The sequence below is a fragment of the Clostridium sp. AF37-5 genome, assembly GCF_003477605.1.
GTDB lineage: Bacteria > Bacillota > Clostridia > Lachnospirales > Lachnospiraceae > Eubacterium_F.
On record NZ_QUDR01000008.1, the window covers coordinates 57051 to 114721 of the forward strand.

The window sequence follows — 57671 nt, forward strand, 5'->3', positions numbered from 1 at the left end:
CCTAAAGTTACCGGAAAAATTGTTTCCCTTAACAAAACGAGTGAGAATTCAGAAGAGGTATTGTACCAGGTTGTGACAGAAGACAAAAAAGGCTGCAAAAGGAAACAGTCCATTTGCTTAGGGCAAAGAGGGCAGTGGAAGGTAAAGCCGTGGTCGGAAGCGAACGTCCCTTTTCAATATGATGTTGTTAAGAATAAGATTCGCATTAAAGCCTATATTGGCAAGGAAGATGTAGTTTCTGTGCCAGAGAAGATAGAGGGAAAAACAGTCAACGAAATTCGGACAGGGGCATTTAAGAATTGTAATGTGAAAAAAATTACGATTCCTGCCTCGGTAGAAACAATTGGCTCTATGGCATTTTTTAACTTGCCGGACTGCGAGGAGATTACAATTGGAAATAAAATGGCTCTCAAATCCGATGACATTTTCAAAAGATGCCCCAAATTAAAAGAGGTCAACACGAAAGGAAAGGGAACGATTGTCTGGTTTATTGGAAATAGTTTGATTGAAGATGGAAATCTGGATACCTATTTTCAGGATATCTGTGACCAGAAAAAAGAGCCGGTGATTCATTACACAAATACAGGAAGCGGTTACATGGTAATGGACCATTTGAATGATTTTCAAAAGGATTTGCCGGAAACGGCATATCTGACAGCAGATGTAATTCTTATCCAGCCACTTCACGATTATGAGGCAATGATGGTTTCCACTTTTTCTGATAAATGCCGCAAAGATGCAAAAATTTATTCGCTTGGAACCATTTACACGAGATATAGAAATTACTGCAAATTTAAAAATGATTTTTCAAAACCGCTTGCTGGGTTTACACCGGGTGGTGATTTGTGTGATGATCTTGTCCAGAGAAAGATACTCAAGCACTATGATATTCAGTCAATGGATGAAGTTCATCCAACATACTTAAATGGATTTATTTCCGGAGCGAGTATTTACAAGGAACTTTTCCATGGAAAGGTTTTGGATATTGATTACAAAAAAATGAGTTATTCGCTTGATTCTTTCATCCCCGGCAAGACCGATAAAGAGCGGGAAGAAAAAATGAAAGAGATTTTGGATGCCGCACAGAAATTTGATGTGAAGGAATATCAAAAGAGCGGGCGTGGATATTATGGATATTCGGAGAAGATAAAAAGAGGGGCGTAATTAAATTGGGAACATATAATTTGTTTTAAAGGAGGAAAGATATGGTAGCAATATTGACAAGTTCTTTGGGAGGCTCTTATAAAGTAAACGGCAAGCGTATTCCGACTTGTTTGCAAAATGAAAATGGTTTGTTAGACCAAATTAAAAAATATTGGAAGCCTATGTCCAAAGTTCTCATTATAAGTGCCGGACCCAATGATTTTATACGAAATGATAATATTTTGTTCTGTCAACGGGAAGCTTTCGTAATGAGTGGATTAGATGCGAAGTTTTTTGATATATGTGATGCACGTAATGAGGAGATGGCACAAAATATAAGTGAATATGATGTGATAATACTGGCAGGTGGACATGTTCCCACCCAGAATAAGTTTTTTAAAAAAATTAGGTTGAAACAGAACTTGGAAAACTTTCAAGGAATGCTGATTGCATGGAGTGCTGGCTCTATGAATTGTGCGGCTGTTGTTTATGCACAGCCTGAGTTAGAGGGCGAGGCTGTTAGTAAAGAGTATAAAAGATTTATGGAGGGGCTTGGAATTACCAATAAAATGATAATACCTCATTATCAAGATGTAAAGAATGACATTGTGGATGGGCTCCGGGTGATGGAAGATATTACTTATCCGGATAGTATGGGCAAAGAATTTCTTGCTTTAAATGATGGCAGTTTTCTTGTGTCAGTGGATGGCGAGGAAAGTGTATATGGCGAAGCCTTCATAATAAAAGATGGAAAGCAATTACGTTTTACTTAATACTTCGAATCAACCGAAACACCTGCCACGAACGCTATCCGTTTAAATATTGCAGTAAGCAAACAAAATGTGATAAAATAAAAACAAATTATTTTACAACTTGGGGAGGCCGTATGCGGCGATGAAAGAGAACACGAAGCAGCTTTCGAGTGAGGAAAAACAATATCGAAAAATGACGGAAGAACCGGTGTGCCGGTTAATTATGAAACTGGGGCTTCCGACGACAATTAGTATGCTGATTACGAATGTTTACAATATGGTAGATACTTGGTTTGTCAGCCGGCTTGGAACAAGTGCGACCGGAGCAGTTGGTATCGTGTTTGGTCTAATGGCAATTATTCAGGCGTTCGGTTTTATGTTTGGACAGGGCGCAGGAACAAATATCAGCAGGGCTTTGGGGGCACATAAAAAGGAGCGGGCACGTGCATTTTCGGCAACAGGATTTTACTTGGCGCTGTTTGCCGGGACAGCCGTTAGTGTGTTTGGTATTCTCAATTTAGATGGTTTGTGCCGGTTACTGGGAAGTACAGAGACAATTTTACCATATGCAAGAATATATGCTTTTTATGTTTTGCTTTCTGCACCGGCAATGGCGACAGGCTGTGTAATGAACAATATTTTGCGCTATGAGGGTTATGCAAGTCTTGCGATGGTTGGTCTGGTATCCGGTGGTGTGTTGAATATGGCTGGGGACGCATTTTTCATGTTTGGGCTTCACATGGGAGTTCGTGGTGCTGCTTTATCGACTATGATTTCACAGTATATATCTTTTGGTATTTTACTGTATTTTTTGTTGTGCGGTAAGACACAAAGCAGTTTGTCCATTCGGTATTTTACGAAGAAAGCAAGTGTCTTTGGAAGTATTCTTGCGTCCGGTTTTCCAAGTATGGTGCGCCAGGGACTTGCAAGTATTTCTACGATGGTATTGAATGCGCAAGCTGCTATTTATGGGGATGCAGCAATTGCTGCGATGAGTGTTGTATCGCGAATTTTTATGTTTATTTTCAGTGTGGCACTTGGAATTGGTCAGGGATTTCAACCGGTTTCGTCGTTCAATTATGGAGCAAGAAAATATACGAGGCTGCGCAAGGCGTTTTGGTTTACCTTATTTTTTGGACTGGCTAATATGGTAGTATTTACAGGAGTGGTGTTTGTTTTTCGCAGCGAGATTATCATGCAGTTTTTATCCAATCAGGATGCATATGATATTGCGTATTATGCACTTGTGATTCAATGTGCGTCACAGGTGGCAGTCCCTTTTAGTGTCTGTGCCAATATGTTGTTTCAATCAATTGGTAAAGCAGGGAGAGCAACGATTTTAGCGACATTTAGAAGCGGTTCAATTTATATTCCGGTTTTGTTAATTCTTGGTACGCTTTTTGGACTACGGGGAATTCAGTGGACACAGCCGGCTACGGATATTCTGGCATCTGCCATATCAATGCCAATTGCTGTTGTGTTTTTACATAAACTACCTAAGGATGGATTGGAAGAAGGGGCGAATTAGGAGGGGCGTAAGTTTACTTAAAACTCTGAATCAACCGAAAAACCTGCTCAACGGCAGCACTTAAATTTTCTTTTGCATGGTTAAAGTCCATCGCTTCTTTCAGCGTTGTTACCGTGCGCAATATAGGGAAAAATGCGTCGATGCCATGTTGGTTACACAATGTGGCATCTTCTGCGACACATCCGCCAAAAGCAAGGACTTTTTTCTTGTGTTTTTTTGCAATTTCTGCTACGCCAATCGGTGCCTTTCCCATTACTGTCTGTCCATCTAATCGTCCCTCACCGGTTATTACAAAATCTGCATTTTTTATAAATGATTCTAACTTGGTTTCTTCAAGAATAATTTTAACGCCGGATTCTAAAACGGCATTTGTATAAGATAAAAATGCAAATCCAAGTCCTCCGGCTGCTCCGGTACCTGCTTGATTTGGATTGGCGCCGGAATACTTTTCTTTTGTCTTTTTTGCATAATTCATAAGCCATGTATCCATTTTGGGAATCATCGTTTGTGTTGCACCCTTTTGTGGACCAAAAACAGCGCTGCATCCATTAGCACCACACAGCGGATTTGTTACATCGCATGCAATTCTAAATTTACATTCTTTCAGTTCTGGCATAACATGCTCATCGGTTATCGTTTCTATTAAGGCTAGTCCGTTTGCTCCGTATGGAACTTGTTTTCCATCGGCATCTAAAAAGCCGTAGCCGAGAGCCTCGAGCATGCCGATTCCTCCGTCGTTGGTCGCACTTCCCCCGATACCAACAATAAATTTGCGGCATCCCTTTTTTATCGCATCTCTTATTAGCTCCCCAACGCCATATGTTGTTGTGTGAAGTGGATTTCTATCGGATTCGTTTACCAACGTGATTCCTGCGGCTGCGGACATTTCAATAATTGCCGTATTGCTTTCTGCAATTCTGCCATAAGAAGCCTCTATCATGGAGCCAAGCGGTCCTGTGACATTGACTTTTTCGATTGTTCCGTTCATTCCAAGGGTAAGGGCTTCTACGGTTCCCTCTCCGCCATCTGCCAAAGGGCAGACAGTTACCTCTGCATCGCGAAATACGCGGTGTATTCCTTCCGATACGGCATTTCCTGCCTCTAAAGAACTTAAACTGCCTTTCATAGAATCCATGGCAACGACAACTTTCATACGATGGCCTCCAATGTGGTTTTGTGATGTAAATTTATTATAACACACTAAAAATATGTGTAAACCATGGAAGTTTTTTCTGCTTTAGATTTGCGCATAGAAAAGGGGAATGGTATAATAATTTGCAAAGAAACGAGGGAGAAAGGTGCATGCAGATTACAAGGATTTTTCATAGTGGTTTTTTAGTCGAGACAGCCAAACGATATTTTATATTTGATTATTATAAAGGAGAATTGCCGAAGTTAAATCCAGATAAACCGGTATATGTGTTCGCCAGCCATGGACATCAGGATCATTATGAACCAAAAGTATTTGAACTTTTGAAACAACAGGGGATTGTACCGAAACTTGCGATTCTTGCAAAGGATATTAAGGAGAAAAAATATCCGGATGTAATTCCTGTTTTAAAAGCCGGATTTCATGCACATTATGAAATTGAGGCAGATTTTTTGGTGGATACATTTCATTCAACAGATGCCGGCGTAGCGTATCTCGTTACTTGCGGGGAAGGAAAGATTTATCATGCGGGAGACCTTCATGACTGGGTGTTTGATTCTGCATCGGAGAGGGAAAACCGGCAAATGACAGGGATGTACAGGCATGAGATTGATAAAATGAAAAATATTTCACTGGATGTTGCTTTTGTTCCACTGGATCCAAGGCAGGAAAGACGTTATGCAGATGGAATATTATATTTTCTTCAAAAGGTAAAAGCAAAGCAGGTGTATCCAATGCACTTTTGGAGCCATTGTTCCATTATCGATAAATTTCTTGCAGAATATCCAGAGTATGCAGATGTAATTAAAAAATAATATAGATTGGGGAGGTTTTACATGAAAAAGTATGTGTTAGCACTGGACCAGGGAACGACAAGTTCACGCTGTATTTTGTTTGACAAGCAGGGAAATATCTGCAGCATGGCACAGAAAGAGTTTGAACAGATTTATCCTTATGCGGGATGGGTGGAGCATGACCCTATGGAAATCTGGGCATCACAGTTATCTGTTGCGACAGAGGCGATGAGTAAAATTGGTGTGACCGGCGAAAATATAGCGGGGATTGGTATCACGAATCAAAGAGAAACGACGATTGTCTGGGACCGGCATACAGGACAGCCTATTTACAATGCGATTGTGTGGCAGTGCCGAAGAACAGCAGATGACATTGAAAAACTGGTGAAAGATGGTCTGGCCGATTATGTACGAAAGACGACGGGACTGATTCCGGATGCTTATTTTTCTGCATCGAAAATTGCGTGGATATTGGATCATGTTACAGGAGCGAGGGAGAAGGCAGAAGCAGGTGATTTGCTTTTTGGGACGGTGGATACCTGGCTGATTTGGAATTTGACGAAGGGTGCTGTTCATGTAACTGATTACACAAATGCGTCCAGAACGATGATGTTTGATATTCATAATTTGCGTTGGGATGACAATATTTTAGATTATTTTCATATTCCAAAATCTATGCTTCCGGAGGTTCGGCCATCCAGCTGTGTTTATGGATGCACGGATTTGAGTCTGCTCGGCGGGAAAATTCCGATTGCCGGGGCAGCAGGAGACCAGCAGGCGGCTTTGTTTGGACAGTGCTGTTTTATGCCGGGGGAAGTGAAAAATACTTATGGAACCGGCTGCTTTTTGTTGATGAATACGGGAGAAAAAGCAGTAAATTCAAAAAATGGCTTGCTTACTACGATTGCAGCAAGTTTTGAAAATAAGATTCAATATGCGCTGGAGGGTAGTATTTTTGTGGCTGGCGCAGGTGTGCAGTGGCTGCGTGATGAGATGGAGTTAGTGAAAGATGCTGCTCAGACAGAGGCATTTGCCAATGCGGTGGAAGATACGAATGGTGTCTATGTGGTTCCTGCGTTTACCGGATTGGGTGCCCCGTATTGGAATCCATACACAAGAGGAACAGTTGCAGGGTTGACAAGAGGCTGTAAAAAGGAGCATTTTGTGCGTGCTATCCTAGAAGCGATGGCATATCAGACTTACGATATTTTGAAAATTATGGAGCAGGAATCCGGTGTTGATATTGTCAGTCTTAAAGTCGATGGCGGGGCATCGAATAATAATTTTCTAATGCAGTTCCAATCCGATGTACTAGGTGTTGATGTGCTTCGACCGGAGTGTGTAGAGACAACCGCACTGGGAGCTGCTTATCTGGCGGGACTTGCCGTAGGTTACTGGGACGATGTGGACGATATCCGTAAAAACTGGGCACTATCTAAAACGTTTGTGGCAGATATGCCGGAAGAATTGCGAAATGAAAAATTAGCCGGGTGGAAGCGTGCCGTACGCTGTGCGCTTGCCTGGGCGGAGGAGTAGAATTGGAAAGGAGATTAAATAGAGCAAAGAAACAAGGTGGAACGAAATGCAAAATCTGTTATTAGAATTTTTTTGTGGGCGATATTTATGATTAGTTGACCTGATTTTGAAAAATAGCAAATCAAGTCAACTGTTTTATAGATAAAAGTTGACTTAAAGGTCGCTTTTTATCAAATAGGTCATCAAAAATGACCAAGGTGAATGACTGTATTTAAGATAATCCAAATTTAGGTCAACAAATATATTGTAAAAGTTGACTTAATTAGAAAAAAAGTGGAAATAGGTCAAAGGAAGGCAGGATTTTGGTTGACCGCAAGAGAAGCTTTTGCGAGTTAGGTCAATGGGGGGTTATGTATGGATAGGTGTACGGAATATAGTACAATGAGAGGCGCTATAATCTTGTTGACAGTAAGGAGATAATCTTAAGAACATACAAGAGAAGGGAGAGTTTCATATGACATTTTTATTATTGATATTTGGTTTTATTTTGATTGAAATGCCGATTGTGGCATTTCTAAGTGTAGTAAATGATGTTCATCAACCACTTCCAATTTTAATTATGGCACTTATTTGTACGGTAATTGATGTGTTTATAATTACAAACCGAATTACATTCCATAAAGCCAATGGAGGTAATGAGGAACGCATGAGAAAAATTCGGAAGGCTGAAAAAATTACTGCGATAATTATAGCGGTGTGTCTTCTTCCGGGAACTTGGTTTGTATCGGAAGAGGGCTATAAGGCGAACCGAAAAAAAGGTTCATCTTATGATTATAATTATTCGGGTTCTCATTCATCATATGATTCGAGAATTTTTGGCAGTTCAAGAGGCAAGAGTAGTTCATCGAGTTCATCGGATCAGCATGACGACGCCGATTCGGATGATACCAGTTCGTCTGATAGTGACCGTACAAGCTACTATCCAACGCAAAAACCGCAAGTAAATCAAAAGATAACAAATGGTGTTGAGGATTACGATGATCCGGATGATTATGCTTCTGATTATGCAGAAGAATTTGCATATGACGAATTTGGGGATGATGAAAGTGAAGAGGCATATGATTATGGGTACGAGGAAGCTTATGACTACTGGATGGATGAGAGAGGAGATGATGAAAGTGATTGAATTGTATTACTTTAATCAGAATGTAATAGAAAGATGACACGATTCGTGTCGCATATGTGACAGAGCGTTTCTTGCTATTTTTCAACAGATAGGTTGTGGCTTACATTGCCGAAAGCAGATATAATGGAATCAATAAAATAAGCTGCAAAAGGAGAATGAGAATGAAGATTCGGTTATTTCGCTTTATATTCCGACAGACGATAATCGTGCGATAATACACAAATGAACGTGGAAATTTGGGGAAATGCTAAAGTGAATGGTGTAATTTGCGGAGATGTGCGGGCAGAGAAAAATCTTACTTGCAGTAAGGTAAATGGAAATATGCCTATTGTTGAGGTGCTTGTTAATGGAGAAATTGAAGTTATTGAGATAATGAAAGAATTAAATGTAAATATATAAGTGGGAGAAATGTTTGCAAAATTGAGGGGGTTGTTGTATAAAAATGATAAGTGATTCATTTGATATGGAAAGTGAAGCTATAATAACACCATCGTCTTTTTTGGGAGAAAAGGGGAAAATCTGCGATATTGCAATAGCAACATTTTCAAGAGAGATATTTCCAGCTGTTTTGAAACTTTTTGAAAATGAAAAGATTGGTGAGATGAAAGCAGCTAATAGAATAAAGCCTGTTTATCTATTGGACGTAAATAATCTAAAGAGACAACAAAGGGGAAATATGTTATTCCATACGAAGCATATCGAGATGAGGGAATGTCTTACCATTATGCATCTCCGAAAGATTATATACAAATTAAAAATGCGGAGGTTATGGAAAATATTTTTAAAGCATTAGAGCTGCCGTATGTAATGGGAAAAGTATGGACTACAGATGCGATATACAGAGAAACCCGTAACCTTGTTGAAAAAAGAAAATCGGAGGGCTGTATTGCAGTTGAAATGGAACTTGCAGGTATGCAGGCTGTATGTGATTTTTATAATATAGAACTTTATGATTTTTTGGTAACAGGTGATATTGTTGACCAGTTGGAATATACTTCTGAAGGATTACATGATGCGAATCATAATCTTGACAAATTTTATGTTGCTTTAAAAATAGCGGAAATGATAAATAAGGGTTGATAGATTTATCTGCTAATCTGTTATTTGCAGGTTATTGAAAGGTGGTGCTTATTATGGCAACAAAAACAGCAAATGTAACAGCAAGAATTCAACCGGATATCAAAGAATCGGCAGAAGCCATTTTAGAAAAGTTAGGCATACCTGTTTCTGTCTTTATTGACATGACCTATAGACAAGTAATTGCAAATAACGGAATTCCTTTTGCTTTAAATCTTCCTAAAACAATTGAAACAAGAGATGAATTATCAGACGCTCAATTTAATTCAATGATGGAAAAAGGACTTTTACAGGCAAAAGCAAATGAATCAAAACCTGCCAAAGAAGTATTTGCGAATTTAAGAAAGAGGATTTAACATGCCACAGCCTTATGAAGGACGTTCTTCAAACGTCCTGTCGCAAAGGAACATAGTAACCTAGAAAATATATTGCACAGAAATCCATTCCGAGTTTCTGTGTTTTTTCGACTCTTTGTAAAAAGAAAACCGTTGGTGCAGAACTTAAAAAGTTTCAAACCAACGGCTTTTAGCGTTCCCAAGAGGTTTCGAACCTCCGACCTACCGCTTAGGAGAACTTTGATACGAGTTTTTTGGTAGTTGTATTAGCAAAGGAGCAATATATTAGCAAGGCGAATATACGTGTGAGTATACCGACAAACTTATTGATATTTTTTGTTGTTTGGTATACACTATGTATATACCAAATGTAAGGAGGAATCTATATGCAGGCACAAGTGAAGGAATGGGGAAATAGTCAAGGGATTCGTTTATCCAAAGAAGTGTTGAAAAGTGCGGGAATCAAATTAAATGAATTCTTGGATGTTGAGGTATCAGATGGGGTGATTACTTTGGCAAGACAATTTCGGCATAAAACGTTGGAAGACAGAGCTGCTGAATACGATGGAAAGTTAATGCTTGACGGCGAATATGATTGGGGCGAACCGGTTGGAAGAGAGGTGTGGTAATGGCGTCTTTACACCAAGGAGATATTCTTAAGGTTGAAAAAATAAAACATCCTGTATTGGTGGTTAGCAAAGATTTTTTTAATACAAGCGGTGAAATAATTGGATGTCCGATTATTAAAAATTCGACTGCGGGTCCACTTCATATATGGATGTCTACAGAAGAAAATGAAGGCTATATACAGTGTGAAAAACTGGCGTTGTTAGATATGTCATTTCGCGGTTACAAAAAAGTGGACAGATTGCCAATTTCAGAGATGGTTAATATATCGGATGCTATTCAAGGTATCTTTGAATATGTTTAGGAAATAAAAGTAAATTCCATGTGTGTTTTGAGCATGCGGATATTTTTTGACTGTTATGCTTATCTTGCAAAAATGGCAAAATAGAGCTGATTAATCCGCTCGTTTTGCCATTTATTTATAAATGAGAGATTTGTATAATAAAACTATCATTTAGGGACGCAAACACATACAAATCCTTATAAAACGGATTTAGACTTAATTCTTCGCTCCTTTTTAGCAAAATTTTATTCAAATGATAATGAAAAACTTGACATTTTGTAGTGTGATGTGATGTACTAGAAATAGAAGGAAGGTGCTTCTATGAATGAATCAGTTGAATGTTTAGGGGGAGAATCGAGTGGTTGTTTTGCAGAATCAATAGAAGATGCGTTGGATGTTGCGGATAGAATGGCAGAAGAAACAACCGAAAGGTATACACATGAAGAAGTGTTTGCAAAATGGAAAGAGAAGTAATGTAAGGAAAGGGGTGCGCTCAATTGTATAAAATTACGCTTTCCAATGGTATGACAGTTAAGGTGGTTCAGCCTGAAGAATACCGCGACTTTATTTCTGAATCGGATGCAGAAATGGACTATCGAGCAGAGGAGGCAGTAAAAGCCGCGCTTCATAGGGCAAAGGTTTGTAAGAAACCAATTGCACGTTATGATATGGATACAAAAAGAGCATATATAGAATATCCAAATGGAGAAAGAAAATATGTTGAATAGAAAGCCATGCTAGTTCAAGTGCTCGTTCCTCGCACCTGACCCACGGGCATGCGCCCTATAGAGAAGAGAAGTCATAACACCAAATTCAAGCAAGCTTGAATGGTGTTAAACTTCTCTTCTCTGCATGGCTTTTTGACTTCGCGAGTACTCCCAGTAGGATTCGAACCTCCGACCTACCGCTTAGGAGAAGCCCCCGAGGGGCATTTTTGACTCCCTACAAATCCCCGAAAATCCTTGATTTTACTGGCTTTTCTGGGATTTCACTGTTAGTAAATTCTCGTCCAAAACCTGCTAATTTTTCGTGGTTTTTTGCCTTCCTTTTAGCAGGGTATTAGCAAATGCAAAGAAATATGGGAAACATCATTGAGTTAATCTGTAGCCCATAAATCACAGGAAACGCATTTGAAGTTTACGCATTCTCTTATGCAAATCAATAATCTGTGTTCAAATATTATAATGGTTTTTCTTCTTGATTTCAAGATTTTTCAGGAATTACAAAAGGCAACCCTGACGGATTGCCTTTTTTGTATGACTAAATTGTTTTCGCTAAAGCCTTTAATAATGCTGCTGTTTCCGGATTTGATAACAGTTTTGTGAGCAAGGCGGCGTTTTCATCTGTACTGTTCTCAGCAGGCTTTTCTTTTTCAACTTCGCTCTCTTTTTGAACCTCTGCCATTGGGTCAAGGAGTTCAACCGAAGTTTCAAACTTGGGCATTGGAGCAGTTTTACCTTCTTCCGCATTTTTGAGACCTTTAGCGTTGTAGAACTGTTCCTCAAACTTCTGTGCGTTATATCGCCTGTCCTCGTCGATTATATGGCTGTAAACATCGGCAACCATATCCATTCGGGCGTGTCCTGAGTCGCCTTGAACCGATTTCATATCGCCGCCGTTCCATTTCAGCTTGTAGGTTATACTTGCGTGACGGAAGCTGTGAAATACCACATCGGGTAAGTCGTTGTCCTGTATCAGCTTTTTCAAAGCACGGTTGATTACCTGACCTTCCATCGGTCTGCCTGACGAATGGCAGAATACCAAGTCATAATCCAAATACTCATCACCGAAAAGCTCTTTCATTTCGTCAATCTGCTTTTTTCTCTCTAACAGCATTTGAGCTACGGTTGACGGCAAGAAGATTTTTCTCACACTTGTTTTAGTTTTTGGCGTTTTCAAAACAAGGGAGGTATTTGTATTTGACAGAGTTCTCGGAAAGACACGGATAATGTCCTTATTATCAAGCACCTCCATTACATCTCTGTTTACTCGCTGAAGCTCTTTATCTACAAAAATGGAAGCGTTGTTTTCTTTCAGGCTTTCCTCCGAAATATCAATGCAATCCCAAGTAAGACCGAGCATTTCACCCATACGGAGTGAACAGGCAAAGGATAAATTGATGGCTAATGCGAGAATATCATCATCGCACACTTCAAGAGCGTGCATAAGAGTTTCTGCTGTCCATATTTCTCGTTTCTGATGTTCCTCTTTCGGGAGCGTTGCATTGAGAACCGGGTTTCTTGTCATCAACTCCCATTTTACCGCCTGATTAAAGGCACTCCTTAAAAACTTATGGATTTCTCTTACGGTATGTACGGTCAGATACTCATTTTTAGGCTTTTTATTCTGTACCACTTTGGTCTTAACTTTCAGAAGGCTTTGATAGAATTTATCCATAAGTCTCGGAGTCAGTTCATCAAGTTTCACATCGCCGATAAGCGGAATGATGTAATTATACATAAGCCCTTTCTTTGAACGGTAGGTTGACATTGCCCAGTTATTTACTCCGTACACGGAGCAGTATTCTTCAAGCAAATCCGCAACTGTCGTAGCATTAGGAATGATGAATGTACCGCTTTGCTGTTCAAACTCAATTTGAGTTTTTCTCTTTTTAGCGTCTGCGTTTGTATCAAAGGTTTCCCATTTTTGATGTTGGTTTCCGTCATCGTCTTTGTAGGTATAAACGACGGAATATCGATTCTTTCTCTTTACAATAGAAGCCATAGTCGTTCCTCCTTATTCATTATCCAGCCATTTATCAAAGCTGGTCTTTATTATGCGGTATCCGGTTTCGAGCATTACTGCCTGAAAACACCCCTGTTTGATGAGCTTATATACGGTCTGTCGGGTAATACCCAAGATTGACTGAACTTCCTCTACGGAATAGCTCTTTTTTGTATATGTACCGCCGTTTAATTCACGAACTCTATCCTCAATCGACATATCCCTCCACCTCCTCGATTTCCTTAACTTTAGTGTATTTACTTTGCGAAGCGTACCACTTATCAAAGCTTTCTCTTTTTATTCGGCGTTTACCGTCAACCCATATAAACTCAACAATGCCATCGTTCATAAGGTCATTTGCGGTGCTTCTCGGAATGCCGAGTACCTTTGCAACAGTAAGAGGAGAGAGCGTTTTGCCGTATTTCTTACCGGGTCTTTCGCCGTTTACTTTCTCATAATGGAATTGTCCTGCATACCAATCTTCAAAGCTATCCACATCAACTCTCATTTTGCCCAGTACCAAATAGGTCTTAAATCGGCACTGATTGATGAGTCGGTATGTAGCCGTCTTTCCAAGACCGAGTATTCTCATTACGTCGGGTACAGACATTGTCTTTTTGTCCTGATATGTAAGAACTGCCTTGACGATTTTCTTATTTTCTTCAACGCTTTTCTTTGAAGCTCTGTATTCGTTGCCGACTCGGTATGTTTTGAATAAGCCGCAATTCATCAGTTTCAGTGCTTCTTCTTCGGAAATGGAAAACAACCGAGATATTTCCTTGACAGAATAGGCTTGCCACTGTGCTTCCTCCTGAAGCTTTTCATCGCTGAACAATTCTGCCAAGCGTTCATTTTCCTCTCTGAGATTAAACTGCTCCACTCGGTCATTGAACATATTAACAAATGCCATCTTCAGAACCTCCTTTCTCGCCATTGAGCCAATTTTCAAAGCTCTTTTTAGATATTCGATATTGACCTCCGACACGAACGCTATGGAATTTCTTGCTTTTAAGCAGCTCATAGACGGTAGTTCTGCTCACTTTCAAGATGTGCTGTATATCATCTACCGTGTATGCTCGTATATCAGGTTCAGTCTGCCTGAATGTATTAGGAAGTCGAGTATCGCTCTTTTCAATTTTCTTTCGCATTACCGTTTACCCCCGATTTCTTATTTGCCACTCTGACTACCATATAGCCAAGTGACTTGGCTATATGGCACTGAAAATCGGAGTTTTTGTTAATTATGCGATTGGTTTAATCGCATAATTGACAACCGGAGCTTTCGCTGTCCATATTATCAAGCCATCGGTCAAAGCTCTTCTTGGAAATTCTGTAATGTCCGCCGACCTTTACAAAATGGAAAACGCCTGAGTTGACGAGAGCATAAGCAGTGTTCTTTCCAATGCTGAGAATATCCATTATTTCTTCTACCGTATAAACTCTTTTCTCAAAGCCGGAACTATCATCAACAGCGTTGGGTAGTTTGTTCATTGCTTCAATCTTATCTTCAAACATTGTCAACACCTCCCTTAGCGTGATGATGGTTCTTTTTGAAAATCATATAGTCATAGCCGTATCCTACCTGACATTTATCGCACATCTCTTTATCTGCCTGAAAGGGGTCAAGTCTTTTTACAATGTTTTCAGGGATAGACTGAAACTCGCTTCTGCAACGAGGGCAAAGACTTAGTACAATGCCTTTACGCTCTGTCTTGGGTTTAACGGGAATACCGACTGCAAATTTCAATCCTCGCTTGATTTCGCTGATTTTATCTGCGTCGGTAATTCTTCCGACAAAATTATCAAGCTCTGTGGCTTTATCCACGGTGCGTAGCTGCTCAAGCATTACCATCGACGGCTCTTTTAAGCCACAATCCGTGTTTAGCTCAATATGAGTATTCATTGCCGTTTTCTTTTTAACAGCCGTTATAGCGGCTACAACGACCGTAGGACTGCTTTCATTTAAGCGATTTGTCTGAACCACAAGAACCGGTCTCATTCCCGATTGCACACTACCGTTTGTAACCCCCAAGTCGCAGTAATAAATATCGCCCCATCTGACATTCTTAAATTCTTTTTCTTTCATATGTAAATCCTCGCTTTCGATTATTCTGAGGTAATTCATATCCGGATTAGAATTAACCCCTTCACTTGTTTGAAATGGGAGAGCGTTTTTGGGGGGTGTTTTAGAAAAATTTCCTCAACTTTTTTATTGCACTGTTTACCGATTCCCTTACAGAAGTAAAATCGACTCCTTCTTCATCTGCGATTTTTTCAAGTGTTTTGTTGTAGAAGAAATACTTAAAAACTCTGCGTTTCTGTGTTTCGCTTAAGTAACACAAAACCTCCCGAAGTCGCTTAATATTGTCTTTCAGCATTATTTCTTCGATTGGGTCTGTATCGACTGCCAATTCCGGATGATGCACTTCAAATTCTCCGTCATTGATGTCAAATGCGTGTCCGAAAAGAAGCCTTCTCATTCTCTCTCTTGCTTCGTAGTTCTGATACTCCGTTATCACTTCGCCCTGAGCCATAGAAAGCAGAATGAACGGAGTGTACCGACGGATAACATCAGGGTATTTAACCCACAATTCTTCTTCCGCCAGTTCTGTTACAATCGCCCATTTCTCCGTGCCGGTGTAGCCGTGATATTCATACCGCAGGTTAATGAGCTTGCAGTCGTTCGCAAATAATAATTCCTGTTGTTCTAATGTAAGTTTTGTCATTGTCGTAATCTCCTTAAATTTGAATTTTTGAATTTGGTTGAAATCAAAAATTCGGAGATTACGGATACTTGGCGATATACGCCAGCCACTTATATGTCACGGTCTTGCTCCTTTCGGGAGCGACAAAAAAGCCGGACACCAAGAACATTAGGATATTTCTATCCCTTAATTCTCAGCGTCCGGCAATTTGATGACTCAAGAGCTTTCGCTCAAGGACTCGTGGCTCGGTACATCTGTCCGATATTTAATTGTTCGCTCTGTTACTACTTCTTGTTAATCTGTACTTGACTGTTCCCTTGCGTAGGGATAGGTCAACCTCTACTACTCTGTGGCAGTTCGGACATTTCAGTTCAATCACGCCTGTTGTCATTGTTACCTTGTCAAAAATACGCCAGCCACAGTTTTTGCACCTTACGATTATCTTTTGTTCCAACGATTTCATAGCTCGCTCACCTCCGGATAAACCGTAACCAAATCAAAAGGATTATCAAGATACTCCTTTTTCAAAAGTCCGAGCTGTTTCATTCGTATAGCAAGTGCTTTTTTGGAACACCCTAAAAAATCCGCAAGTGCATCAAATCTCTTATATACGCTCGGATAGTATATTTTGTTCAGACACTCAATCTTTTCTCCAAGACTGAACAGATACATTCCCTGCTTTATAAGGTTTTCGGGAAGAAGGATAGCAGCTCCAAGCGTATTTGCCTGCCATTCCTCCCAATCGGATATAGGCTTATTTCTCTCGGAATTTGCCTTGTAATAATGTACTCCGGCAGATTTCTGTGTCACACCGTAATCATTCGGGAACAACATCTTAAATATCTGATGGCTGCCCTCGTGCATTAAGGTGAAATTCTTTCTGCCTTTCAGCTTGCTGTCAAAGTTCAAGTCCTTTTCCACGAGAACGGTTTTTCCATCCAAAAAGAAAAAGGCTTCGTTATCATCATCTTCAAATACCTGAACACCCATTTCCGTAAATGAGGTCATTCCGAGAATACTACCGTCATAAGATAGGTGCTGGTATTCGACATTCAATCCGAGAACCTTCTCCAAGAGAAGCTCCGGGTCAATTCTGTATATTTGTGTGTTACGGACATCGGGAAGTGCCATATATGCCTGAACATACTTGTCGGCAATCGCTTCGATGTCAAATCTCGATAAATGTTTCAAGTTACAAAACCTCCTACCATTAGGATTTTGCTTCTACAAACCACTTTCCGTTTTCTTCGTCGAACAGAAATGTGGGCTTGCCGCAAATCTGTACCGTGTAGCGGATACCGGTTCCTCCGACTTTGGTGGAAGCCGCACGGCATTTCTGAATTACACGGTCTATCTCATATTTTTCATCATTCTCAAACTTGATGAAGTTCGGACGAGCCGTTCCATCAGGTCTATGTGTTACATTTACTTCAACATAAACTTTTCTTCTTTCGGATTCCATTTTTATTCCTCGTAATTTCTCAAAGTCAAAACTAATCTTCCCAAGTGCTTGTATCCGTCGATGTTCTTATCCGACACCCTGTACTTGGGTCGGTCATCTCCGGCAGTATTGATGTAACAGGAAAGCCTTCCTTTCTTAAAGCGTTTTTTCCGGTCAAAGAAAAGAAACATTCCCTCATATATACCGTAGTCGGTAAAATGGTTTCCGCCGTCCGCACGAAAGATAACAATATCTTCGCTGCACCCCTGCAAAAAGCAGTCGGGCATCGTAACATAAGCCGTAACCTCTTTTTCGTCAATCACATTTAGACCTCCTTAACCAACCATACCTGTCGGCATAGTGATTTCGGCTTTTTCCGGTGGTAGCCGCAAGTTCTGACACAGAACCCCATTCCTTATGCTGTCCTTTCCGAAACGCCGTCTGATTTCTTCAACACACTTTTCCATTCGCTCCAATTTGTCCTGCTTTGCGGCGTCCATAAACATATCTATTTGACGGGGCGTGTCTTGTGGAATAAGATTTATGGCTTGTACTGTCACAGAACGGATAGGGTTATTCCACCCATATCTTTTTTCAAACAACTGAAAAGCGGTCTTTGCAATAATCATCGGAGACTGTGTAGGAAGTGCAATCTTCGTCTGCCATTGCCTTGTATTGAGCGTGTTGTCTCTAATATGTATTGCGACACCTTCTGCACTCAGTCCGTGAACACGGAGCTTGTGTCCGATGTCTTGGGTTAATTCGAGAAACACGGGCCACACCTGCTCCGGTTTCTCTAAATCTGCTACTGTTGTTATACCGTGTCCTACACTTTTTATAGGAGAAACGAAATCTTTCTTGGCAACAAGGGAAAGGTCGTTGCCGTTGGCATAGTTCCATAAAACTACTCCGTTCTTTCCTAATCTTCTGCGTAAGAACTCAGGGTCGTTATTCGCTAAATCCCCGATGGTACGAATACAATAGCTGTCAAGCACTCGCTGGGTTGCCCGTCCTACACCGAGCAGGTCAGCGGCAGGAAGTCCCCAAATCTTTTCTTTGAATGTATCCTTTGGTATAACGGTTACTGCGTCCGGTTTCTTCATATCCGAGCCGAGCTTCGCAAATATCTTATTAAAGGAAACACCCACAGAAATCGTCAAGCCGAGTTCAAACTTCATCGTTTCACGAATTTCATTTGCCACCTTTTCCGGCGAACCGAAAAGGCTTTCTGTCCCGCTAATATCCAGCCAACACTCGTCCATACCATACGGTTCAACTTGGTCGGTATATCGCTCATAAACGCTTCTCGCAAGCTTTGAGTATTTGATATACTCCTCATAATGGGGCGGCACTACAACCAAGTCCTTGCACTTCTGTTTAGCCTGCCATACTGCGTCCCCGGTTTTCACATCAAAAGCCTTTGCTTTGTAGTTCTTTGCAAGCACGATACCGTGTCGTTCCTCCACAGAGCCGCAGACAGCAATCGGATATTTCTTCAATGCGGGGTCGAGCATACATTCGACGCTGGCATAGAAGTTGTTCATATCACAATGAAGTATGCTTCGTAACATTTTTTGAACCCCCCTTGACATTTTGGGAAGTTTAGTGTAAACTATGAGTAGTTCAACTTCCTGTTTCTTATTATACGCAGTTTAAGTGTACTTGTCAAGAGTAAATGAGAAGTTAAACTGTAAATATTCTTTTAAGGAGTGAAATCAAAGATGACATTCGGTGAAAAAGTCAAAGCAGAGAGGACTAAACTCGGTCTTAATCAGGATGAATTGGCTGAAAAAATAGGCGTAACCCGACGTGTAATTTGTTCTTATGAAAATGATAAATCCCGTCCGAGAGGAACGGAAAGATACAAGAAGCTGGCAGAAGCATTAAATGTAAATGTGAATTATCTGCTGTCTGAGGATGACGCTTTCATCGCCGATGTAGAGGATAAATACGGACGCAGAGGGGCAAGACAGGCTCAGGAGTTGCTTGCAGAAGTTACCGGTCTGTTTGCCGGCGGCGAAATGGCTGACGAAGATATGCGTGAAATGGTTGACGCTATTCAGGAAGCATATCTTATTGCAAAGAAGAACAATAAAAAATACACCCCGAAGAAATACCGCAAAGACGAGTAATCCTCACAGTGAACTAAGTCCAATATATGGGACACACAATAGTTTATAATTTATTATAGGGTAAATATCCGATATACTATAATATGGGAGGTGAGCCGGATTGGGGTATTACACTACGGCTGAAATTGTGAAAATCGTCAACAAGCTCATTGACCGTTGCGGTACTCGTGACCCGTACAAGGTCGCAAAAGAGCTTGGTATCAATATTATCTACCGAGATTTTGAAAAGCAGCGTGGAGCATACAAGGTCATTCTGAAGAACCGCTTTGTTTTCCTTAAAAACGGTATGCACCCGGTCGTGGAACAGATAGTGCTATGGCACGAAATCGGACACGATGTTCTCCACAGGCAAGAAGCGGTTGCTGTCGGCGGGTTCAAAGAGTTCAACATCTTTGATATGAGAGAGAACCGTATGGAGTATGAAGCAAATATCTTCGCTTCTCAGGCTTCGCTCCCGGACGACACCATTTTGGAATACATTGAAAACGGCTATGACATTCAGCAGATTGCACGGGCAATGTGTTCCGACATAAACCTAATTGCTCTGAAAGTAGATACGCTGATTGCACAAGGCTATCAACTTCGCAAACAGGAACACCAAAACGATTTTCTTAAATACAGTAAAAAAATATAAGACCGTCAAGTCTCGAATGAGATCTGACGGTCTAATTTTTATCAGTTTTTATTATATCCGAATTGTCTTGTGCAAAGGGTATCTTTCCACCATTTTTCACGACTCAGTATGTAATTATCATCCATTCGTGCGTTATAGTTTTCTAATACTGAATACTGAAAATTTGCTTTTATATAATCAAACCCTTTGGTGTCAACAATATGTTTAAGTTCAACATTCCCACCGTGTCCATTGTCTATATAGTTAGTCCACCTTTGAAGCAACATTCCATACTGAGCAGTTGCCGAGCCAACATACATTTTTCCGTTGCTGGTATCAGTTATAAGATAAACTGCTTTTTGATTTCTCAAAGCATCAAGCCAACCGCTGCGTTTATTCCGAATAATCGTTTCCAGTTGTGAAAAACTCAATCTTATGTTCTCATAACCCGGAAATTCGTCACCATCATAAGCAGTAGAAAGAATTTCTATTACTTCCAGTTCCTCCATCATAGACTCATAGGTTCTTCCCATGCCTTAACCCTGTATGCCATCCTGTTGTCCTCCTGCAAAAAATGAGTGAGGGGATTTCCATCCCTCACCCAGTAGCCCGCAGGATGGCAGGCTGTTTTAGAAGCTATAAAATTTTCCGCAGCTTCTTCCGCAGATGGTCTAACCTCGCATAGATGGCACCAGTCGTCAAATGCACAAGCGGGGCAATCTCCTTTGTGGAATACCCCTGCATTTTCAGCAGGACGATTTTCAAGGTACGCCCGTCCACCGTGACTAATACTTGATAGAGATTTTCGCTCTCAATCTCTTCCAGTAACTCCGCAACCGTACCCACTTCCGCCTGCCGCTCCCTGCCTGCCATGTCCTCAAGATATTCCGCAACGTCATTCGTCCATCGGTAAAACCGCCTGTTGGAATTGAAGTCTGCCCTGTCCGCCATGCGTATCTGCTCAATGGTCGCTTCATCAACGCCGCACTCACGCAGCAGCTTTTCCTCCGCTTCTTTCCAGATACGCCATTTCCTGTCCTCCCGTCCGTGGTTGTATGCCATTCTTACTTCCTCCAATCAGAATTGATTGAGAGGGCAGAGAAAAGCCCCCTCATCTTCCCAAAGGAAAAAACAAGGGGGCTGAACGCCTTAAATTTTAATTTTCTATTATCGTTCTTAGTTTTATTAGGATTCTGGCTTTGCGTTTGTTTACAACGCTCTGGGTTATGCCCAACCTCGCCCCGACTTCACGCTCGGAAAGTCCGTCAAAAAAGATTGCCTGTATCAGCTCCTGTTCACTATCCGACAGCAAAGGCAGGGCGGCTTTCAGCCTGTCCACCATGACCGCATTGACAACGGTTTCTGCAATGTCCACCGCTTCATCAGTGATAAAGTCCAGAGGATTCCCCTCGCTGTCCGTAAATCCGTCGAGAGATAGCAGTCTATTCTTTGTATCTAATTTTTGCAGATAACGCCACCGTTCCTTGTCACGGTAGAAGTCTGTGTATTGCTCCCTCACGACTTCAAGCAGACAGCCTTGAATGGGGATAAACAGCTTGTCCATATAGGTCTGGTCGGATTCCCTGCAACGGCAGAACTCCGTGTAGGATAATTCCACATAGCCGCCACTTTCTCTGATATATACCTTTCTTGGTGCATATTTCACCATAAATACCTCCCATCTGAATTTTTGAAATGTAAAAAATCCAGATGGAGAGGCGGAGAACGACACCGCATATCAGAAACAGCCCTACGGCACTTTCCAACAAAAATCGACAAAAGAAAAACCGCAAAGGCTCTGTGACCTTTACGGTTATAGGAAATAGTAATTCTATTGTATGGAGATTGTACTTCTACTTTCAAGGTGAGAAGTACCGTTGCACTGGCAGAAATTTTTTTAACTGGTTTCCTGCCGTTCTCTGATATGCTATGTATTGATAAATTTTGCTTCGTATGAGCAGATAGATAACTGCCCGAAAAAAGGACATAAAAAAATCCCTCCAAATTTAAAAACAAATTCAGAGGGTAATTTAGGGTATAACAAAATAACCCACCCGAATATCGTTTTTTTTATTTGGTGAGTTTGTTCTTTCAAATACGAAACAAATGCTCATGTACGGTAAAGTATCACAAGAAAATTATGTCGAATTGACAGCCGCCTCCGCTATACCGAATAAGGAAATAAAGAGTCCTCAAATTTTGCGCTACTAAATGAAGACGAGCGGAAGTAATCTCCCGCTCGTCAGTAAACTTAACTATGCCATATCAATCCCGCTTCTTTCCCGCCACCGGCACTAAGAACAGCGCGGGCAACAGCAGGAAAGCGGTACAGACCAGCCCCCAGGGTATGGACACCTGCTGGGCTACCAGCCCCACAATAGGCCCGCCGATGATCTGCCCGAAAGAGTCCAGCTGTCCGCTGGTGGAAAAGACTGTGGCGCGCATTTTCTCATCCACTTGGTCGTTCATCCAGGCGGCCAGCACAGGCTCCTTGATGGTGCGCATAAGCCCCGCCAGCAGGAACACCAACAACATGAACCAAAAGCTCCGCCCCACCGCGAAGAGAACCAGGAACAGGATATACCCGGCGCTGGTGGACATGACCACACTGGTTCGGCTGACAGTCCCTTTTTTCTCCATGCGGGCGATGAGCAACTGAGAAGCCAGAATACCTAAGCCGCTGCCGATAAGACTGATAACACCGAACCAAGTGACGCTGTTCAGCGGCCCGATAACGGGTATTACCGTGTCATCCAGAAAATGAGCGGTGGAGAGCCGGTCAAAGCCTTCACTGGCAAGTCCCCCGCATAGTGTGATTGCTAAGAGCGCCAGCAACACAGGTGCGCCTTTCACAAAGCCCAGGTTGAGCTTGAACAGGCAGACAAAGTCTTTAAGCAAGCCCTGCCGTTCCTCAATAGCAGGGGAGAAGTTGGTTTCTGGCATGATGCGAACCATCACCAGCCCCAACAACAAGCACAAACTGCCCCCCAAGATGACAGGCATTTGCAGGTTTATGTTTCCCAGCAGTGTGCCCAGCACCACGCCCAGAACGCCGCCGATTTGCCCCATTTGACTGCCCCGCAGGAACACCTTGTCTATGGGTTTGTCCTCTTCCTCCGAGGCAATCCACGCCTCCAGAGCGCCGGTGATGAAGGTATCACCGCAACCCCAGACAACCTGGGCCAGCAGAACCGGCGCGAACCACGGTAGCGCACCCTCCATCAGAAAGCCCAGGCCGTAGAGGAACATTCCAATCAGCACCGAGCGCCGACGGCTATACAAATCCGCCACCACACCGGTGGGCATCTCGAACAGAAAGCAGGAGGTCTCCTGAACCGTCCCTACCAGGACAAGCTGGAAAGCATCCAGCTGCACCACCTCCAGGTGGTACACGATGGAAAGCACTGTGGACATAGAAACCGCCAGGGAACAGACAAATCGGAACAGCAGGTAGACAGAATATGCCTTTGAATTTTTAGCAAACATGAAGTTACATTCTCCTTTCAAATCTCATTTTATATGACTTTTGCAAGCTGTTAAGCTAACTTGTGGAACATATGCCGAACCTTATCTATACGGCTATTCGGGCGGCGGGGTTGGCAAATAAATTTACCAATAGCTGGCTGGTATCCTTTTAACTCTGTCAAGCAGACTCCCTGCCCATTTGTGAAATAAGTTAAATCGTTCCTGTATTCTTGAATACATCTAGCAGGGATTTCTCCTTTCAGAATGACCTCGTCATTCTTTATCTGAGTACTTACAATATCTGCACAATACCTTGGAGCATCATGATACGCCCGTGAGAGATATTCCTGCGGTGCATAAATTTCAAAGTGGAGATATGGCTCTAATAGTTCTGTCCCTGCTTTTTTTAAAGCCTGCTCCAATACGATAGGGGAAAGCAGCCGAAAGTCTGCGGGGGTACTTACAGGACTATAATACAATCCATATTCAAAACAGATTTTACAGTCTGTCACTTTCCATCCATACAGCCCCTGCTCGCAGCCATAAAGAACCCCCTCCATAACCGCATTTTGGAACGATTGATTTAAATATCCAAGTGAAACTCTGCTTTCATACTGCACTCCGCTTCCAATAGGGAGCGGCTCTATGGACAACCCGACAGAAGCCCAGAAAGGATTTGGCGGGACTTCTATGTGGATGGTATATTCTGCTTTTCTAAGCGGTCTTTCCAGATAAATAACCGAAGGCTCTTTCATAGCCACGCCCACATGATATTTTTCTTCTAATAGCGAACAAATAACTTCTAACTGTACTTTTCCCAAAAAAGATAATATAATCTCATGTGTAACAGTATCAATGTCAAAATGCAAAAGAGGGTCTGTATCAGCAATCTCTGTGAGGGCATTTAACAGGGCTTCCCTTTGCTCCGGCTTTTGCGGCTCTACCGTTGTCCGAAGTAATGGCATGGGATTATCAATCCGTGTTTTGTGAGGCAGGAGTTTTTCATTTCCCAGAATGTCGTTCAGTTTCAAAGTATCATCAGCTAAAATAACAATTTCTCCCGGACAGGCATGGTCAACCGGGACGATTTCACCATTTGACGGAATACACATTTCTGTAATCTTTATTTTTTCCTTTTTTGACAGCAGCAGGGTATCCCGTAAATGGAGCGTCCCATGATACAGGCGTAAATAAGAAAGCCGTTTTTTCCGCTCTGTATACTCAACCTTAAAAACATATCCACATAATTCAGACTGAATATCGTCTGTTTCTGTAATGAAAGTTTCTGTAATCGCTTCAATCAGTTTTTCTGTTCCTAAATTGTCTTTTGCACTCCCATGATAAACAGGAAACAAAGAGCAGCATCTGGTTCTTTTGCACTTTTCATATTGTAATTCCTGTATATCCAAAGAATCCTCTGCAACATATCGTTCTAATAGTTCATCGCTTCCGGAAATAATCATATCCCATTTGTCCAAATCAGAAATATCGGTCATGGTTATCTTTGGCGACAGGGAAACCTCCTGCATGACAATCATATCACTGGTAAGTTTGTCTTTAATGCTTTGGTAAACACGCTGTAGGTCGATTCCATTTTGGTCTATCTTATTTATAAAGATAATTGTCGGAATGTTCATTTTCTGAAGCGCATGGAATAATATACGCGTCTGTGCCTGTACGCCGTCTTTTGCCGAAATGACTAAAACAGCTCCGTCAAGGACAGATAAAGCACGGTATGCTTCGGTTAAAAAATCCATATGGCCTGGCGTATCTATAATGTTGACTTTTACATCCTCCCACTGAAAAGATGTCACTGCTGTCTGGATAGTGATTCCCCTTTGACGCTCCAAATTCATTGTATCTGTCCTTGTTGTGCCTTCATCTACGCTCCCTAGTTCTGCAATTGCACCACTGGTATACAATAAACTTTCCGTTAATGTTGTCTTTCCTGCGTCAACGTGAGCCAGAATGCCTAAGTTAATTATTTTCATGTGATTTTCCTCCTATCAACACCCAAAAAAGGGCATAAAAATACCCAGTGATAAATACTCCTATCACTGGGTAAATAACTCCAATAGCCCCAAAACACTTATATGTTTTCGGGCATATAAAATTACATGATAAAAGTATTCTTAAACTGGGTACAAAAAACTAAGCCCCATATTAAAAGTGAAACGGGACTGCTACTTTTTGTTCCCACTATCAAATTGACAGTTTATTTAAGAATACCTTGCCGCATATTTATTAACTCCTTGTCTAATACTGAATCTAATTATATTCCTTAACCCTTTATTTGTCAAGCCTATATTTAAAGAACATAATAGAAAACTGTTCTGACAGATTTAGAGTATGTGATATTTTACACAATAATATCAAGCAATATGAAAGATACTAAAGTCAAGCGAAAGAAAAAATGTTATGGATTATTTGAAAACGGCAGATGAAATTGTTGATGTCTATTTTGTCACATATATAGAGTCTTGTGATAAGAATAATAATTCACATTCTACATCTTGGAGAAATAGATATATAGGTCAAGACGGTGTTATCTATATTCTTAAGAATGGAAACAGACAATTCTTTGTTTGGCATCCTGTTGACGATGATTTTAAACCAATTACTTCTTTGGGAATTATTAGTTCCCGTGATGATTATTATATTAAAAAGAACAATCTATTAGTAACAACTCAGAATTCCATTTACAAATTCAGGCTTATCAACAAGGAGGTGAACACTGATGATAAAACTTAACAAAATGGAACAAAATGAATATAACGCTTTTATTGTTGCTGTTGTTCCTTCATTATTACCCGGCACATACCACTTTAGAGACTTTTTCACAAATAGAGTTACATCTGCAAGAATCGGTCGTAAATTCTATGAAGATGTTGTCAATGGTATATATCCGCATATTTCTCTTGTTGGGACAAAGGCTTCAGAAGGTTATATTTGTTCTTGAGTAAATACCTGATTTCTCATAATGTACTTGATGGCTACTCAAACGAGCAGCCATCTTTTTAATATGCCGGAATACCGTATCCGTAGATAACAGAGCTTCCGACAGGGTATGTTTTGGTTCTGCAAGTGTCGCCTGAGTTGCCCTCAACGGTATAGACTGTACCGTTTTCGCATTTCTGAACAATACCGGTGTGGTCTGTCACACCGTCGCCCTCCCAGTCAAAGAAAATGATTGTACCGGGCGAAGGCTCATACGAACCGTCTGCCCACTGTCCTCGGTCTCTGAACCATTGTACACCGTTTACACAGCCGGCATACTTTGGAATAATACCGGCGTCGATATATCCGCACTCGTTAGCACACCAAGAGACGAAGCAGGCACACCATTCTACACGGGAGTCAAATCCGTACCAAGACCAGTAAGGCTGACCGCCTACATTACCCACCTGTGACAAGGCAACCGTTACGATTTGGTCGTCGCTGTATCCGATACCGTAAAGCACCTGAGACCATAGTTGATTGTTTTCGTCCTTTAGCAGCTCGGCAAGATACTCTTTCTGCTCCTGATTAAATCCGTACATAGCCGCCATTTCATCAACGGTCTTGTGCGATACCGTGATATACAGGAAAGTTTCTGTTACTGTGGTTTCGGTCTGTACGATGTTGCCGTGTCCGTCGTCGCTTTCTTCGATTTCGGTATGGGTTTTCGTTTCCGTTCGGGAAGAAATATCGTTCATTTCCCAAAAAATATCCGACAGTAGCTGCTTCTTGGTTTCATCAACCGTAGCAACCTCCATCGGATTGTCGGGGTCGGTATTCACTTTAACAGAATAGACCGCAAGAACATCTTTCCAAACAGCTCTGCTTCCGCTCATTTCAAGCACATCATAGCTTACAGAGTTCTTTTCCTGTTCCAATCGGTCATCATATTCCTGATTGATTTCCTGAACGACTGTCTGCATTGACATTCCCGTGCCGGAATCCTCTCCCGAAAAGAAGATACCGAACACAGAACCTGCAATCAAGGCTACAAGACATAGCACAATAATTACTACCACCGCAACCCAACCGCCGGCAGCGATAGCGGCAATAAGACCTTTTACCGCCGCTATGATTGCTTTTACTGCGGCAATGGTGGCTTTGGCTGCGGCTTTAATCGTAGCGGCTGTTGCTTTGGCTGTGGCTTTTGCCGCCTGTGCCGCTTTCTGCGAAGCCTTAACTGTCGCCTGAGCTGTTTTCTGTGCCGCTTTTGCCGCTTGCTGACTGGTTTTTATCGCAGTCTTTGCAGTCTGCTCAGCCGTCTTAACCGATTTCTGTGCGGTCTTTGTTGCTTCTTTTCCGGCAAACTTAATGGTTTTCTTTCCGGAGGAAGTGGCAGACTGCTTTATGGTCTTTTCCGCCTTATCGACAGTCTTAATCGCAGAGCTTGTGTTTTGCGAAGCCTGTTTTCTCAAAGACTGCTCGGCTCGCTGCTGCTTGAAACGCTGAATACCGTCCTTTGCGGTGCGGATATTCTCTTTTGTGGTTTCAAGTCCCTTTCGTCCCGCCTTGTCAAACGCATAGGCACCATCGTGAAACACCTCGTCAATACCGCTTTCCAGTTTATCGGAAGCGTATTCCTCGGCAGAACTGCTGTTGGCATTTACCGACCGCTCCGCCTTTTCTTTTGTTGCGATATACGCCTGCTTCATTCGTTGGGTTGCGACGGCAGCCTTATCTATTGTTCGTATCGTACCTTTTGCATTGTCTTTCGTTTTAATATCAGCCATACAATCCCTCCTTCCTATGCAGGCTGAACTACCTGTTGTATTATTCGTTTATTAGCTTCGCCACTACAACAAGTCTGCCGTTTGTCCGGGAATACTCACAGGTGGAAAGGGTCAGGAGCTTGTCGCCGTATTCGGCGGTTATGCCGGTTTCGTAAAGCGACAGTTTCTTGCACTTCTCAACATAGGCAGTGAAATCCTCGGCGGTGTCCGCATTGACGAACTGATAATATTTGAAGCTGTCGGGACTATCCGTATATACTACGGTTTTGAACACGGCAATTACTTCATAGGTCTGTCTATCGGTCAGCGTATCAAAGGATACTGTTTTGTGCTTTTCCCAAAAGCTCTTGTCCTTGAATTTCATAAGACCGGCGAACATAGAGCCGTCGTTCATATGATGACCGTAGATAATGATATTGTCGCTTGGCAGTTCCATATCGCAGTTTTCCTGAACATAAGGACAGCCGTAGTCGGTGTATGCCTTATCAAAGCCGTGCTTCAGATAGAAGTTCGGGTTGTCCTTTGACTGCATAACGGGATAATTGATTTTTGTGTCCTCAACCTTAATCCAGCCGACCATATCGTTATTTTGCAGATAAAGCTCCTGATACTCCGGGATAAAGGTCTTTTCTTCGGAGTAGTTCATCAGCTCTGTGGTTTCTTCAGGCTCGGTCTCCACAACCTCAATCAGATTGTCGTACATCTCAGCCTGCTTTGCAGAGTCGCAATAGTGCTTGATGAGAAAACCTGAACTGACGGCAAATACAATGCTGAAAGCACAGATTATGGCAATATAGATTTTGTTTTTCATAGGTGTTTCCTTTCTCATTTACAGAATAGGGCAAGGGTTATGCACCCTCGCCCGGTTTGGTTGTCATCAGCTTATACAGCTTCGTATTCTTCGGGAACTTATTTGCAAACGGCACAAGCGAACTGCCGACCTTAATCAATCCGTGTCCTGCGTCAACATTCGTGATATACGAAAGCTGGAGGTCAGAAATGTTAAGGAGCTTTGCAAGCTCAATTCTGTCGGTTGACGCCTGATTGAGCATAATCAAAAACTCGCTGTTTGCAAGCATAGTTCTCGCTGTATGGCTCTGCAAAAGGTCGTCCACATTCTGTGTAATGCCGGTGGCATAAGCGCCGTACTTTCTTACACGCTTCCAAAGCGTAAACAGGAAGTTTGCAGAATACTCGTGCTGGAACAGGAGGTAGATTTCATCAATGAAGATAAAGGTCTGCTTACCTTTAGCACGGTTCTGTGTAATACGGTTCAGAATAGAGTCGAGGACGACAAGCATACCGATAGGCATAAGCTGCTTGCCGAGGTCAAGAATGTCATAACAGATAAGTCGGTTATCCGTATCAACATTGGTTGGCTTTGCAAAGGTATTCAAAGAACCGTGAGTAAACAGCTCGATAGCAAGGGCGATTTCCTTTGCTTCCGGCTCGTCCTGTTTCAAAAGCTCCGCACGAAAATCCTGCAAGGTAGGAACAGTACCGGTATATCCTCTCTGCTGATAGTCTCGGTAAACACTTGCCGTACAACGGTCGATGATAGATTTCTGCTTTGCTCCGAGGTTTGTACCGCCGATAAGCTGTTCGCAAAGGGACATAATGAACTCGGATTTCAGGATAACCGGGTTTGCTCCGTCGCCGTATTCCTTGTTCATATCCATCGCATTGATATGGCTCGGAGAAGTAGCGGAAATATTGATTATTTCGCCGCCGAGAGCTTTTACAAGCTGCGAATACTCTCGCTCAGGGTCTATGATAATAACATCTGCATTGGAGGAAAGAATGATATTTTCAATTTCACCCTTTGCCGCAAAGGATTTTCCGCCGCCGGATACGCCGAGAATAAAAGAGTTGCCGTTGAGTAGCTGTCTGCGGTCGGCAATAATCATATTTTTACTGATGACATTCTGACCGTAGTAAATGCCGTTTTCGTGGTAAATGTCCTGAACCCTGAAGGGAATAAAGACCGCAAGGCTTTCTGTGGTAAGGGTTCTGAATGCGTCAATCTTGCGTGTTCCAAAGGGCATAGCCGTATTCAGTCCGTCCATCTGCTGATACTTGAGAACGGCAAACTGGCACAAATGCTTTCTTGCCGTAGTAAGCAGAGCTTCGGTGTCGTTATCAAGCTGTTCTTTGGAGTCCGCAGTATGAACCATAGTGAGTACAGCGAACATCATTCGCTGATCACGAGTGGTAAGGTCATCAAGGAACTCCTTCATTTCCTTTTTCTGCTGTTCCATATCATACGGAACGGTAGCGGAAAAGTTATTGTTCTGATTCTGCTTTCTCTGCCAGTTGGTTATATTCGTCTCAACCCCAAGCAGTCTGCTCTCTGCTTCTCGCACCGCTTCATCGGTAGGAACAGGTACGATGTCAATGGACATCATCAGGTTGCGGTTCAGGTCGGTAAGCTCGGCTACCATACTGTCCTTGATATAGGAAGCGTACTCACGAAGAAAAAGGACTCTCCCGTAACGGTTTCCCATTTTGAAGTAGTCCTTTTCAAATTCCATTGTATCGGGGCAAACATAATCCTTGAAATCGTGTCCCTTCTTTCTCGTTTCCTTAATATTGAAGTGGTAGGCGGTTTCCTCCCCGACACGGAAGAAATCGTGGACAATTCTCAGTCTCTCATCGGTTTCAAGCTCCACACATTTGCTTCCGAGTCTTGCAAAGTGGGCAATCAGGTCAGCACCGACACGGGCAAAATAGGTTCGTGCGTCCTCCACGCTCTTTTTATTGATGGAGATAGTAACATATTTATCCTGAACGATGGCATTTGCCCCGGTTGCCTTGTCGAGAAGCATTTTGTTATATTCCTCTCGGTAAACATCAAGCTCATCGCCGGTTTCGGGGATAAGAATGGTTTTCTCAAAGTCAAGACGGTTAAGCCGTCTGTTGTTGATAGTCAGCTTTGTAGTAGCTCCGCTGTCAAGAGAGTTGAGAAGCTCGGAGTATTCAAGGAACATTGCTTCCTTATCCTCACGGCTCGCTACGGCATAGTTAATATCCGTGAACTTGAAGCTTTTGGAATACTTGTCCTTGCCTACACGGAAAATGCCGTCATCATAAATAGCGGTAATGGGAATACAATCCTGTACGCCCTTTGGTACTACGAACTTTTCTTTGTCCTGCTTTAACAGGTTTGTAAGAGTTTTAATCATTGTTCTTATAAGCCTCCTTCTGTTTTTGTTCGATTGTCGGTTTCATCAATTCGTAATAGGTGTTGGTGGAATGAAAGACCAGCTTTTTCGGCATAAGGAACTCGGACTTTATCCACGCCCATATAAATTTCTCAGCCGTCATTCCGTTGTATTTCACAAAGCCGAGAGCCGCAAAAGGGGCAGCTCCCAAAATGCACACCCACGATACAGTTTCTGTTCCGAGGTACGGTTTTAGGAGGAAGTAAAGTCCTACCGCTACCGCACAGGCGAGGACAGAAAAAATGAACTGTCTGAGCGACAGTCCAAAAAACATTGACTCTGTGTAATTTCGTATCTCTCGGTTAATTTTGACTTCCATCAAAAGCTCCTTTCTCTGCGATATGCTTGTTTTGCGTGACGGATTTCATCAGAGCAGACGCAGGTGTCCGCAAGGCAAATCACATTGCCGTTTTTCTTTCCTCCGTAATACACACAATATTTGCAGTCGCAGTCGGCAGGCGTATAGCCCTGCCATCTATCGTTATTATTCTTGTTTTTCTTCATCAGAGAACCTCCCGTTATAAGCCCATCATTTCACGGATAATTCGGTCGCTCATCTTAACCGCACCGACAAGCACAAGCATATTGAATACCAGTTCGCCGATATATGCCCATACCTGAGTAACGGCTGCTGCGTCAGGGTTCACTACCGGCGGCGTAGAAGCAAATAGGGAGAAGATGATACAAGCAAGTACAATTACTGCTCCCTCAAGCAAAACGGCACAGTAGCTCTTTATAAAGCTCTTACCCACATTCTGCGACGGTTCTCCGGCAAATGTGGAAAGCGGTATCGGAGCGAGAGCAGTGTACATATACAGCTTGAAAAATCGTCCGTACACCGTCATTATCATAATGAACGACAAGACCGTGATAAACAGTCCGCCGATAAGAGTAACCGCCCACAATGGGATACTTTCAAAAAATCCGCAGCTTTCAATGGTTGTTACCATTTCAGCAGGTAAAGTTGTTTGATTGGGCGTACCGAATCCCGCAGATGTCATAATGGTTGAAATCGTACCTTGTACGATGTCGAACAGGGCAAGCATAAGCTCCAGCCCGTAGGTAATCACACCTTTGGCAATGGCAAAGCGGATAAACAGCTTTAATGCGTGTTCCGGTTTCTTTACATCGGTAAAACTTCCGCAGGTGCGAACCACACCGACAACAAAAAACAGAACAAGCAGGGCAAGACCGATAGCCTGAACTGCTCCGTTGATATTCACCATTACCGACCAAATACTGCCGCCTTTGAACTGTTGCGGCGAAGTGGTTAGCAACTGCCATATTTCCGAAAGCTTGCTGTTCCAAGTTTCAAGGGCATTTTCGAGGTTCTGAACTACCCAGTTATCACTCATCTGTTTGCACCTCCTTTAAGATTAGGGGCATACCTGAAATGCCAGGTATGCCCCGTTTGATAACTGTGTTCTCTTAACCGGTAATAAGGGTAAGGATTTCCTTTGCAAAGGTAATGATGATACCGCCTGCAAGAGTCAGGAAACCGTTGGCTCTCTGAGACGGGTCGTGAGACTTCAAAGAGAGACCGACCTGAACGATACCGAAGCCAAGCAGGATAAGACCGATGGCACGGATAAGACCGAAGATGAAATCGGACAGATTGTTGACTACGGTAATCGGGTCGCTGGCGGCAAAAGCGGTAACGCTCATACCGCAAACAAGAGTTGCTGCTGCGATTACGGCGCAGTAAGCACGGAAGCCTTTCTGAACCTTTCCGGTCATAGGCAGCTTCTGAGTAGTTTTCTTTTCGTTGTTCTTCTTAAAAATGTTCATTGTGTTTTCCTCCGTTAAAATAAGTTTTTATTCACTTCAAAATCCTCATCGGACAGAAGTTCGTAATTGGTTTCTCCGTAGCTTTCCTCCGGAAGTTCTTCCGGGTCAATAGAAAGAACGGAAATTGATGAGTGCTTGATGGTCACTTCGCCGTGTTTATATGCAGAAGCCTTTCCATCGGTTGTAAGTGCCACATTCGGGTGCTTCAAGATGTCGTACTTGAAGTCCATAACGGGGCGTTCTCCACGAATAAACAGAATTGCATATTGGTTATCAAGCATACGAACCTCATCAGGAGTAAGAAGCTCTCGACCGCTAATCTGATAATTTGTGGAGTAGTTGCCGCTTCGACCGGTACTTTTTCCGAAAGTGTTGGTATCAATGGTTTCCTTGCCGAGAAGCTCGGACACATATTTGTGGGTGCTTTGCTCGTTGCCGCCGAGATATAAAAACTCGTCGCAGTTACCTACAATGCTTTCCCATTGCTTTTCAAACAAGGCTTTAAGCTGTGCCAAGTTCTGCAAGATAATACTTACCGATACCCCACGGGAACGCATAACCGAAAGAATTTTGTCGAAGTCATCAGGGAGTGAAACATTCGCAAACTCGTCCATCAAAAAATGAACGGGAACGGGAAGCGAGCCGCCGTGAATATGGTCGGCAGCATAAAACAACTGCTGAAAAAGCTGTGTGTAAAGGATAGATACCAAGAAGTTAAAGCTGGAATCGTTATCCGGTATCAAAGCGAACAGAGCGACCTTTTTCTCTCCGAGTGACGGGAGGTCAAGCTCGTCTGTGGTGGTTAAAGAAGCAAGACTTTCAAGGTTGAACTTTTCCAGTCTTGCCGCAAGGGTTATCTGTATGGACTTTAAGGTTTTCGCCGCACCTGAATGATAGGAACGGTAATACTTCAAAGCAATGTGGTCGGGATTCGACATCTCCAATTCCGCAAACAGTTCATCAAGAGGAGAAGGTCTTGTGTCCTCCTCGTCCTCAATCGCACCGGCTCTGAGCATTTCCATTATCATTGCAAAGTTCTGTTCATCTTCGGGTGCTTCATAATGAAGATAAAATACAAGTGCAAGCAAAAGCATTGAAGCCGAGGTATCCCAAAAGGGGTCTTGTGATTGACTTCCTTTCGGAGTGGTACTCTTAAAAAGGTTCGTCACGAGCTTTTGCACATCGTTGTCATTCTGCAAATAGACAAACGGGTTATAGCAATGGCTTTTCTCCATTGAAATCAAATCGAGAACACGGACTTCATAGCCTTTGCTTTCAAGCAGCTTTCCGGTATCTCGGAGAATTTCGCCCTTTGGGTCAAGAATGACAAATGATGTGTTGCACTGCATAAGATTCGGCTTGCAGTAAAACCTTGTCTTACCGGCTCCCGAACCGCCGCACACAAGGGTGTTTAAGTTTCTTCGGTGTTTCTTCGCATTGAGTCCGATACAGACATTTTGCGTCATCAGCTTATTTGCAGAAGCCGGAGACTGTCTGTATTTTTTGTTTACGGCTCTTGCATTGCCCCATTTTGCAGAACCGTGTTCTTCACGCCTTCGGTAATTCTTCTGTGTTGAGAAGTAAATCCCAATACCCATTGCATAGCAGAGAAGCAAAACGAGGACAGTTTTTAGGCTGTCCTCGCATAGCTCAATATGAAATGGTTCGTTGAACGCTGTTAATAGGCTCGGCAGTATTTCCGGCAATCCTCCTTTTACAGAGGGTGCAATCAGAAGTGCCAGCCATACGACCGGGATAATACCGATGACGGAAAGAATAATAGCAGACTGCCTCTCGTTATCTCGATTCACAGGAGCGTTCCTTTTCGATAACTTTGAACTTTTTCTTTGGGGCAGTTCCGACCTTGATGATAAGGTCGTCCACCGCATCGGTAGATTTGCCCTCGTTCATCAAATCTGTTTTCTCGTCGTTGAGAGAACGGATAATAATGCCGTGTTCATAATCGTCCAATGCGATATGATACATTTCTTCCTTCGCCATAGTCTCACCTTATCTTTCGTAGTCTTTGCTTCGTTCCTGCTTTTTCTTGTAAAGCTCATCGGAAACACGGGAGTGAATATCCGCCATTGCGTTTCTCGTTTTGGAAAGCTCATAGCGAATGTCCTTCGGCTCTTTGCCGGCGAGCTTTTCAGGGATACGGTTGATAGCAAAATTCTGTGTATCGACGCCGTACTTTTTGCAAAGCATATAGCCGATACATACTGCCTGAAAGCCCATATCCGCTCTGCTGTAACTGTCGCTGTTGATAGAGAGCTGTGCGTGGCCAAGCTCCTGTGCTACGCACTGAGCGACCGCTACGCTGTCTCCCACATCACGCTTTACATACAAGGTCTGTTCCTCGTTGTTATAAAACGCCGCCATATTGGGATACGGAAGCTCATTTGTTGCTTCCACTTCAACCGGGGAAGAATCCAGCATAACGGTAATGAGTGCTTTCGGGTCACGGTTGACAGTCGGTGCAGGCGGTCTTTTGCCGTTGGTCTGCGAAACATCAAAGACCTTTTTCACATTGTAGGAAATGCCGGTCGTACCGTCTTTCTTTGCATACTCGACAGGTTCAAGAATGGAAATGCTTTTCGCACCTTTCTGAATTTTCACATTATCTTTGCTCCAGTCATCAAAGTTTTTAAGCTGGCTTGCTTCGGGAAGCTGCTTGAAAATCAGAAGTGCGTTGACCGCAGAGTATCTGTCAAGACGGCTCTGCGTATCAAGGAAGGCTTTGAACTTTTCCGGGTCGGAAACAATCGCCTTTGCGGTGTCGTCCGCCATCTGATATACGGCTTCTTTTTCAGCCTTCATCTTCTCGGCATATTCCTCTTTGGAAAGTCGTTTGCTCTGCTGTCCTGCCTTAGCAGGGGTAAAATTGTTTGTCATTGTGATTACCTCTCTTTCACATTTTTGCTTTTAGGTTTCGGCTGCTGGTGTACGGTCTGTGCCGGGGCGTTCTTGACTTCCGGCTTTGATACCTCCGGCTCTTTGCGTTCTGCTTCTTTCTGCTGCTTGGACTGTGCCTTATATCGGTCAAGCTTTGCTTTTACCGACGGCTTTCTCTGTCTGTCGCTTACAGTACCCTTATCAGTTTGCATATCTACCGGCTCGGAGTCGTGCCTTGACGGAGGGTTTTTGTCCGTTTTGGCGACTGTGGGGTTTGACTGGGAATACCCCTCTTTCTGAATAGGTTTTCTGACGGCTTCCTCAGTGATGATTTCGTTTTTGGTTTTCGTCGGCTTGTCTTTCTCCAAAGCTTCACGCTTTTCGACAGCCTTCTGAGACTCGGTGACAATCGCAGCCTTATCAACTTTACCGAGTTCAAATCTCTCAACGATTCTCTGAATTTTGGAAGCGTCCTCTGCACGGGCAATAATATCAATCGGGACATTATCGCCCTTTGTGTTTTTATCCCTGAGTACGCAGTAGAGAACGCCGTAGCGTTTTGCCTGCTCGGTAAACTTCTTCAAGTCCTTGTTGGGGATAGAAAACACCTTCAGCTCCTTGCCCGACTTAATCATATTAGTAAGTCGAGCCTTGCCTTTTGTTTTCTGTTCCTGTTTGAGAACAGAGACTAAAAGAACGGCAATATTCTTTGCTGCCGCTCCGCTTAATTTTGCGGCTACTTCAAAGCCTTCAAGCGATAGCCTGACGACCTGTTCTGCCGCATCACCTCCGTTTGTCATTACGGTTCTGCTCCTTTCGTTCTTGTTTTTCTTCGTAAACTCTTACCGTTTCAAGGTTGGCTTCAATAACCTTTGACCTTTCGGCTATGTCATCACAAAGACCGACCTCTTTGCGGAGAGTCCACAGCTTGCTCGTGATTGCCGTAATCTGCTCTTTGACATTTGATAGCTCATCGTCACTCAAATTTCTTCTTAACTGTTTTCGCAGGTGCGTTCTATCGTCAGTCAAGGATTTGATTTGCGACAACACGGACTCTTTATATGAGAAAAGCTGCTCGTCGGTAGAAATGTTCTCCCGTCCAAGCAGCCTTGTCTCCTGAGTGATTTTGTCGAGCTTCAGCAAATCTTCTTTCAAAAGATAGTGAAGCCTTGCGGTATTCTGTTTTTTGTACTTCGGCAGATAACCCAGCTTATAGCAGTAATGCAGATACAGCCCATACAGTCCGCCGACCTTTTTGACTTTGTGTTCTCTTGTGGGCATTCGGTACTGCCTGACTCTTACCGTTTCCTTTGCAAAAGGAACGATAAGAACCTTTTGATTTTCCGTCAGCCTACGCTTGATTGCGTCCTCGGTATAATTCTCTCCGAGTGATTTAAGTCGTATCGGCTTCTTGTATCCTTTCGGGACAATCGTCCAATACTTTCGACTGTCGCTGAGACAATGTTCATAGCCCATCTGAGTCAGGATATAATCAAAGGTCTTTAAGTTGGTGCTGTGTGCAATCGCTTCATCAATGGCGTCACGGGTCATTGAATATCGGCTCGGCATACCGGCTTGTTCCTGCTTGTAGTAATAAGAGGATTGCTTACTGCGGTTTGGGTTCGGATTGTAATACAGTCCGTACTTTTCACAAAGGCAGTCGGCAACCAAACGAAACTTGAACCACGCTTTTTCGTCGCCCCATAACCGCTTGCCGTCCACAAAGGAAACGGAGTTTATTACATAATGACAGTGCAGGTGTTTCGTGTTCAGATGAGTAGTAACCACCACCTGAAATCTTTTGCCCCACACTTCGTTTGCAAATTCCATTCCGATTTTCTGTGCAAGCTCCGGGGATATGTCCTGTTCCTTAAAGCTCAGGTATCCGTGATAGGCTTGAATGCCGTCGTCTTTGCCGTATGCTTTTTTTACAGATATAAACTGGTCTCTTGCGGTCGCAGGGTTGCAGTTGATACCCTCTACGAAAAACTCACGCTCGGTTTTTTCTTCGTCCTTTGCATAGCTGAGAACATCACGGAGAGCCTGATACTGTTCCTCGGTGTAAATGTCTGCCGCCGTCTTTTCGGGATTGGCGGCATAGTCGATTACCTGACCGAGCCTTGATGTGACCGACCACAATTTACTTACTGCCATTTCATATCGCTCTTATCGGGTCTTAAAAAAGTACGCTCCACATCAGCCTGAAACTTGTGCCAACGCTCGGCTTCCTTTTTGAGCTGCGGTGCGTCCACAAATCCGAGGGTGTTTGCTTTCGCCGCAAGCTGATTGATGTTGTTGCCGATAGCGGAAAGCTCACGCATAACATCGTAAAATCTTTCATCGGGCTTTTCTCTCGGCTCGTATCCTCTGAGAAGCAAACGGATAAGTCCGCCTTCGGAAAGACACGCCCGCTTTGCTTTTTTCTGCAAATCCTGAGCTTCTGCCTTGTTCATCAGAATGTGCTTTTCAATGTTTCTCTTGCTCATTTTTATCGCTGTCCTTTCTGTAAATATAGTGTCTGTCCCGGTTTATCTGAAACAGGCACATTGTTGTTACTCCGAAAAAGCCGCCGATGAGTAACCCGGCGGCGACCAATACTATCTCCCGCAAAGCTTATGCTCCTTTCTTGCTTGGGGTATTAGGGGCAACCCCTAACGAGTGTACCGTTTTGGACATTCCTGTCCATAAATGGTCTGCTCGCTAAGATTATGCAGACACTCAGGGTTGCCCCATAGATTGACTCTTATCTCTCCATATCCTTTGAGACAGGCTTATACGGCTTTGCTTCAATACCGTCCAAGGACTTATAAAATCTCTCCGGGTATTTGAACTTTTCCTCGTACTTACGAGCCAGTTCTTTCGGCATACTGAGGAACTTTTCCGACTCAATCGGTGCGTATGCAATGAAGAACTTGCCGGCAATAATGTCGAGCATTTCACGGTTGCTGTCGTCTTTCACATAACATTTTTCAATCTTCCAACCATCCTTGCCGCCGTGTTCATCAGCCATATACGCTTCCAGTCGCACACATTTATCCGAGCCGTCAAGGGAAGAAGCATAGATAGAATATCCTCCCATACCCTCAATGAAAGCCTTATTGTTACTGCTGACAACATAGGTTCTTTGTTCCTCTGTGTAAGGCTTGTCAAAGCTGTCATCCGTAAAAACAATATATCCGGTCGTGTGGTTTCTTTCTTTTTCTGCCTGCCGGAAATGAGCTTTCAACTGCGGATAACTCATCTCAACATTCTCAGGCTCGGAATAAACTGCCCTGTTCAACGGCAAGCCGTTCATCTTTCCTTCATCGTTGCAGATGATGGCAACTTCGTCCTCAAAGGGCATATATTCTTCAATATCTCCCTCCACAAGAGACTGCATTGCTTCAAGCGTATCCTCGATTTCAATGAGCTTCGGATACCTGCCCGGCTCAACAAGAATGACGGAAATCTTCTCAGGTGCTTCTACCTTTTCAAAGGTATCCTCGTTAATATTCAAGGCGAGGGAGCTTCCGTTTTCCCAACTCATATGAATCTGTCCGGCGTCGTCAACGAATTTAACCGTTCCTTTCAGACCGTAGGGCATTTGACTTTCGCCAGCCATTTCAGTGAGTACAATCTGCGTTCCCTCCGGGTACATTTCTCTGATTTCTTTTAGTTTCATCGTGCAAAACTCCTTTCGGTTTTATCTTTTATTCCCAAGCGTTTACAAAGAAAGTCGTTGACATCTTTCCCATATTGGGGAGGGTCGTCAACGACTTCATACTTATCTGAAAGAATCGTCTGCAACGCTTTGGTCGCTTTTCTTCCGGCAATATCATTGTCCAAATGAAGAACAATTCGCCTGATTGTTTTGTCCTTTTCAAGCAGCCTGCCGAGTGTAACAGGCACTTTCGAGTCCTCGATTTTCTGCTTTGGGGAATACACTCCCGCAAGAGAAACAAGGTTAAACTGTCGCCAGTCTTTGCCCTCCAGCTTCATCAAAGTTGCATAGGAAAGCAGGTCAATGGCACACTCAAAAAGATGAACCTCTCCGGTGTTCTCGGCAGTCAGGCGGAAAGAATATTGCTTTTTGCTTCCGGTGCAGTCGCCCATAATTCTTGATTGATTTGTTGCTCTGTATGCGGCGTATTTAGGTTCTTTGTTCTCGTCATAGCCGATAAAAACAGCATTATGATATGGGAGCGACTCGATGATTAGCTTCTGTTCCAAGCAGTAGTTGATAATTTCATAATCAATCCCACGCCCGAAAAGATAATCAAATACCACATCGGTAGTGGGGCTTTTTTCAGGCAGAAGCAAAGGCTGGTTCTCATAACTTTTGATGTTTTCACAAGTCGGAAAGCTGACTGAACCGTTTCCCATAATGGTCTGAACCGCCTCCACAAAATCCATTCCACGGACTTTGATAAGGTAATCGAGGGCAGATTTGCCCCCGATACCTCTCGACCACCACATCCATTTGCCGTTGGAAATCTTCAAGCTGTCGTGGGTTCTTGTGGTGTAGGTGTTACTTGAAAATTTAACAAGCTCGCCCGGTTCATACTCTCTAAGATAGGTTAATAAATCCATTCGTTTGGCTTCGGTTATGACTTCCGGTGCAATATACGGCATAATTATCACCGCCGTTCTACATCAGCAAATCGGCAACCGCTTTCTGTATCGGTTCGTTGATACTGAGCTTTGCAATGATAATGAGTATCTTATCAACAGGGCAGCCGATGTCATTCCAAACAGTCCAAGCACCTCCCGCAAGGTCGTCGTTTTCATACAAAGCAATGATTTCTTCCGGCGAAAACACCGTTTCAATGCTCTGTCGAACCAACTCTCCGTAGAAAGAAAGCTTTGCATTTCTAAGGGCAAATTCTGCTTCCTTTGCGGGCGGTTTGCTTCTTTTCAATTCGAGATATGCTTTATCAAGTCTCCTGACCACAACCATCATCATTGCGTCAAAAGGGTTAATGATTGCTTTTCTGCAAGGGCAGTTTTCTCTTTCCTTATCGGGTGTCATTTTATCGTTCATAGGTTTTCTCCTTTCGTGTGTTCGGCACTTCGCCCTCATCGGGTTCGCCGCCGACAATTTCGTTTTCTCGCTTATCCATATTGAGCAAGATATTCAGCTCGTCCAAGCGGGCAAGCTTTGTCTTTAGTTCTTCCTCTTGGATAAACGGTTTTTGGACTTCTTTCTTTGCGGTTTCCAACTGATTTGTGGTGTTCTCAAGGTCATTTTCCGCAAGCGACAAGCTCTCGGCAAATCTCTCAATGCCGTTATCAAGACGGATAATATTGCCGTGTGCGTCATCACCGAGAGGAACATTTCTGCTTGTCGCACCTTTCAGTCGAACCTCATAATTTCGCTCTGCGGTATTAAAAAGCAGTTCCGTTTCAAACCCTCGGTACTTGCCGAGAGGAATAGGGTCGGGGCTGTTCATCTGCTTGCAGGCTTCAATGATTGCTTTACCGGCGTCGGCTTTTTCGGAATAAAAAACACCCTTAACCTCCATACCGACAAATCGGTCGTCCGTTGGTTTCGGGTGCTGTTTCGCAGTTTCTACATCTTGCTTCAATCCTTCAATACGGTTTTCCAAAGCTGTAATTCGCTGCGGATAATATTTGATTATCTTATCTTCCAAAGCGTATTTTTCAGATAGAAAGTTGGATTTTAAGAGCTTCAGCTTTTGAACTTGAATGTCCAAATCCATCTTCTCCTTAATATACGGGTTGCCGGTGGCAAGCATTTTAATCTCTGCATAGGAAAGGGCGGTTTCATCAATATCCTCGGCAGAACGCACCGGGGATTTGCTCGTCATAATCTGACTGGCGAACTTTTGCTTTCCCTCTACAAGCTGATAGAGATATGCGTCAAAGGTCTGCTCCGTTACATAGCGGTAAATATCTACATCAGGATTTGAGTTACCCTGACGGATAATTCGACCGGAACGCTGCTCCAAGTCTGACGGTCTCCACGGGCAATCCACATCGTGAAGTGCGATAAGTCTGTCCTGAACATTCGTGCCGGCTCCCATCTTTTGCGTAGAGCCGAGAAGCACTCTGACCTCGCCTTTACGGGTCTTTTGGAACAGTTCTTTTTTCTTCACATCGGTATCTGCTTCGTGGATAAAGCGGACTTCGCTTTCGGGGACACCACGCTCTATGAGCTTCTTTCTGATGTCGTTATATACCGAGAATGTTCCGTCATTCTTTGGAGTTGAGAGGTCGCAGAACACAAGCTGTGCCGATTTTTTATCGGCTGTTTCCTCCCAAATACGGTAGATGTTATCGACGCAGGCGTTGATTTTACTGCCCTCAAAATCAGGCAGCATATCGTTAAGCATACGCTGGTCAAGTGCTAACTTCCTGCCGTCGTTTGTAATTTTAAGCATATTATCTACACTCGAATCTACACCGCCGCCACGGACTTTCTCGGCTCGTTCCGCAAGGGAAGCAACCATCTCTTTCTGCATTTCCGAAGGCTTGACCGCAACATTGTGGAAGTGTGCTTCCGGCACAGGCAGTTCCAGCATATCCGCCGTCTTGATGTCGGCGACCTCCTTAAACATCGCCATAAGCTCCGGTAGGTTGTAGAATTTCGCAAAGCGGGTTTTCGCTCTGTAACCCGTTCCCTCCGGGGTAAGCTCAACGGCTGTTACAGTCTCTCCAAAGGTACTTGCCCACGAGTCGAAGTGCTGCAAGTTGTTTTTGACAAGCGTGTTGTACTGCAAGTATCGCTGAATGGTATATAGCTCCACCATACTGTTTGAGATAGGAGTACCGGTTGCAAATACCGTTCCTCGACCGCCTGTAAGCTCGTCAAGGTATCGGCACTTCATAAACAGGTCGGAGGATTTCTGTGCTTCCGTTTGAGCGATACCGCCCACATTACGCATTTTGGTGTAAAGATAGAGGTTCTTGTAATAATGACTCTCGTCAATAAAAAGCCTGTCCACACCGAGTTCTTCAAAGGTAACAACATCGTCCTTTCGGCTTTGGTCGTTGAGCTTTTCCAGCTTTTGTTTCACGGACTTTTTAGACTTTTCAAGCTGTTTAATGGAGAAGTTTTCTCCACGGTTTCGCTTCAAATCCATAATACCGTCTGTCAGTTCTTCAAGCTGCTGCTCAAGAATTGCCCTCTGTCTTTCAATGGACATCGGGATTTTCTCAAACTGAGAATGACCGATGATTACGGCGTCATAATCTCCCGTGGCAATTCGACCGCAGAACTTTTTGCGGTTCTTTGTCTCAAAATCTCGCTTTGTCGCTACGAGAATATTCGCCGCCGGATAGAGTTGTAAGAACTCCGCCGCCCATTGCTCGGTTAAGTGATTTGGCACTACGAACAGCGACTTATTGCAAAGTCCCAGTCGTTTGGACTCCATAGCGGCGGCTACCATTTCAAAGGTCTTGCCCGCACCGACTGCGTGTGCTAACAGCGTATTACCGCCGTACAGAATGTGTGCAACCGCATTTTTCTGATGTTCACGGAGTTCGATTTCCGGGTTCATACCGTTGAAAACAATGTGGCTTCCGTCGTACTCACGGGGTCTTATACTGTTGAACTTTTCGTTATACATCTTCGTGAGTTTTTCTCGGCGGGCAGGGTCAGCCCATATCCAGTCCTGAAAGCCCTGCTTTATGAGTTCCTGCTTTGCCTGTGCGATTGCCGTCTCTTTTTTATTGAGAACGGCTTTCTTTCTGCCTTCCTCATCTTCGATATAGTCAAAGATTCGGACATCTTTCAGGTTCAGTGTTTCCTCAATTATCTTATATGCGTTGATGCGGGAAGTACCGTATGTGCTGTACGCTTTTACATTGGAACGGTCGTAGCTCTTTCCCTCAATGTTCCATTCGCCGGTAAACTGAGAGTAGTGAACCTTGATATTCCATTGTGCATAGCGTGGGGTGTCGAGAAACTCAAACATAAACTGTTGGAATATTTCGGGCGGTATCCAAGTCGCACCGAGCCTTACGGAAATCTCGCTTGCCGTCAAATCCTTTGGCTGCACCTTTTCAAGTGCCTGCACATTGACGGTGTAATCTTCGGGATACAGTGCCGCAGACCTTTTGGCTGTCGCCAGCTTCTCACGAACATTGCCCGACAGATATTCGTCTGCCATCAGATACTTCGGCTCATAGGAATTACCGTACTCATAAAGGGGATTTAAGAAGATTACACCCTTTAAGTCAGCGAATAATTCCTCCTCACTTTTGCCGGACAACTCCATCATATATTCCATATCAATGGCTGCTTTTTCGCCCATAGAGACAGCGAGAGCCTCGTCTGCGGTGTCAACCTCCGTTACCGGCTTGTGCGGTTTAATCGTCCTTTTGAAGAACATATCCGCCTTGCGTTCCAGTTCGCCATCTTCATTGATAACCTCAAGAGCGGAGAGCAGAGCATAGGAGCTGTCGTCGGAAAAGGCAGAAGTATTGGCACGGCTGTTAATCAGTCCGTACTTCTTTGTAAAGCTGTCATACAGTGTGTTCAGCTTATCCTGTGCCTGTTTGATTTCGCTGTCCGGGTAATCCTCGGTTTGCAGTTCAATCAAGTTACGGACGCAATCTCTTATCCCAATCATACCCTTAATGCGGTTCTCAGCGGTTGCAGATACCTCCACCGGGGACATACGGGAGTTCTCACGGAAATAGATTTTATCGTCTAAAACAGTGTAAGAGAAGTTCCTTACCATAGGGTCTGCCGGGATAGAATTATCTTCTTCCTCCAGTTCGTCGGCAACCTCGTATTCGGAGATTTCTCCGTGAATGTTTGAGACTGCTTCGTTCAAAAGCTCCGAAAGGTCGGCATTTTCAAACGGTTCACAGGTTGCTTCCGGTCCGAAGCGACCGCTTACCATTTTCATTTCGCCGAGTATCATTTCCGGGTGCTGAACAAAATATGAGTTCATCCTTATACCGTTTTCGTCGGTGTCAAGATGAACCCAATCCGGCTCAATATCTATGAGTCTGTCTCGCTTTTGCAGAAACAGAATATCGGATACGACCTCTGTCCCGGCATTACCTTTGAAGGTGTCGTTCGGAAGTCTGATTGCTCCGAGAAGCTCCGCCCTCTGTGCGATATATTTACGCACATTGGAGTTTTCCTTGTCCATAGTTCCTTTGCTTGTCACAAGAGCCATCACACCGCCGGGGCGTAACTTATCAAGCGATTTTGCAAAGAAATAATCGTGGATTAAGAAATTGTACTTGTCGTATCGTTTATCGGAGACTTTGAAATCTCCGAAAGGCACATTGCCGATAATGCCGTCAAAGAAGCTGTCGGGGACATTTACTTCCTCAAAGCCCTGTGCCGCAATGGAAGATTTCTGATAAAGCTGCTGAGCGATACCGGCTGAAATGGTATCAAGCTCAACACCGTAAACCTTTGCGTTTTCCATTGACTTGGGCAGCATACCGATGAAATTACCGATACCGCAGGACGGCTCAAGCAGGTTGCCCTCCTGAAATCCCATCTGTTCCAACACCTTGTAAATGGCGGTAGATACTTCGGGCGGAGTGTAAAATGCAGTCAGTGTGCTTTCTCTTGCCGACGCATATTCCTCCGGCGTCAGGATGTTTTTCAGCATTGCATACTCTGTATGCCAAGCTCCTGCTCGTTCGTCGAAGGCTTCGGGAATACCGCCCCAACCGACATATCTCGACAAGATTTTCTGCTCGTCAGGTGTTGCAAAACGGTTTTCGTTTTGACAATCTCTCAGGACTTTTATTGCTGCATAGTTTCGGTGGAAGCGTTCTTTCTTGTTCACTTCTTCAACCTGATTATTGGCAAGGTCAAAGTTGTGTCGTTCGGACATAGGAATATCCGGGTGGAGGTCAAAGCTCTTTACTTTTGACTTTTTCTTTTGCTCCCAAGCGGGGACAATCGGTTCAGGCTCTTTGTCGTAACCGTTGCCGATACGAACACCCTCGTTATACATTTCCTCATCGCTGTCAAAACCGTTTTGAGTAGCAACGATTTCTCTGTAATCCTCAATCGGTACATTCCCGATATTTGTTGCCACCATATCAGCTCTTTCAGTGTTTTCAATAAGAGCTTCCATTGTGGCAGAGGTACAGTCGGTCAAATCCGGTGTCCTGTGAAATTCTCGGTCTGCGTCCACAAACCATTCCGTACCTACATCGGCAAGCTCCTGATTTGCAATGCTACCGAGATAATCAAAGAAATCCTCTGCCGAGTCATACTCCCGTGCGACTTGCTGTATCTCGTCAAAAGAAAGAGTATTTGTAACATACTGACCTCCGGCATTGCTGTCGGGGTTATAGTACATCCAAGTTACACTTTCATTGTCCCGGTCAATAAAGAAGGCGTCGTCATAACCGGTTTTCGGACTGAAATCCGGTACGGTTTCAGTATCGTTTTGAGCTTTATTTTCGCCTGTAACGGTTTTTTCTTCCGCCGGTAATACACTGACCTTCAAGTGGTCGTTCATCGGATTTTCACGCACTTTGCGGTCAAATTCTTCCCTTGAAAGTTCCTTGTTGAATAAGGGCATATCGAAGTCATAGAGCATTACACGGTTTTCATCAAAGGACAAAATCTCATACTGAGAAGCCCCAATATACACGCTGTCGCCGAGATGATATTCATACTGCGCTTCCGGCTCGTCCTCTTTGTTTTCAGGTTCAGGCGGTGCGGTAGAAAGTATCTCACGGTTTTTTCTCTGCTCTGCAAGCTCGGCTCGCCGTTCTTCCTGCTTTTCAAGCCATTCAGGGTACTTTTCTTTTTCCTTTGGGTTTAGGTATCTGTCCATACGGATAAGGTCTCCGATACGCTTTTCCACCTGAGACCAAGAAAGAGTAATGTGCGGCTTGTCGCTTCCGATACCTTTTGAAATTGTGATACCTTTTCCGTCGTGCTGTTCGTCAATGCCTGCACCGATGATGACCGGATAAGAGCCGCCCCAACCGTATTCGTTTTTCAAGAAGTCGGCGTTCTCTTTTGCGGAAATGCTCTTTTCAAACTGCTCATAGATACGCATTTTACCCTCGGAAACTCCGCTTCCACGGGTCAATACAGCGTCTATGATTTCCTGAGAAAAAGTAAAGGCAGAGGTTTTTTGTTCCTCTGCCTGATTTCCCATAATGAGAGTCAACTGACCGTCCATAGACGGAATCGGTTTCATTGTATCGGTCAATTCTCCCAAAAGTCTCATTGCTTCAAAATGCTGTGCGATAACGCCCCAGTCGTAGAAACTCTGAGCGGTTCTGTTTTCGTATTCACCCTCCCACAAGTGGAGGACATTCTGAAATGTTTTGTATCCCACAAGCCTGCCGTCGTTTAAGGTAAGCCGGGTGTAGTCGTTATTGAAGATACCCTTGATATATTCGGTACGGGTCGCATTGTCCGTATTTCTCTCATAGAAGTCTTTGATTTCTTCCTTTGAAGCGGACAAATGCGGGGTAGTACCGAGTATCTCTCGGATAGTATCATCGCCACCGAAAAACGGCAGGCTCTTGTCCTCGTGGTTTCTGTCGTAATACTCTAAGCGAATATTACCTGATTCTTCACGATTTCCTGTGCCGAGTTCCTGATGTTGTTCATCAGGCGAACCCACTTCATCATATCTTCCGCTTTCATCTGCTCCGTCAGCCCGGCTTTCTGTGCCATCTGCTTCACGAGAGTTTCCTCCAGTTCGCTGGCTCTCTGCTGAACCTCCGCCAAGTGACTGTTCAGAATCCCTTTCGTCAGAAGATTGTAGTACAGGATTTTGTGATGTTCCTTCAGATAAGTTCTCCTCATCTGCGACCATCTGCCGAGAGTCACTTCCGTCTGCTCCGGCAGTTTCAGGTTCGGAAGATTGTAATCTCCCACCATCGTGTATGTGATTTCGCTCATCGCTTTGACTCCTTTCGTCTTTGATGTCTTTATTGTATTCGGATTGCTCCTGTTCATCAATTATGCGATTTTCCTTGCTGAGCGTGCTGATTGTTCTGCTGACAGGGAGCAACGCCATTTCTGCAATGTCGCTTGTAGCAATACCCACCGCATTGAGAACTTCCTGTGAATTAAAACTTGAAATACCGGCAAAGTCATCGGGAGAATAGACCTTGTCTGCGTTCAGTCCCAATCGTGCCATAACCATATATGATACGCTGTTTCTGACAAGCTCCAAATACAAGGCATTTGCTTCGTCGGCAGACAAATACTCAATATCGCTTCCTGCACCCAAACTCATAAAGTCGGAGATATAGTCTGCGATGTTATCCTCAACGGCATTGGCAATGCTCTCTTTGACGACATTTTCAATACTCGTTGTATCGTTTACCGCACCGAAAGTATTTTCAAGTGTTTCAATAACTTCTGCTTCATATTCGGGTCTCATCTCCCAAATCGGAACAGGGCGGGAATGTCGACTTTCGTGGGTGTCCGATATATCAAAGTAATGAATCAGCCTTTGACGGCTTCTGTCTGTGTCCTCAAATACGGCAATACCCTTTGCTCCTCGGTTTACCCAGCGACCGAAAGTACCGTTCCATCGTTCGATTTCAAGCACGGCTGTTGCGTCGGGTCTTTGGGCATAAATGAGAAGCTGTTCATCAAATCGGAGCCTGAAATTTCTGCCTGCTGTTTTCAGAAACGATTGCCAGTTTACCGGATTGTCTGTAACTGCAAAACAGGTTCTTTCATACAGCTCTGAAATCAGGTCAAATTTTCTTGCCACCTCGTCTGCACCTCCTTATCGTGTTTTTTCTTTGTCCTTTGCGGATTTCGTGTTTTCTTTTGCGGCTGGTTCTACGGTATGACCGTTTCTCTCGCAAAGCTCGGCAAATTCGCAGATATGGTAGAGATTTGTGCCGACCTCCAAATGGTAGTCGTCGATATATCTGCAAGTTCTCTCCATTGTTTTGCCGTCGCCGAGCTTGATTGAGATTTTTTCTCCGTCCGCAATGCGAAACTGCTCCTGATAGTGCGGGTTGATAAATCGGATACCTCGCTCAGCGTTTTTCAAGTGGGCATTTAGCCACTCTTTCTGATAGCAATAGCAGTACAGATTGTACTCGCCCCTGTTGGGGTTAAATCTCATAAGATAGCTGTACTTTCCCGTATCAAGACGGATGCCGTAGTGGTTGCAGTCATCATTAAAGGAGCTGTCGGGAGTGGAATAACAGTAAGAGGACATAGCCTTTCTGCCGGACAAAACATCGCCGTCACGCAATCCGTTTATGACTTCATCAAATTCAGCCTTAAATTCATCGGTTTTCAAGTCTTTTCTGAAATCGTTCCAAGTCGTCCAAAACTCGTTCCCGTTAGAACCGAAGTCGGCTCTCAAATATCCGATAAGACCGGTCTGCATAGAGAGCTGCTGACTTTGGCTGAAGGTGTATTTACGCTCTGCTTCGGTCAATACTCTGTAATCCATTTTCATCACCTCGCTTGTTCGTTTGTTTGTCTTTGCTTTGGAATAGGAAAACCATAAACTCCGGCAATGTCATCGCCGAGCCTTTTGGTAACTCGTGTGATGTCGGCTCTTGTGGCTTTTCCGTTATAGATTTTATCTTGCAGATTTTCAATCTGCGTATCGGTAACACCGTCTTTGAATACACGGTAAAGATAATGGTTTGTACCGTCGTGATGAACGGCGTCGGCACGAAGGTCGCCGTACTTATCCACATACCATTCGTTGTAATCGGTATCGGAATAAAGGCAGTCCTTAATGTTGCCGGAATCAATCATCTTGTAGCCCGACACTCTGCCGTTCCATCTGCCGAGGTCGCCGATAACAATAATCGGCTGTGAAAGCTGAATATTGAGATTTACTCGTTCATCATAAAGATTTTCGGCATTGGATTTTACCATAATGTCGTAAAGCTCATCATCGGAATATCCGGGATACAGTTCCTCCAAAGACTCTCGCCAATCATCAAGGTCAAGGCTAATGTCGCTCCAAATGATATGGCGGTCATTCTGTTCCTGCCTGCTCATCAGTGCCACCTCCCAAATAAGAGAACAGCTTATTGGCTTTGGTCTGCTTCTGAAACTCGATAATCAGACTCATATCCGGAATAGTGATACCCGGAATTTTCAAAATGCTCTCCATGTCGAGCTGCTGCAATTTCTTTTCGGTATTGCAGCCTGCGTCAAACAGTTTCGTCAGAAGCTTTGTCTTTTGCTGAAAAGTGAAATTTTCCTTCATTGCTTTGTCCTCCTTATCGTTCTTTGTCTTTATTTCGCTTCTTGTTTGAAAGCTCTTGTGCCTTTTCCTTTGCCCATTCAGGCAGACGCTCAGGCTTTATTTCGCCCATAACATCCATTCTTTCATATCGGGTTGATTTGCCGGTGTGAAGATTGGTACAAAACACGGCACTTCCACGGCTGTTTGCCGACGCACCGAAACCACCTGTAACATAGTAGAGCTGTCTGTCGGCTCTCTGAAATTCAGGCTTTAATACCTTGGGGTCAATGGCTATGATTTTGCCGTTGATGTCTTTGGAATAGTGGTCGGGGATACAGTCGGCTTCTGTTATGAGTGTGATTGGAATATCCAGTTTTTCGACCTGTTCCTTGAAAAGCTCCGCTTCATTTGCCACACGGCTTCCGAAAAGGTGTACGATTTCGATATAGTCATCGCTTACCATACATTCCGAACACAGTTCAAACAGGTCGTTTCGCTCTGCAAAGCCGCACATAAATTTATCGCCGTTTGTACTTTGCTCATTGGAAGCCAAGATAACTTCCTTTTCGCCCACATTGACCGAGCAAAGAACAGTGTATTCACCGATTTTTCTTTTTCCCTCGTTCATATCCACACCTCAGCTTACTTCAATCACAATTCTGATGTTTCCGCAGTCGCAGCCACTGCACTGCCTTGACAGTTCGGGAAATAGGGATTGCACTCTCTGTCTTGCTCTGCGGATAGTCTCAAAGCACGGCAAGCCGTAGCCTTTATAGTTGTTGACTATATCCTCAAGCGGTAAATCTCCGACTCTCATATAGCTGTATCGGTTGTAATAGCAAAGGATAAGCTGCATATCGTCATACCTCGTTTCGGGGCATTCTCTGAGTATTGCAAGCACCTTGCTGTCAACCGTCTTTTGCTTATTCATAATGCACCTCCGTAAAAGAACGGTGGGCGAAGTTTTCACTCCGCCCACACAAGCGTTCCTTATTTCTTTCTGTTCTTAATCTGCAAGAAGATAAAGCCGCCGATAATAAAGGCGACTAATACAACTGCTACGATTGTTTTAGCGTCCATTACTCATTGTCCTCCTTCTTCTTTTTTCTGTACGCAACAACGGCTGTGCCGACAATACCGAGGGCAGAAAGTCCCGCAAGTGCCGTCCACAAGCCCACATTGCTGTTATCTCCGGTCTTTGGTGTATCTCTCAGCTCATTGTGCATTTCCACAACGGTAGTAGAACCGACCTTTACGGTTGCAATCTTATCCGCAGGAAGCACATAGGAAGCAGAAACACTATCCTGAACCTCGGAAATGGTGTAATCGCCGATACGAAGTCCCTCGATAATGATTTCGCCGTTCTTATCGGTCGTGAAGCTTCGGTCGTAACCGTTTACTCCTGTAACTCTGAAAGTGAAGCCTTCAACCTTACCGTCAGAGGAAGTTTTAACGATTTTCAGGTTTCCTTTCATAGCTGTGTTAATAAAGCCGACGCCGGCTTTGTTTTCTACCTCGTAGGTGGTTTCATCTTTTTCAATGAAAACAGAGTACACACCCTTATCAAGCTCAAAGCCATCCGGTGCTTTGGTTTCTCTTACAAGGTATTTTCCGTAAAGAAGTTCCTTCATCTCGTAAATACCGGTAGAGGTTTCGGAGAGAGTTCCGATAAGCTCGTCGGCGTCATCCAGTTTACCGTCGCCGTTTACATCTTTGTAAACCTCAAAGGTCGCTCCTGTCAGCTTGTTGTCCGGGTAATCTTCATCGACCTTAGTCAACTTGATATTGCCGTGAACATACTCATTGACGATTTCGACCTCAATGACCTGAGCGACCTCGGAGATTTTAACTTCATAAGAAGTTTCATCAAGCACGAAGCCCTCCGGCTGCTCGATTTCTCTTACAAGCCAGTTGCCATACGGTACTTTCTCAAAAGAAAAGCTACCGTCTTTTTGGGAGGTAGCAGTCATCAAAGCATTTTCTTTTGTAAATTCGGTTTCATCAGCCTTAAACAGACCGATTACAGCACCTCCCAGTGCTTCGCCGTTTTCGGTAATCTTCTTACCGGAAACAGAACCGTAAATGAGCTTGTTTTCAATCGGCTTGCCGTCATTGACCGCAATCTCAACATTTGCGGTATCCTGACCGGCATAGCTGAAAGTGAACGGATACTTGGCGTCGGTAAGGATATAATGCTCATCGGTGGCAAGTTCCTTTACATAGTAGCTTCCGAAAGGAAGGTCGGTTTTGATAACAGCCTTGCCGTTCTCGGAAAGTGAGATAATCTCAATCAGTCCGTCTGCCGGAATAGAAGTACCGCTTGCAGAAACAAGTTCTTCTGCGGCGAAAAGTCCGAAGCTGATATTCTTCATTTCATCGCCGTTGCCGATATTGAAGATGTCGTTCTTTTCAATAGTCTTTTCAAGACTTACCGCTACTTTCTGCCTGTCGTTTACAAAGCTTGTGGCGGTTTCGGTTACAGACACTTCCTGACCGGCATAAGTCAGCTCAACATCGTGAGCTTCTTTGTTGATGACCATACCCTCCGGTGCAGTAATTTCAACCACCGTATATTTTCCGAGATAAAGCTCCTTACTCTTGGCAAGTCCGTTTTCATCTGTGGTAACAGTATCTACTACCTCGCCCTTTGCATAACGGAGTGTACCGTCGGGAGTGATAATATCTTCTGCTGCGCTAATCTCATAAACTGCACCTGCAAGACCTTTCACTTCATAGACAGGCTGATAAATCACATCGGCGTTTTCCACGCCGGAGATATTTACCCCTGAAAACACCTCGCCGGTCTTTTCAATGCTGACTGTACCTTTCTGTGCCATATTAGGCTTATCGACCTTAATCACGGTAATACCACCCTCATCGGAAGAATGTTCCTCTGCCACATCAAAGTACACCGGTGTGCTGTCAAGCACATATCCGTAAGGAGCCTGAACTTCTACAAGAGAATATCCCTTGCCGTATTCCAGTTTTTCCGGTGTCACAAGCTGTCCGTTTGCGTCGGTGTAGAAAGTATCAATCGTTGTCGGAGTAGGATAAGTGAAGGTCATTGTTACCTGATTGCCGTCAGGGTCAAAGATTTTGAAGCCTGCACCGGCATAAGGAATGTTTTTACCGCTTTCTGCGTCCACCTTGACAACCTTGATATAGCTTTCAAAGTTTGCGTTGTTGATAAGATAGCGGTAGGTCTGTCCGTCCTGAGCAATGAACACATCAAAGTTCTTCATCAGCTCACGACCTTCCCAACCGGAGGTCTGATGAACGGTATATACGCCGTAAGGCATATCCTTTGTCTGCCCGAAACCGTTTTCATCACAGACAATGACATCTCTTTCATCTTCTTCTGCTGCGTCAAAACTGCCGGAAGATTTGAGATAGATTTCAAAGGTTGCTCCGTTTTCCGGTGTTTCAATCTGAGTTTCGCCGTCATCGGTGTGCTTGATAATGGCGATATTGCCTTTCATAACCTGTTCGGTAACATCATTTGCTGTCTGATTGTGTTCCACCGTATAAAGCTGCGGTTCAGCACCGACCTTGTGAACAGTCGTATCAAGCAGATAACCCTCGGACGGCGTGATTTCACGGATTGTCCAGTCATTATCACAGACATATTCCTTTGTGGTAAACTGCCCGTTCTTATCCGTCACATACTTGTCCACAAGGGTTTCGCCTTTATAGATACCGTAAACTGCTCCGGCAAGGGTAGCGTCGCCCTGCGGTGTGCCTTCCTCTCGGTCGCTCTTTGTTACGGTTACGCTGAACTTTTTGAGAATGTTCGTGAAGTTTCTTGTGGTTACTTCTTTCCAGTTAATCGGTGCGGTCTGATTTGCAGGCACAACATAACGGATTGCGGTATCCACTTCCTCAATGGTGTATGGGGTAGTGCCGCTGATAAGCACATCATCAAAAGAAGCAACACCGTTCTTATCTGTCACGGCATACTCATCGACAGCAATACCGGAAAGAGATGTGCCGTAAAGATGGAAGGTAACGCCCTCAACCAAGTTATCCTCAGAAGATTTGATGACCTGAAGATTACCTCTTTTGAGAACATTATTGAAATTGACCTTTGACACCTGACCGGCAACAACAGTTACTCTGTGAACCTCCTGCGGAACATATTTGTCGATAGACTGTTCTGTTACCGTGTAAACACCGGGCATAAGGTTATCCAGTTGGAATTTACCGCCGTTTGCGGTTGTTACAGTCTGATTGACACCGTTACCGCTTATGGTAAACTGAATGCCGTCAACCTTTCCGTCCTCACTTGTCTTTACAATCTGACAAGAGCCGTAGCTTACCTTCATTTTGACAAAGCCGCTGACAGGGTCACTGACCTCCTGAGCATAAGTGACCACATCCTGAATGCCGTTTCCGTTCTGATGGATACCGTCAGACCATACGACAACACCTCTGCGGACACCGTTCTTTTTTGCGGCTGTGATGGTAAATTCCTTGCTCGGAGCTTTCTCCATCGAAACAGTCAATTTGTTTCCGCTGACAGAGAAAGAAACCCCGTCAATGTTTGCCGAGAAGTTGTAATTGCCAAGCACACCGTTTGTATCGGTGAGAGTAGCAACATACTTGCTTCCGTTCCATTCAAGCTCGTTTACCTTTGCAGAACCGCTTGACCTTGTGCAGAAGCTCGGCACTTTGGTGTGATTCTGAACACTTGTTACCATACTGTTGTAGTACGACAAGATTTTACTGCGGAGTGGGTGTGCAGTGCTTACACATTCAAGCACGGCATTGTATCCGCTGGTAGAAACGTGATTAAAGCCTGCGTCTCTTTCTCCGACAATCGTTTCCCAAATCAAAATCTGAGTGGCATAAGCGTGTGCGATGCAGTTTGCGTCGCTTTCATTCTGCGACTTCCAGCTTGTCGAAATACCTCCACGGTAGCCGTACTGCAAGATACGACCGATAAGCAGGCGAATGTCATCGCCGGAAATCGTTCCGTTCGGGCTGATGTTATTAAAGAAGTTCTCGTCCTTTTCGGTGAGAGTATCTCCAGTCCGCTGACCTGTACCCGGTTCAATACAGTAGGCAATATTGCCCGAATACGAACCCATTGCACGAAGTCCTGTATATTTTGTGGACAAGCCTTTCCAACCGTTCATATAGTTGAGATTGCCGTGTCCCCATTCGCCGTTGTTATTGGTATCTCCGCTTCGGGGATAATCGACGAGGTACACATCGGCTTTTTCTCCTACGGCTGCAAAGGCTGTCGTTGCCCCAATGCCCGTAAAAGCAGTAAGGCTCATAACCGCCGCCAACATAAGCGAGACGGCTTTCTTGAATTTTGTTTTAACCATTGCGTTTTCCTCCTTGAAATGCAAAAACGCACCGATTTTACTCAGTGCGTCCGCTTAAAATTATTTTGTTTTAGCAGTAGCCGATATAGATGTTGTAATCCGTATCGGATAGCTTTTCTGTCCATATCCACACAGCGGTAAAACCCTCGCTGTTCTTGTATCGGTTCAGTCTGCTTTCAATATCAGACTTGATACCGCTTCGGTTAGGATTTGCGGATATGGGGTTGTCCCAACATTCTGTCGCCGTGATGTCAAGAGAAAGCCCTATGCTTACCGCATACTCTTTTGCGTAACTAACATAAGGGCTGACATCGAATGTCTGCTTGTGCGGCTCTGTCGGTTTCGGTTCTGCCGGCTTTTCAGTCGGTTTTTCAACCGGCTTTTGTTCGGCAGTTGTCTGTTCTTTTGGCTGTTCCGTTTGTTTTTCGGGTTCAGCCTGCGTGGTTGTCTGCTTCGGTGGCTCTGCCTTTGGCTTTTCGGTTGCAGGAGTATCAGCCGTTTTTTCTTCCGCCGGTTTTGTCTGAACAGTCGCAACCGTCTGCCTTTCAGCGGTTGATTGGCTTTCTTCTGCCGTAATCGGTGTTTCTTCCTGAACTGTCGTGCTTTCCGGTTCTTCTGCCGTTTCTTCCTGAGAATCTGTTTCGGTATTACCAGCCGGAAAAGAAGTCTCTGTTTTCGTAATCTCCTGTGCAGCTTCTTTGGCTGTGTTACCGTTACAACCTACGAGGAAAATCATCAGGCAGGCAAGAACACAAGGTATCAGCCTGTTTTTCATATCCATCGCTCCTTTCTGCCTTAATCGTAATCAAAACCGGTCAAAACATCAAAGGTGCGATTGGCTGAACTTTTTATCGTAGCAGACATTTTGCTTTTGCTCCAAATGTGCGAACCCTTTTATAGACAGCTATATGTTATTAGAGATAGATATACTCAAGGGAGATAGAGTATATTTTTCAGCAGGTTAATAGCCGGTATATATAGGGGTTAGAGTGTGAGAAAGGGGGAAGGCTATCGGCTGTCACGGTCGGCTCTGCTTCGCAGAAACTTGTTGTAATGCTCCAATGCCTTGCACACAAAATCCTCCGTTTGGCTTATGGGAATATTCTTCGGGATAAGCTGTCGAACCCTATCGCCCCTCAAAACAATTTTCTCCCTTTGGTTTGGTTTTTCCTCCGACATAATCGCTTGGATTGCTTCGGTTGTGAGCTTGCCCTCCTCAAAGAACTTTCGCATACGGATTGTTTGGTCGTGGGACGGGGTTGCGTCGTTCAGGTCGATTTCATCAACCACATCACGCTGACTGTCCTCATCGAGAAAAGACAATTCAACCGCCGGTCGCATTTTAATTCGCCCCTCATCAACATATTCCAAAAGTTCGGGAACAAGGTTTGTAAGGCGAATATATCTGCGAACTTGGGTTTGACTGTCACCCGACTGCTCTCCAATTAGTTGTGCTGTTTCTTTTCCGCTTGACTTCCAACCCACTGGGTCGGAAGTTAGGTCTGTTCTTTTGCCTTGTCTGCTCAATGCTTCCAAACGCATTTTGTAGGCATAGGCTTTTTCCGAGGGAAGTATCTGCGACCTTTGGTAGTTGCTCTCAACCATTAAAATCGTGGCTTCGTCTCGGTTCAGTTCAACGACCTCACAACGGAGAGTATCAAACCCGGCAAGCTCACAGGCTCGCTTTCGTCTGTGTCCCGATATGAGTTCGTATCTGCCGTCCTCTTTCTGCCTTACCGTCGCCGGAGTGATTACCCCTCGTTCCTTAATACTCTCAATGAGCTGTGCCATATCCTCGTCATCACGCACCTTAAAAGGGTGGTCGGGGAAATCGTCAATCTCAGTCAAGGGAATATCTCGGATTTTTGAAAGTTTTTCTTCATCTCTCTGTTCCTGCGTCGAGAATAAGTCATCGAGCTTCGTGAGAGTGAAGTCGCTCTTTCTTCCTGCCATCGGCTAACACCTCCTTTGTAAATTCGGTGTACGCTTTTGACACCGTGCTGCCCGGTTCGTAGGCAAAAATGCTCTTGCCTTTGGAAGAAGTCTCTGCGGCTTTTACGGCAATCGGGATATATGTTCGATACATCTTGATTTGACTACCGAAGTTCTCTCTCAGAGCTTCTACCGTGCTTTTGGCGAGGTTGGTACGGCTA

At 43.9% G+C, this 57671-nt stretch carries 63 protein-coding genes (2 of these 63 cut by a window edge); 18 read left to right on the plus strand and 45 right to left on the minus strand.

From position 1 onward, the window contains the following. From DW019_RS07010 to DW019_RS07020, 3 genes are all read left to right on the plus strand, one after another. A protein-coding gene (locus tag DW019_RS07010; protein ID WP_118442948.1) for a M56 family metallopeptidase crosses the window boundary here: on the plus strand, nt 1–1164 show its 3' portion. The gene continues 1005 nt to the left of window position 1, outside the view; 1164 of the gene's 2169 nt are visible here — the last part of the coding sequence; the start codon falls outside the window, past its left edge; its stop codon occupies nt 1162–1164. A 41-nt stretch (nt 1165–1205) separates the two neighbouring features. Then, nucleotides 1206–1916 (plus strand): Type 1 glutamine amidotransferase-like domain-containing protein, encoded by a 711-nt coding sequence (locus DW019_RS07015; RefSeq protein WP_207663924.1) that lies wholly within the window; start codon nt 1206–1208, stop codon nt 1914–1916. 121 nt (nt 1917–2037) lie between these two features. Beyond that, on the plus strand, nt 2038–3423 hold the full coding sequence (locus DW019_RS07020) for an MATE family efflux transporter (protein WP_118442949.1): 1386 nt from the start codon (nt 2038–2040) through the stop codon (nt 3421–3423). Nucleotides 3424–3436: 13 nt separating this feature from the next. On the opposite strand, the gene DW019_RS07025 is transcribed toward DW019_RS07020, so the two are convergent. Continuing rightward, nucleotides 3437–4576 (minus strand): glycerate kinase, encoded by a 1140-nt coding sequence (locus DW019_RS07025; protein WP_118442950.1) that lies wholly within the window; start codon nt 4574–4576, stop codon nt 3437–3439. Between the two features lie 149 nt (nt 4577–4725). On the opposite strand from DW019_RS07025, the gene DW019_RS07030 reads away from it, so the two are divergent. From DW019_RS07030 to DW019_RS07065, 11 genes are all read left to right on the plus strand, one after another. Then, nucleotides 4726–5388: an MBL fold metallo-hydrolase gene (locus tag DW019_RS07030; protein WP_118442951.1), complete on the plus strand. Its 663-nt coding sequence runs from the start codon at nt 4726–4728 to the stop codon at nt 5386–5388. A 21-nt stretch (nt 5389–5409) separates the two neighbouring features. Continuing rightward, the gene (gene glpK, locus DW019_RS07035) at nt 5410–6903 is read left to right on the plus strand and encodes a glycerol kinase GlpK (RefSeq protein ID WP_118442952.1); all 1494 of its coding nucleotides are present in this window, start codon (nt 5410–5412) and stop codon (nt 6901–6903) included. Between the two features lie 454 nt (nt 6904–7357). Then, complete coding sequence (locus tag DW019_RS07040) at nt 7358–8029, plus strand: hypothetical protein (RefSeq protein ID WP_118442953.1); 672 nt, start codon at nt 7358–7360, stop codon at nt 8027–8029. A 252-nt stretch (nt 8030–8281) separates the two neighbouring features. Then, nucleotides 8282–8428 (plus strand): hypothetical protein, encoded by a 147-nt coding sequence (locus DW019_RS14995; protein ID WP_182431061.1) that lies wholly within the window; start codon nt 8282–8284, stop codon nt 8426–8428. A gap of 43 nt (nt 8429–8471) precedes the next feature. After that, nucleotides 8472–8822 (plus strand): nucleoside phosphorylase, encoded by a 351-nt coding sequence (locus tag DW019_RS15430; RefSeq protein WP_147353013.1) that lies wholly within the window; start codon nt 8472–8474, stop codon nt 8820–8822. Further along, nucleotides 8741–9109 (plus strand): hypothetical protein, encoded by a 369-nt coding sequence (locus DW019_RS15435; protein WP_118442954.1) that lies wholly within the window; start codon nt 8741–8743, stop codon nt 9107–9109. The genes DW019_RS15430 and DW019_RS15435 overlap by 82 nt, the downstream gene beginning before the upstream one ends. A gap of 53 nt (nt 9110–9162) precedes the next feature. Continuing rightward, nucleotides 9163–9462, plus strand: coding sequence for a type II toxin-antitoxin system RelB/DinJ family antitoxin (locus DW019_RS07050; RefSeq protein WP_243024117.1), 300 nt, complete (start codon nt 9163–9165; stop codon nt 9460–9462). Between the two features lie 365 nt (nt 9463–9827). Beyond that, nucleotides 9828–10070 (plus strand): growth regulator, encoded by a 243-nt coding sequence (locus DW019_RS07055; RefSeq protein WP_022375910.1) that lies wholly within the window; start codon nt 9828–9830, stop codon nt 10068–10070. Further along, nucleotides 10070–10372 (plus strand): type II toxin-antitoxin system PemK/MazF family toxin, encoded by a 303-nt coding sequence (locus DW019_RS07060; RefSeq protein ID WP_118442955.1) that lies wholly within the window; start codon nt 10070–10072, stop codon nt 10370–10372. Before DW019_RS07055 ends, DW019_RS07060 begins: the two co-directional genes overlap by 1 nt. A gap of 300 nt (nt 10373–10672) precedes the next feature. After that, entirely contained in the window at nt 10673–10825 is a 153-nt protein-coding gene (locus DW019_RS15005; RefSeq protein WP_182431062.1) for a hypothetical protein, read from the plus strand. A gap of 23 nt (nt 10826–10848) precedes the next feature. Next, nucleotides 10849–11079 (plus strand): hypothetical protein, encoded by a 231-nt coding sequence (locus tag DW019_RS07065; protein ID WP_243024118.1) that lies wholly within the window; start codon nt 10849–10851, stop codon nt 11077–11079. A gap of 532 nt (nt 11080–11611) precedes the next feature. Here DW019_RS07065 and DW019_RS07070 read toward each other — a convergent pair. From DW019_RS07070 to DW019_RS07125, 12 genes are all read right to left on the minus strand, one after another. Beyond that, on the minus strand, nt 11612–13075 hold the full coding sequence (locus tag DW019_RS07070) for a site-specific integrase (RefSeq protein WP_015573044.1): 1464 nt from the start codon (nt 13073–13075) through the stop codon (nt 11612–11614). 12 nt (nt 13076–13087) lie between these two features. Then, the gene (locus DW019_RS07075; RefSeq protein WP_015573045.1) at nt 13088–13294 is read right to left on the minus strand and encodes a helix-turn-helix domain-containing protein; all 207 of its coding nucleotides are present in this window, start codon (nt 13292–13294) and stop codon (nt 13088–13090) included. Beyond that, nucleotides 13284–13985, minus strand: a complete 702-nt coding sequence (locus tag DW019_RS07080; protein ID WP_015573046.1) for a helix-turn-helix domain-containing protein — start codon at nt 13983–13985, stop codon at nt 13284–13286. Before DW019_RS07080 ends, DW019_RS07075 begins: the two co-directional genes overlap by 11 nt. Then, nucleotides 13972–14223 carry a helix-turn-helix domain-containing protein gene (locus DW019_RS07085; RefSeq protein ID WP_015573047.1) on the minus strand — a complete coding sequence of 84 codons (252 nt, stop codon included), beginning with the start codon at nt 14221–14223 and terminating at the stop codon, nt 13972–13974. Before DW019_RS07085 ends, DW019_RS07080 begins: the two co-directional genes overlap by 14 nt. Nucleotides 14224–14329: 106 nt before the next feature. Next, entirely contained in the window at nt 14330–14590 is a 261-nt protein-coding gene (locus tag DW019_RS07090; RefSeq protein ID WP_015573048.1) for a helix-turn-helix domain-containing protein, read from the minus strand. Next, complete coding sequence (locus DW019_RS07095) at nt 14583–15161, minus strand: type II toxin-antitoxin system PemK/MazF family toxin (protein WP_024721675.1); 579 nt, start codon at nt 15159–15161, stop codon at nt 14583–14585. Before DW019_RS07095 ends, DW019_RS07090 begins: the two co-directional genes overlap by 8 nt. Before the next feature lie 100 nt (nt 15162–15261). Continuing rightward, entirely contained in the window at nt 15262–15801 is a 540-nt protein-coding gene (locus DW019_RS07100) for a sigma-70 family RNA polymerase sigma factor (RefSeq protein ID WP_015573050.1), read from the minus strand. A 244-nt stretch (nt 15802–16045) separates the two neighbouring features. Next, the gene (locus DW019_RS07105; protein WP_074124429.1) at nt 16046–16243 is read right to left on the minus strand and encodes a hypothetical protein; all 198 of its coding nucleotides are present in this window, start codon (nt 16241–16243) and stop codon (nt 16046–16048) included. Next, nucleotides 16240–16971, minus strand: coding sequence for an ImmA/IrrE family metallo-endopeptidase (locus DW019_RS07110; protein ID WP_024721676.1), 732 nt, complete (start codon nt 16969–16971; stop codon nt 16240–16242). The genes DW019_RS07105 and DW019_RS07110 overlap by 4 nt, the downstream gene beginning before the upstream one ends. 19 nt (nt 16972–16990) lie before the next feature. Continuing rightward, a complete protein-coding gene (locus DW019_RS07115; protein WP_003525178.1) occupies nt 16991–17242 on the minus strand; it encodes a hypothetical protein in 252 nt (83 codons plus the stop codon). Nucleotides 17243–17244: 2 nt separating this feature from the next. Then, entirely contained in the window at nt 17245–17544 is a 300-nt protein-coding gene (locus DW019_RS07120) for a hypothetical protein (RefSeq protein ID WP_024721677.1), read from the minus strand. Nucleotides 17545–17556: 12 nt separating this feature from the next. Further along, a complete protein-coding gene (locus DW019_RS07125; RefSeq protein WP_015573051.1) occupies nt 17557–18792 on the minus strand; it encodes a DNA polymerase IV in 1236 nt (411 codons plus the stop codon). A 150-nt stretch (nt 18793–18942) separates the two neighbouring features. Between DW019_RS07125 and DW019_RS07130 the strand changes: the two genes are divergently transcribed. Both DW019_RS07130 and DW019_RS07135 read left to right on the plus strand, forming a co-directional pair. Then, a complete protein-coding gene (locus DW019_RS07130; protein WP_015573052.1) occupies nt 18943–19353 on the plus strand; it encodes a helix-turn-helix transcriptional regulator in 411 nt (136 codons plus the stop codon). Nucleotides 19354–19453: 100 nt separating this feature from the next. Then, complete coding sequence (locus tag DW019_RS07135) at nt 19454–19987, plus strand: ImmA/IrrE family metallo-endopeptidase (protein WP_024721678.1); 534 nt, start codon at nt 19454–19456, stop codon at nt 19985–19987. A 41-nt stretch (nt 19988–20028) separates the two neighbouring features. Here DW019_RS07135 and DW019_RS07140 read toward each other — a convergent pair whose 3' ends face one another. The 5 genes from DW019_RS07140 to tet(O/32/O) form a co-directional block, all read right to left on the minus strand. Continuing rightward, the gene (locus DW019_RS07140) at nt 20029–20478 is read right to left on the minus strand and encodes a GIY-YIG nuclease family protein (protein ID WP_015573053.1); all 450 of its coding nucleotides are present in this window, start codon (nt 20476–20478) and stop codon (nt 20029–20031) included. 124 nt (nt 20479–20602) lie between these two features. Next, nucleotides 20603–21028 carry a sigma-70 family RNA polymerase sigma factor gene (locus tag DW019_RS07145; RefSeq protein ID WP_000323895.1) on the minus strand — a complete coding sequence of 142 codons (426 nt, stop codon included), beginning with the start codon at nt 21026–21028 and terminating at the stop codon, nt 20603–20605. A gap of 94 nt (nt 21029–21122) precedes the next feature. Beyond that, on the minus strand, nt 21123–21632 hold the full coding sequence (locus tag DW019_RS07150) for a sigma-70 family RNA polymerase sigma factor (RefSeq protein WP_347474410.1): 510 nt from the start codon (nt 21630–21632) through the stop codon (nt 21123–21125). A 599-nt stretch (nt 21633–22231) separates the two neighbouring features. Continuing rightward, nucleotides 22232–23452, minus strand: coding sequence for a tetracycline efflux MFS transporter Tet(40) (gene tet(40), locus DW019_RS07160; protein WP_118442957.1), 1221 nt, complete (start codon nt 23450–23452; stop codon nt 22232–22234). A 50-nt stretch (nt 23453–23502) separates the two neighbouring features. Next, complete coding sequence (tet(O/32/O), locus tag DW019_RS07165; protein ID WP_118442958.1) at nt 23503–25422, minus strand: tetracycline resistance ribosomal protection mosaic protein Tet(O/32/O); 1920 nt, start codon at nt 25420–25422, stop codon at nt 23503–23505. A gap of 427 nt (nt 25423–25849) precedes the next feature. Between tet(O/32/O) and DW019_RS07170 the strand changes: the two genes are divergently transcribed. Together DW019_RS07170 and DW019_RS07175 are read left to right on the plus strand one after the other, a co-directional pair. Then, nucleotides 25850–26182 carry a hypothetical protein gene (locus DW019_RS07170; RefSeq protein ID WP_015573057.1) on the plus strand — a complete coding sequence of 111 codons (333 nt, stop codon included), beginning with the start codon at nt 25850–25852 and terminating at the stop codon, nt 26180–26182. Then, a complete protein-coding gene (locus DW019_RS07175; protein WP_015573058.1) occupies nt 26169–26390 on the plus strand; it encodes a hypothetical protein in 222 nt (73 codons plus the stop codon). The genes DW019_RS07170 and DW019_RS07175 overlap by 14 nt, the downstream gene beginning before the upstream one ends. Nucleotides 26391–26448: 58 nt before the next feature. Here DW019_RS07175 and DW019_RS07180 read toward each other — a convergent pair whose 3' ends face one another. The 27 genes from DW019_RS07180 to DW019_RS07310 form a co-directional block, all read right to left on the minus strand. Further along, nucleotides 26449–28158 (minus strand): CHAP domain-containing protein, encoded by a 1710-nt coding sequence (locus tag DW019_RS07180; RefSeq protein WP_015573059.1) that lies wholly within the window; start codon nt 28156–28158, stop codon nt 26449–26451. A 40-nt stretch (nt 28159–28198) separates the two neighbouring features. After that, nucleotides 28199–28969: a class B sortase gene (gene srtB, locus DW019_RS07185; protein ID WP_015573060.1), complete on the minus strand. Its 771-nt coding sequence runs from the start codon at nt 28967–28969 to the stop codon at nt 28199–28201. A gap of 37 nt (nt 28970–29006) precedes the next feature. Further along, nucleotides 29007–31340, minus strand: a complete 2334-nt coding sequence (locus DW019_RS07190) for a VirB4-like conjugal transfer ATPase, CD1110 family (RefSeq protein ID WP_015573061.1) — start codon at nt 31338–31340, stop codon at nt 29007–29009. Next, nucleotides 31333–31698, minus strand: a complete 366-nt coding sequence (locus DW019_RS07195) for a PrgI family protein (RefSeq protein WP_015573062.1) — start codon at nt 31696–31698, stop codon at nt 31333–31335. Before DW019_RS07195 ends, DW019_RS07190 begins: the two co-directional genes overlap by 8 nt. Continuing rightward, nucleotides 31698–31883, minus strand: coding sequence for a hypothetical protein (locus DW019_RS07200; protein ID WP_015573063.1), 186 nt, complete (start codon nt 31881–31883; stop codon nt 31698–31700). Before DW019_RS07200 ends, DW019_RS07195 begins: the two co-directional genes overlap by 1 nt. A gap of 14 nt (nt 31884–31897) precedes the next feature. After that, nucleotides 31898–32734, minus strand: coding sequence for a hypothetical protein (locus DW019_RS07205; RefSeq protein ID WP_003525214.1), 837 nt, complete (start codon nt 32732–32734; stop codon nt 31898–31900). 73 nt (nt 32735–32807) lie between these two features. Next, complete coding sequence (locus DW019_RS07210; RefSeq protein ID WP_014635894.1) at nt 32808–33167, minus strand: glutamyl-tRNA amidotransferase subunit A; 360 nt, start codon at nt 33165–33167, stop codon at nt 32808–32810. 14 nt (nt 33168–33181) lie between these two features. Further along, a complete protein-coding gene (locus DW019_RS07215) occupies nt 33182–34978 on the minus strand; it encodes a VirD4-like conjugal transfer protein, CD1115 family (protein ID WP_024721685.1) in 1797 nt (598 codons plus the stop codon). After that, nucleotides 34965–35168 (minus strand): hypothetical protein, encoded by a 204-nt coding sequence (locus DW019_RS07220; protein WP_002606285.1) that lies wholly within the window; start codon nt 35166–35168, stop codon nt 34965–34967. The genes DW019_RS07215 and DW019_RS07220 overlap by 14 nt, the downstream gene beginning before the upstream one ends. A gap of 9 nt (nt 35169–35177) precedes the next feature. Continuing rightward, nucleotides 35178–36062, minus strand: coding sequence for a hypothetical protein (locus tag DW019_RS07225; protein WP_015573064.1), 885 nt, complete (start codon nt 36060–36062; stop codon nt 35178–35180). Between the two features lie 5 nt (nt 36063–36067). Then, nucleotides 36068–36862 (minus strand): PcfB family protein, encoded by a 795-nt coding sequence (locus tag DW019_RS07230; RefSeq protein WP_003525219.1) that lies wholly within the window; start codon nt 36860–36862, stop codon nt 36068–36070. After that, nucleotides 36846–38216, minus strand: coding sequence for a relaxase/mobilization nuclease domain-containing protein (locus DW019_RS07235; protein ID WP_024721688.1), 1371 nt, complete (start codon nt 38214–38216; stop codon nt 36846–36848). The genes DW019_RS07230 and DW019_RS07235 overlap by 17 nt, the downstream gene beginning before the upstream one ends. Continuing rightward, nucleotides 38207–38548 (minus strand): plasmid mobilization relaxosome protein MobC, encoded by a 342-nt coding sequence (gene mobC, locus DW019_RS07240; protein ID WP_024721689.1) that lies wholly within the window; start codon nt 38546–38548, stop codon nt 38207–38209. Before mobC ends, DW019_RS07235 begins: the two co-directional genes overlap by 10 nt. A 257-nt stretch (nt 38549–38805) precedes the next feature. Beyond that, nucleotides 38806–39723: a DUF3846 domain-containing protein gene (locus DW019_RS07250; RefSeq protein WP_102364678.1), complete on the minus strand. Its 918-nt coding sequence runs from the start codon at nt 39721–39723 to the stop codon at nt 38806–38808. Further along, complete coding sequence (locus DW019_RS07255; protein WP_024721691.1) at nt 39720–40673, minus strand: DUF3991 and TOPRIM domain-containing protein; 954 nt, start codon at nt 40671–40673, stop codon at nt 39720–39722. The genes DW019_RS07250 and DW019_RS07255 overlap by 4 nt, the downstream gene beginning before the upstream one ends. 16 nt (nt 40674–40689) lie before the next feature. Next, entirely contained in the window at nt 40690–41082 is a 393-nt protein-coding gene (locus DW019_RS07260; protein ID WP_014635901.1) for a hypothetical protein, read from the minus strand. Continuing rightward, nucleotides 41072–47227, minus strand: coding sequence for an N-6 DNA methylase (locus DW019_RS15440; protein ID WP_347474411.1), 6156 nt, complete (start codon nt 47225–47227; stop codon nt 41072–41074). The genes DW019_RS07260 and DW019_RS15440 overlap by 11 nt, the downstream gene beginning before the upstream one ends. 329 nt (nt 47228–47556) lie before the next feature. After that, on the minus strand, nt 47557–47967 hold the full coding sequence (locus DW019_RS15445) for a TnpV protein (protein ID WP_308167039.1): 411 nt from the start codon (nt 47965–47967) through the stop codon (nt 47557–47559). A gap of 784 nt (nt 47968–48751) precedes the next feature. Then, the gene (locus DW019_RS07270; RefSeq protein WP_015573070.1) at nt 48752–49435 is read right to left on the minus strand and encodes a hypothetical protein; all 684 of its coding nucleotides are present in this window, start codon (nt 49433–49435) and stop codon (nt 48752–48754) included. Between the two features lie 5 nt (nt 49436–49440). Further along, a complete protein-coding gene (locus DW019_RS07275; protein ID WP_024721694.1) occupies nt 49441–49998 on the minus strand; it encodes a hypothetical protein in 558 nt (185 codons plus the stop codon). Beyond that, the gene (locus DW019_RS07280) at nt 49976–50209 is read right to left on the minus strand and encodes a hypothetical protein (protein WP_015573071.1); all 234 of its coding nucleotides are present in this window, start codon (nt 50207–50209) and stop codon (nt 49976–49978) included. Before DW019_RS07280 ends, DW019_RS07275 begins: the two co-directional genes overlap by 23 nt. A gap of 13 nt (nt 50210–50222) precedes the next feature. Next, complete coding sequence (locus DW019_RS07285) at nt 50223–50816, minus strand: hypothetical protein (RefSeq protein ID WP_015573072.1); 594 nt, start codon at nt 50814–50816, stop codon at nt 50223–50225. 9 nt (nt 50817–50825) lie between these two features. Beyond that, nucleotides 50826–51119 carry a hypothetical protein gene (locus DW019_RS07290; RefSeq protein ID WP_003525240.1) on the minus strand — a complete coding sequence of 98 codons (294 nt, stop codon included), beginning with the start codon at nt 51117–51119 and terminating at the stop codon, nt 50826–50828. Between the two features lie 148 nt (nt 51120–51267). Continuing rightward, nucleotides 51268–55518, minus strand: a complete 4251-nt coding sequence (locus DW019_RS07295) for a SpaA isopeptide-forming pilin-related protein (protein ID WP_015573073.1) — start codon at nt 55516–55518, stop codon at nt 51268–51270. Nucleotides 55519–55588: 70 nt separating this feature from the next. Further along, nucleotides 55589–56293 (minus strand): hypothetical protein, encoded by a 705-nt coding sequence (locus DW019_RS07300; protein WP_024721696.1) that lies wholly within the window; start codon nt 56291–56293, stop codon nt 55589–55591. A 233-nt stretch (nt 56294–56526) separates the two neighbouring features. Then, a complete protein-coding gene (locus DW019_RS07305; RefSeq protein WP_024721697.1) occupies nt 56527–57471 on the minus strand; it encodes a ParB/RepB/Spo0J family partition protein in 945 nt (314 codons plus the stop codon). Then, on the minus strand, nt 57428–57671 hold the 3' end of the coding sequence (locus DW019_RS07310) for a ParA family protein (protein ID WP_024721698.1). The gene runs 581 nt beyond the window's last position; the window shows 244 of its 825 coding nt (coding positions 582–825); its start codon lies beyond the right edge, outside the window — the gene reads right to left on this strand; the stop codon is at nt 57428–57430. The genes DW019_RS07305 and DW019_RS07310 overlap by 44 nt, the downstream gene beginning before the upstream one ends.

Coding starts and splice junctions, on each gene's coding strand:
- DW019_RS15435 (WP_118442954.1), top strand. CDS start 8,741: ATGTCTTACCATTATGCATCTCCGAAAGATTATATACAAATTAAAAAT.
- DW019_RS07015 (WP_207663924.1), top strand. CDS start 1,206: ATGGTAGCAATATTGACAAGTTCTTTGGGAGGCTCTTATAAAGTAAAC.
- DW019_RS07050 (WP_243024117.1), top strand. CDS start 9,163: ATGGCAACAAAAACAGCAAATGTAACAGCAAGAATTCAACCGGATATC.
- DW019_RS07250 (WP_102364678.1), bottom strand. CDS start 39,723: ATGAAACTAAAAGAAATCAGAGAAATGTACCCGGAGGGAACGCAGATT.
- DW019_RS07190 (WP_015573061.1), bottom strand. CDS start 31,340: ATGATTAAAACTCTTACAAACCTGTTAAAGCAGGACAAAGAAAAGTTC.
- DW019_RS07105 (WP_074124429.1), bottom strand. CDS start 16,243: ATGAAATCGTTGGAACAAAAGATAATCGTAAGGTGCAAAAACTGTGGC.
- DW019_RS07170 (WP_015573057.1), top strand. CDS start 25,850: ATGGATTATTTGAAAACGGCAGATGAAATTGTTGATGTCTATTTTGTC.
- DW019_RS07225 (WP_015573064.1), bottom strand. CDS start 36,062: ATGACAAACAATTTTACCCCTGCTAAGGCAGGACAGCAGAGCAAACGA.
- DW019_RS07200 (WP_015573063.1), bottom strand. CDS start 31,883: ATGAAGAAAAACAAGAATAATAACGATAGATGGCAGGGCTATACGCCT.
- DW019_RS07030 (WP_118442951.1), top strand. CDS start 4,726: ATGCAGATTACAAGGATTTTTCATAGTGGTTTTTTAGTCGAGACAGCC.
- DW019_RS07095 (WP_024721675.1), bottom strand. CDS start 15,161: ATGAAAGAAAAAGAATTTAAGAATGTCAGATGGGGCGATATTTATTAC.
- DW019_RS07235 (WP_024721688.1), bottom strand. CDS start 38,216: ATGGCAGTAAGTAAATTGTGGTCGGTCACATCAAGGCTCGGTCAGGTA.
- DW019_RS15430 (WP_147353013.1), top strand. CDS start 8,472: ATGATAAGTGATTCATTTGATATGGAAAGTGAAGCTATAATAACACCA.
- DW019_RS07060 (WP_118442955.1), top strand. CDS start 10,070: ATGGCGTCTTTACACCAAGGAGATATTCTTAAGGTTGAAAAAATAAAA.
- DW019_RS15005 (WP_182431062.1), top strand. CDS start 10,673: ATGAATGAATCAGTTGAATGTTTAGGGGGAGAATCGAGTGGTTGTTTT.
- DW019_RS07290 (WP_003525240.1), bottom strand. CDS start 51,119: ATGAATAAGCAAAAGACGGTTGACAGCAAGGTGCTTGCAATACTCAGA.
- DW019_RS07270 (WP_015573070.1), bottom strand. CDS start 49,435: ATGGATTACAGAGTATTGACCGAAGCAGAGCGTAAATACACCTTCAGC.
- DW019_RS07020 (WP_118442949.1), top strand. CDS start 2,038: ATGAAAGAGAACACGAAGCAGCTTTCGAGTGAGGAAAAACAATATCGA.
- DW019_RS07080 (WP_015573046.1), bottom strand. CDS start 13,985: ATGGCATTTGTTAATATGTTCAATGACCGAGTGGAGCAGTTTAATCTC.
- DW019_RS07220 (WP_002606285.1), bottom strand. CDS start 35,168: ATGGCGAAGGAAGAAATGTATCATATCGCATTGGACGATTATGAACAC.
- DW019_RS07175 (WP_015573058.1), top strand. CDS start 26,169: ATGATAAAACTTAACAAAATGGAACAAAATGAATATAACGCTTTTATT.
- DW019_RS15440 (WP_347474411.1), bottom strand. CDS start 47,227: ATGAGACTTTTGGGAGAATTGACCGATACAATGAAACCGATTCCGTCT.
- DW019_RS15445 (WP_308167039.1), bottom strand. CDS start 47,967: ATGAACAGGAGCAATCCGAATACAATAAAGACATCAAAGACGAAAGGA.
- srtB (WP_015573060.1), bottom strand. CDS start 28,969: ATGAAAAACAAAATCTATATTGCCATAATCTGTGCTTTCAGCATTGTA.
- DW019_RS07125 (WP_015573051.1), bottom strand. CDS start 18,792: ATGTTACGAAGCATACTTCATTGTGATATGAACAACTTCTATGCCAGC.
- DW019_RS07305 (WP_024721697.1), bottom strand. CDS start 57,471: ATGGCAGGAAGAAAGAGCGACTTCACTCTCACGAAGCTCGATGACTTA.
- DW019_RS07210 (WP_014635894.1), bottom strand. CDS start 33,167: ATGAACATTTTTAAGAAGAACAACGAAAAGAAAACTACTCAGAAGCTG.
- DW019_RS07025 (WP_118442950.1), bottom strand. CDS start 4,576: ATGAAAGTTGTCGTTGCCATGGATTCTATGAAAGGCAGTTTAAGTTCT.
- DW019_RS07130 (WP_015573052.1), top strand. CDS start 18,943: ATGACATTCGGTGAAAAAGTCAAAGCAGAGAGGACTAAACTCGGTCTT.
- DW019_RS07055 (WP_022375910.1), top strand. CDS start 9,828: ATGCAGGCACAAGTGAAGGAATGGGGAAATAGTCAAGGGATTCGTTTA.
- DW019_RS07205 (WP_003525214.1), bottom strand. CDS start 32,734: ATGAGTGATAACTGGGTAGTTCAGAACCTCGAAAATGCCCTTGAAACT.
- DW019_RS07295 (WP_015573073.1), bottom strand. CDS start 55,518: ATGGTTAAAACAAAATTCAAGAAAGCCGTCTCGCTTATGTTGGCGGCG.
- DW019_RS07085 (WP_015573047.1), bottom strand. CDS start 14,223: ATGCGAAAGAAAATTGAAAAGAGCGATACTCGACTTCCTAATACATTC.
- mobC (WP_024721689.1), bottom strand. CDS start 38,548: ATGAGCAAGAGAAACATTGAAAAGCACATTCTGATGAACAAGGCAGAA.
- DW019_RS07070 (WP_015573044.1), bottom strand. CDS start 13,075: ATGGCTTCTATTGTAAAGAGAAAGAATCGATATTCCGTCGTTTATACC.
- DW019_RS07100 (WP_015573050.1), bottom strand. CDS start 15,801: ATGACAAAACTTACATTAGAACAACAGGAATTATTATTTGCGAACGAC.
- DW019_RS07255 (WP_024721691.1), bottom strand. CDS start 40,673: ATGCCGTATATTGCACCGGAAGTCATAACCGAAGCCAAACGAATGGAT.
- DW019_RS07145 (WP_000323895.1), bottom strand. CDS start 21,028: ATGGCATACAACCACGGACGGGAGGACAGGAAATGGCGTATCTGGAAA.
- DW019_RS07090 (WP_015573048.1), bottom strand. CDS start 14,590: ATGTTTGAAGATAAGATTGAAGCAATGAACAAACTACCCAACGCTGTT.
- DW019_RS07180 (WP_015573059.1), bottom strand. CDS start 28,158: ATGGCTGATATTAAAACGAAAGACAATGCAAAAGGTACGATACGAACA.
- DW019_RS07140 (WP_015573053.1), bottom strand. CDS start 20,478: ATGATGGAGGAACTGGAAGTAATAGAAATTCTTTCTACTGCTTATGAT.
- DW019_RS07075 (WP_015573045.1), bottom strand. CDS start 13,294: ATGTCGATTGAGGATAGAGTTCGTGAATTAAACGGCGGTACATATACA.
- DW019_RS07115 (WP_003525178.1), bottom strand. CDS start 17,242: ATGGAATCCGAAAGAAGAAAAGTTTATGTTGAAGTAAATGTAACACAT.
- DW019_RS07230 (WP_003525219.1), bottom strand. CDS start 36,862: ATGACAAACGGAGGTGATGCGGCAGAACAGGTCGTCAGGCTATCGCTT.
- DW019_RS07300 (WP_024721696.1), bottom strand. CDS start 56,293: ATGAAAAACAGGCTGATACCTTGTGTTCTTGCCTGCCTGATGATTTTC.
- DW019_RS07260 (WP_014635901.1), bottom strand. CDS start 41,082: ATGAACGATAAAATGACACCCGATAAGGAAAGAGAAAACTGCCCTTGC.
- DW019_RS07040 (WP_118442953.1), top strand. CDS start 7,358: ATGACATTTTTATTATTGATATTTGGTTTTATTTTGATTGAAATGCCG.
- glpK (WP_118442952.1), top strand. CDS start 5,410: ATGAAAAAGTATGTGTTAGCACTGGACCAGGGAACGACAAGTTCACGC.
- DW019_RS07195 (WP_015573062.1), bottom strand. CDS start 31,698: ATGGAAGTCAAAATTAACCGAGAGATACGAAATTACACAGAGTCAATG.
- DW019_RS07280 (WP_015573071.1), bottom strand. CDS start 50,209: ATGAAGGAAAATTTCACTTTTCAGCAAAAGACAAAGCTTCTGACGAAA.
- DW019_RS07285 (WP_015573072.1), bottom strand. CDS start 50,816: ATGAACGAGGGAAAAAGAAAAATCGGTGAATACACTGTTCTTTGCTCG.
- DW019_RS07275 (WP_024721694.1), bottom strand. CDS start 49,998: ATGAGCAGGCAGGAACAGAATGACCGCCATATCATTTGGAGCGACATT.